This is a genomic window from Planococcus salinarum (genome assembly GCF_007004625.1).
GTDB classification, from domain to species: Bacteria; Bacillota; Bacilli; order Bacillales_A; family Planococcaceae; genus Planococcus; species Planococcus salinarum.
The window spans coordinates 1-57,671 of the sequence record NZ_VIFV01000011.1; the positions used below are offsets into that span (position 1 = coordinate 1).

At 42.6% G+C, this 57,671-nt stretch carries 54 protein-coding genes (1 of these 54 running past the window's edge); 47 read left to right on the forward strand and 7 right to left on the reverse strand.

The features are described from left to right. The 8 genes from DIJ65_RS08085 to DIJ65_RS08120 form a co-directional block, all read left to right on the forward strand. A partial coding sequence (locus DIJ65_RS08085) for an IS30 family transposase (RefSeq protein ID WP_142836491.1) occupies positions 1 to 420 on the forward strand: 420 nt, incomplete at its 5' end. A 76-nt stretch (positions 421 to 496) separates the two neighbouring features. Next, complete coding sequence (locus tag DIJ65_RS08090; protein WP_117301140.1) at positions 497 to 1,630, forward strand: THUMP domain-containing class I SAM-dependent RNA methyltransferase; 1,134 nt, start codon at positions 497 to 499, stop codon at positions 1,628 to 1,630. Positions 1,631 to 1,683: 53 nt separating this feature from the next. Continuing rightward, positions 1,684 to 3,591, forward strand: a complete 1,908-nt coding sequence (locus DIJ65_RS08095; RefSeq protein WP_117301141.1) for an ATP-dependent DNA helicase — start codon at positions 1,684 to 1,686, stop codon at positions 3,589 to 3,591. A gap of 53 nt (positions 3,592 to 3,644) precedes the next feature. Further along, positions 3,645 to 5,147, forward strand: coding sequence for a carboxypeptidase M32 (locus DIJ65_RS08100; RefSeq protein ID WP_117301143.1), 1,503 nt, complete (start codon positions 3,645 to 3,647; stop codon positions 5,145 to 5,147). 136 nt (positions 5,148 to 5,283) lie between these two features. Beyond that, positions 5,284 to 6,042, forward strand: a complete 759-nt coding sequence (locus DIJ65_RS08105; protein WP_117301145.1) for an SDR family NAD(P)-dependent oxidoreductase — start codon at positions 5,284 to 5,286, stop codon at positions 6,040 to 6,042. Next, entirely contained in the window at positions 6,029 to 6,424 is a 396-nt protein-coding gene (locus tag DIJ65_RS08110) for a hypothetical protein (RefSeq protein WP_117301147.1), read from the forward strand. The genes DIJ65_RS08105 and DIJ65_RS08110 overlap by 14 nt, the downstream gene beginning before the upstream one ends. A gap of 805 nt (positions 6,425 to 7,229) precedes the next feature. Continuing rightward, complete coding sequence (locus DIJ65_RS08115; RefSeq protein WP_117301149.1) at positions 7,230 to 10,814, forward strand: dynamin family protein; 3,585 nt, start codon at positions 7,230 to 7,232, stop codon at positions 10,812 to 10,814. A gap of 3 nt (positions 10,815 to 10,817) precedes the next feature. Beyond that, positions 10,818 to 11,747 (forward strand): sulfurtransferase, encoded by a 930-nt coding sequence (locus tag DIJ65_RS08120; RefSeq protein ID WP_117301151.1) that lies wholly within the window; start codon positions 10,818 to 10,820, stop codon positions 11,745 to 11,747. A gap of 92 nt (positions 11,748 to 11,839) precedes the next feature. Here the strand turns inward: DIJ65_RS08120 and DIJ65_RS08125 are convergent, their stop codons facing one another. Continuing rightward, a complete protein-coding gene (locus tag DIJ65_RS08125) occupies positions 11,840 to 13,138 on the reverse strand; it encodes a hemolysin family protein (protein WP_117301153.1) in 1,299 nt (432 codons plus the stop codon). Positions 13,139 to 13,317: 179 nt separating this feature from the next. On the opposite strand from DIJ65_RS08125, the gene DIJ65_RS08130 reads away from it, so the two are divergent. Genes DIJ65_RS08130 through DIJ65_RS08140 form a run of 3 tightly spaced genes read left to right on the forward strand, consistent with a single transcriptional unit; the run spans position 13,318 to position 15,862 of the window. Next, complete coding sequence (locus tag DIJ65_RS08130) at positions 13,318 to 14,889, forward strand: amidohydrolase (protein ID WP_117301155.1); 1,572 nt, start codon at positions 13,318 to 13,320, stop codon at positions 14,887 to 14,889. A 2-nt stretch (positions 14,890 to 14,891) separates the two neighbouring features. Next, positions 14,892 to 15,611, forward strand: a complete 720-nt coding sequence (locus tag DIJ65_RS08135) for an SDR family NAD(P)-dependent oxidoreductase (RefSeq protein ID WP_185959527.1) — start codon at positions 14,892 to 14,894, stop codon at positions 15,609 to 15,611. A 41-nt stretch (positions 15,612 to 15,652) separates the two neighbouring features. Continuing rightward, positions 15,653 to 15,862 carry a hypothetical protein gene (locus tag DIJ65_RS08140; protein ID WP_117301159.1) on the forward strand — a complete coding sequence of 70 codons (210 nt, stop codon included), beginning with the start codon at positions 15,653 to 15,655 and terminating at the stop codon, positions 15,860 to 15,862. Between the two features lie 58 nt (positions 15,863 to 15,920). Here DIJ65_RS08140 and DIJ65_RS08145 read toward each other — a convergent pair whose 3' ends face one another. Next, positions 15,921 to 16,721 (reverse strand): TIGR00266 family protein, encoded by an 801-nt coding sequence (locus tag DIJ65_RS08145; protein WP_117301161.1) that lies wholly within the window; start codon positions 16,719 to 16,721, stop codon positions 15,921 to 15,923. 240 nt (positions 16,722 to 16,961) lie between these two features. Between DIJ65_RS08145 and DIJ65_RS08150 the strand changes: the two genes are divergently transcribed. From DIJ65_RS08150 to DIJ65_RS08170, 5 genes are all read left to right on the forward strand, one after another. Then, the gene (locus tag DIJ65_RS08150; protein ID WP_117301163.1) at positions 16,962 to 17,219 is read left to right on the forward strand and encodes a hypothetical protein; all 258 of its coding nucleotides are present in this window, start codon (positions 16,962 to 16,964) and stop codon (positions 17,217 to 17,219) included. Between the two features lie 193 nt (positions 17,220 to 17,412). Then, positions 17,413 to 17,619, forward strand: coding sequence for a hypothetical protein (locus DIJ65_RS08155; protein ID WP_117301165.1), 207 nt, complete (start codon positions 17,413 to 17,415; stop codon positions 17,617 to 17,619). 35 nt (positions 17,620 to 17,654) lie between these two features. Then, positions 17,655 to 18,665, forward strand: a complete 1,011-nt coding sequence (locus DIJ65_RS08160; protein WP_117301167.1) for a S66 family peptidase — start codon at positions 17,655 to 17,657, stop codon at positions 18,663 to 18,665. 17 nt (positions 18,666 to 18,682) lie between these two features. Next, positions 18,683 to 19,183 (forward strand): GNAT family N-acetyltransferase, encoded by a 501-nt coding sequence (locus DIJ65_RS08165; protein WP_117301169.1) that lies wholly within the window; start codon positions 18,683 to 18,685, stop codon positions 19,181 to 19,183. 38 nt (positions 19,184 to 19,221) lie between these two features. Further along, positions 19,222 to 19,422, forward strand: coding sequence for a hypothetical protein (locus DIJ65_RS08170; protein WP_117301171.1), 201 nt, complete (start codon positions 19,222 to 19,224; stop codon positions 19,420 to 19,422). Between the two features lie 141 nt (positions 19,423 to 19,563). Here DIJ65_RS08170 and DIJ65_RS08175 read toward each other — a convergent pair whose 3' ends face one another. The 4 genes from DIJ65_RS08175 to DIJ65_RS08190 all read right to left on the reverse strand — a co-directional run bounded on the left by DIJ65_RS08175 (position 19,564) and on the right by DIJ65_RS08190 (position 21,303). Beyond that, positions 19,564 to 19,881: a hypothetical protein gene (locus DIJ65_RS08175; protein ID WP_117301173.1), complete on the reverse strand. Its 318-nt coding sequence runs from the start codon at positions 19,879 to 19,881 to the stop codon at positions 19,564 to 19,566. 16 nt (positions 19,882 to 19,897) lie between these two features. Next, complete coding sequence (locus tag DIJ65_RS08180; RefSeq protein WP_117301175.1) at positions 19,898 to 20,107, reverse strand: hypothetical protein; 210 nt, start codon at positions 20,105 to 20,107, stop codon at positions 19,898 to 19,900. 113 nt (positions 20,108 to 20,220) lie between these two features. Then, on the reverse strand, positions 20,221 to 20,610 hold the full coding sequence (locus tag DIJ65_RS08185; RefSeq protein WP_117301177.1) for a ribonuclease HI family protein: 390 nt from the start codon (positions 20,608 to 20,610) through the stop codon (positions 20,221 to 20,223). A gap of 3 nt (positions 20,611 to 20,613) precedes the next feature. After that, positions 20,614 to 21,303, reverse strand: a complete 690-nt coding sequence (locus tag DIJ65_RS08190; protein WP_117301179.1) for a queuosine precursor transporter — start codon at positions 21,301 to 21,303, stop codon at positions 20,614 to 20,616. A 148-nt stretch (positions 21,304 to 21,451) separates the two neighbouring features. Here DIJ65_RS08190 and DIJ65_RS08195 point away from each other — a divergent pair, with 148 nt between their 5' ends. From DIJ65_RS08195 to DIJ65_RS08315, 25 genes are all read left to right on the forward strand, one after another. Beyond that, complete coding sequence (locus DIJ65_RS08195) at positions 21,452 to 21,655, forward strand: zinc-finger domain-containing protein (protein ID WP_117301181.1); 204 nt, start codon at positions 21,452 to 21,454, stop codon at positions 21,653 to 21,655. A gap of 395 nt (positions 21,656 to 22,050) precedes the next feature. Continuing rightward, on the forward strand, positions 22,051 to 23,412 hold the full coding sequence (locus DIJ65_RS08200) for a hypothetical protein (protein ID WP_185959528.1): 1,362 nt from the start codon (positions 22,051 to 22,053) through the stop codon (positions 23,410 to 23,412). Between the two features lie 273 nt (positions 23,413 to 23,685). Beyond that, positions 23,686 to 24,651, forward strand: a complete 966-nt coding sequence (gene galE / locus DIJ65_RS08205) for a UDP-glucose 4-epimerase GalE (RefSeq protein WP_117301182.1) — start codon at positions 23,686 to 23,688, stop codon at positions 24,649 to 24,651. A 344-nt stretch (positions 24,652 to 24,995) separates the two neighbouring features. Beyond that, positions 24,996 to 26,162: a glycosyltransferase gene (locus DIJ65_RS08210; protein WP_117301184.1), complete on the forward strand. Its 1,167-nt coding sequence runs from the start codon at positions 24,996 to 24,998 to the stop codon at positions 26,160 to 26,162. A 243-nt stretch (positions 26,163 to 26,405) separates the two neighbouring features. Next, positions 26,406 to 27,146: a YveK family protein gene (locus DIJ65_RS08215; RefSeq protein ID WP_117301186.1), complete on the forward strand. Its 741-nt coding sequence runs from the start codon at positions 26,406 to 26,408 to the stop codon at positions 27,144 to 27,146. Beyond that, a complete protein-coding gene (locus DIJ65_RS08220; RefSeq protein ID WP_117301188.1) occupies positions 27,140 to 27,841 on the forward strand; it encodes a CpsD/CapB family tyrosine-protein kinase in 702 nt (233 codons plus the stop codon). The genes DIJ65_RS08215 and DIJ65_RS08220 overlap by 7 nt, the downstream gene beginning before the upstream one ends. A gap of 32 nt (positions 27,842 to 27,873) precedes the next feature. Next, positions 27,874 to 28,830 (forward strand): glycosyltransferase family 2 protein, encoded by a 957-nt coding sequence (locus tag DIJ65_RS08225; protein WP_142836492.1) that lies wholly within the window; start codon positions 27,874 to 27,876, stop codon positions 28,828 to 28,830. 134 nt (positions 28,831 to 28,964) lie between these two features. Then, a complete protein-coding gene (locus DIJ65_RS08230) occupies positions 28,965 to 30,089 on the forward strand; it encodes a right-handed parallel beta-helix repeat-containing protein (RefSeq protein WP_117301192.1) in 1,125 nt (374 codons plus the stop codon). A gap of 86 nt (positions 30,090 to 30,175) precedes the next feature. After that, positions 30,176 to 32,287, forward strand: coding sequence for a hypothetical protein (locus DIJ65_RS08235; RefSeq protein ID WP_117301194.1), 2,112 nt, complete (start codon positions 30,176 to 30,178; stop codon positions 32,285 to 32,287). A gap of 318 nt (positions 32,288 to 32,605) precedes the next feature. Next, positions 32,606 to 33,586 carry a GDP-L-fucose synthase gene (gene fcl / locus DIJ65_RS08240; protein ID WP_117301196.1) on the forward strand — a complete coding sequence of 327 codons (981 nt, stop codon included), beginning with the start codon at positions 32,606 to 32,608 and terminating at the stop codon, positions 33,584 to 33,586. Continuing rightward, complete coding sequence (gene gmd / locus DIJ65_RS08245; protein ID WP_117301198.1) at positions 33,583 to 34,656, forward strand: GDP-mannose 4,6-dehydratase; 1,074 nt, start codon at positions 33,583 to 33,585, stop codon at positions 34,654 to 34,656. Before fcl ends, gmd begins: the two co-directional genes overlap by 4 nt. 146 nt (positions 34,657 to 34,802) lie before the next feature. Further along, on the forward strand, positions 34,803 to 35,771 hold the full coding sequence (locus DIJ65_RS08250) for a glycosyltransferase family 2 protein (RefSeq protein WP_117301199.1): 969 nt from the start codon (positions 34,803 to 34,805) through the stop codon (positions 35,769 to 35,771). A gap of 287 nt (positions 35,772 to 36,058) precedes the next feature. After that, positions 36,059 to 37,417: a hypothetical protein gene (locus DIJ65_RS08255; protein ID WP_117301201.1), complete on the forward strand. Its 1,359-nt coding sequence runs from the start codon at positions 36,059 to 36,061 to the stop codon at positions 37,415 to 37,417. A 40-nt stretch (positions 37,418 to 37,457) separates the two neighbouring features. Next, positions 37,458 to 38,567 (forward strand): glycosyltransferase family 4 protein, encoded by a 1,110-nt coding sequence (locus DIJ65_RS08260; protein WP_117301203.1) that lies wholly within the window; start codon positions 37,458 to 37,460, stop codon positions 38,565 to 38,567. 45 nt (positions 38,568 to 38,612) lie between these two features. After that, positions 38,613 to 39,923 carry a glycosyltransferase family 4 protein gene (locus tag DIJ65_RS08265; protein ID WP_117301204.1) on the forward strand — a complete coding sequence of 437 codons (1,311 nt, stop codon included), beginning with the start codon at positions 38,613 to 38,615 and terminating at the stop codon, positions 39,921 to 39,923. Positions 39,924 to 40,322: 399 nt separating this feature from the next. Then, the gene (locus DIJ65_RS08270; RefSeq protein ID WP_117301206.1) at positions 40,323 to 41,702 is read left to right on the forward strand and encodes a sugar phosphate nucleotidyltransferase; all 1,380 of its coding nucleotides are present in this window, start codon (positions 40,323 to 40,325) and stop codon (positions 41,700 to 41,702) included. A 70-nt stretch (positions 41,703 to 41,772) separates the two neighbouring features. Then, a complete protein-coding gene (manA, locus tag DIJ65_RS08275; RefSeq protein WP_117301208.1) occupies positions 41,773 to 42,726 on the forward strand; it encodes a mannose-6-phosphate isomerase, class I in 954 nt (317 codons plus the stop codon). A gap of 488 nt (positions 42,727 to 43,214) precedes the next feature. Next, positions 43,215 to 43,781: a GNAT family N-acetyltransferase gene (locus tag DIJ65_RS08280; protein WP_117301210.1), complete on the forward strand. Its 567-nt coding sequence runs from the start codon at positions 43,215 to 43,217 to the stop codon at positions 43,779 to 43,781. A 116-nt stretch (positions 43,782 to 43,897) separates the two neighbouring features. Beyond that, a complete protein-coding gene (locus DIJ65_RS08285) occupies positions 43,898 to 44,599 on the forward strand; it encodes a WbqC family protein (protein ID WP_117301212.1) in 702 nt (233 codons plus the stop codon). Between the two features lie 227 nt (positions 44,600 to 44,826). After that, complete coding sequence (locus DIJ65_RS08290; protein WP_071152391.1) at positions 44,827 to 45,783, forward strand: glycosyltransferase; 957 nt, start codon at positions 44,827 to 44,829, stop codon at positions 45,781 to 45,783. A 495-nt stretch (positions 45,784 to 46,278) separates the two neighbouring features. Continuing rightward, complete coding sequence (locus DIJ65_RS08295) at positions 46,279 to 47,757, forward strand: lipopolysaccharide biosynthesis protein (protein WP_117301214.1); 1,479 nt, start codon at positions 46,279 to 46,281, stop codon at positions 47,755 to 47,757. A gap of 42 nt (positions 47,758 to 47,799) precedes the next feature. Then, entirely contained in the window at positions 47,800 to 48,951 is a 1,152-nt protein-coding gene (locus DIJ65_RS08300; protein ID WP_117301216.1) for a DegT/DnrJ/EryC1/StrS family aminotransferase, read from the forward strand. Positions 48,952 to 48,968: 17 nt separating this feature from the next. Next, the gene (gene rfbA / locus DIJ65_RS08305; RefSeq protein ID WP_117301218.1) at positions 48,969 to 49,856 is read left to right on the forward strand and encodes a glucose-1-phosphate thymidylyltransferase RfbA; all 888 of its coding nucleotides are present in this window, start codon (positions 48,969 to 48,971) and stop codon (positions 49,854 to 49,856) included. A 16-nt stretch (positions 49,857 to 49,872) separates the two neighbouring features. Continuing rightward, a complete protein-coding gene (gene rfbB, locus DIJ65_RS08310; RefSeq protein ID WP_117301220.1) occupies positions 49,873 to 50,874 on the forward strand; it encodes a dTDP-glucose 4,6-dehydratase in 1,002 nt (333 codons plus the stop codon). Between the two features lie 110 nt (positions 50,875 to 50,984). Then, positions 50,985 to 51,932 (forward strand): GDP-L-fucose synthase family protein, encoded by a 948-nt coding sequence (locus DIJ65_RS08315; RefSeq protein ID WP_117301222.1) that lies wholly within the window; start codon positions 50,985 to 50,987, stop codon positions 51,930 to 51,932. A 58-nt stretch (positions 51,933 to 51,990) separates the two neighbouring features. Here DIJ65_RS08315 and DIJ65_RS08320 read toward each other — a convergent pair whose 3' ends face one another. Beyond that, on the reverse strand, positions 51,991 to 52,200 hold the full coding sequence (locus DIJ65_RS08320) for a cold shock domain-containing protein (RefSeq protein WP_117301224.1): 210 nt from the start codon (positions 52,198 to 52,200) through the stop codon (positions 51,991 to 51,993). 157 nt (positions 52,201 to 52,357) lie between these two features. Between DIJ65_RS08320 and DIJ65_RS08325 the strand changes: the two genes are divergently transcribed. The 6 genes from DIJ65_RS08325 to DIJ65_RS08350 all read left to right on the forward strand — a co-directional run. Beyond that, positions 52,358 to 52,993 (forward strand): HD domain-containing protein, encoded by a 636-nt coding sequence (locus DIJ65_RS08325; protein ID WP_117301225.1) that lies wholly within the window; start codon positions 52,358 to 52,360, stop codon positions 52,991 to 52,993. Continuing rightward, positions 52,990 to 54,873: an ABC-F family ATP-binding cassette domain-containing protein gene (locus tag DIJ65_RS08330; RefSeq protein ID WP_117301227.1), complete on the forward strand. Its 1,884-nt coding sequence runs from the start codon at positions 52,990 to 52,992 to the stop codon at positions 54,871 to 54,873. The genes DIJ65_RS08325 and DIJ65_RS08330 overlap by 4 nt, the downstream gene beginning before the upstream one ends. Positions 54,874 to 54,990: 117 nt before the next feature. Beyond that, positions 54,991 to 56,127 carry a conserved virulence factor C family protein gene (locus tag DIJ65_RS08335; protein ID WP_117301229.1) on the forward strand — a complete coding sequence of 379 codons (1,137 nt, stop codon included), beginning with the start codon at positions 54,991 to 54,993 and terminating at the stop codon, positions 56,125 to 56,127. A 160-nt stretch (positions 56,128 to 56,287) separates the two neighbouring features. After that, positions 56,288 to 56,587, forward strand: coding sequence for a hypothetical protein (locus tag DIJ65_RS08340; RefSeq protein ID WP_117301231.1), 300 nt, complete (start codon positions 56,288 to 56,290; stop codon positions 56,585 to 56,587). A 101-nt stretch (positions 56,588 to 56,688) separates the two neighbouring features. Then, complete coding sequence (locus tag DIJ65_RS08345; RefSeq protein ID WP_117301232.1) at positions 56,689 to 57,123, forward strand: BrxA/BrxB family bacilliredoxin; 435 nt, start codon at positions 56,689 to 56,691, stop codon at positions 57,121 to 57,123. Continuing rightward, a protein-coding gene (locus DIJ65_RS08350; RefSeq protein WP_117301234.1) for a class I SAM-dependent methyltransferase crosses the window boundary here: on the forward strand, positions 57,123 to 57,671 show its 5' portion. It continues 225 nt past the right edge of the window; 549 of the gene's 774 nt are visible here — the first part of the coding sequence; its start codon is at positions 57,123 to 57,125; the stop codon falls past the right edge of the window. The genes DIJ65_RS08345 and DIJ65_RS08350 overlap by 1 nt, the downstream gene beginning before the upstream one ends.

Below are 57,671 nucleotides of genomic sequence, written 5' to 3' on the forward strand. Positions count from 1 at the left end.
AGCCAGATCCTCACATTGACTGAACGCACCACCCGGTTTGAGATTATCTACAAGCTGGCTGCGAAGACGGCAAGTGAAACAGCGCAGGCAATCACCCATGTGTTGAAAAACCTGCCAAAGAAAGTGGTGAAATCCATCACCGCCGACCGGGGCAAGGAATTTCACGGATGGGTCGAGGTGGAAAAGGCACTGGAAATTCCCGTTTACTTTTCCGATCCTGGCGTGCCGGGCCAACGCGGCACCAACGAAAACAGCAATGGCCGTGTTCGCCGCACCTATCCAAAAGGAACCGACTTCAGCCGGATGACCCAGAAGGAGATCATGGACTTTCTCCTAGTATTCAATCAGGTCCTCCGGAAAGTACTGAATTACAATACGCCATTTGAGGTATTCATGAATTTCTTGCCACGTTCGACTTGAGTTGACAATTTACATTTTATATAAATATCTACTTCTATATAATGGAACTACAGAGTCAACAGGAAAGGGTGTAAGTATGGCTACATATAAATTGTTAGCAACTGCTGCAATGGGCCTTGAGTCGATTGTCGCCAGTGAAGTGAAGGAAATGGGCTACGAAACGCAAACTGAAAACGGCAAAGTGTTTTTTGAGGGCGATGAGCGGGATATCGCTAAAACGAATCTCTGGCTGCGCACTGCTGACCGTGTAAAAGTCATTGCAGGGGAATTCGACGCTTTAACATTTGATGAATTATTTGAAAAAACCAAGGCAATCGAATGGGAAAAATTTCTTCCAGTCGATGCTGAGTTCCCGGTACAGGGGAAGTCGGTCAAATCGACTTTGCATTCGGTGCCGAACTGCCAGTCTATTGTTAAAAAGGCAATCGTCGAACGGTTAAAAGGAGCATATCACCGCAATTCTTTCCTGGATGAATCCGGTCCGCGCTTCAAAATAGAAGTTTCCATCCTGAAAGACAAAGTTCAATTATCAATCGACACAAGCGGCGCAGGACTCCATAAACGCGGCTATCGTCTCGATCAGGGCGAAGCGCCGTTAAAAGAAACACTTGCAGCGGCCCTGGTAAAAATATCACGCTGGTCACCGGATCGTCCATTCGTCGATCCATTCTGCGGTTCGGGAACAATCGTCATCGAAGCGGCAATGATCGGACAAAACATCGCACCGGGATACAACCGGGAATTTGACAGTGAAAAATGGCCATGGATTGGTGAGGCGATTTGGAAGGAAGTGCGTGAACAGGCGGAGGAACTGGAAAATTATGACCAGCCTCTCAATATTCTGGGCACCGACATCGACCACAACATGGTGAAAATTGCAGAACAGAATGCCCGTGAAGCCGGATTTGGAGATATTATCCAATTCGAACAGCGCCAGGTGAAAGATTTTGCCACTACTGAAGAGAATGGTGTCATCATCGGCAACCCACCTTATGGTGAGCGAATCGGTGAAATAGAAGTAATTGAAGAAATGATCAAGGATATGGGGCGCATCTTTTCGAAGTACCCGACCTGGTCGGTGTATATCTTGTCATCCATGGCTAGATTTGAAGCGCTTTACGGCCAACCGGCAACGAAAAAACGCAAATTATTCAACGGCTTTATCCGCACTGACCTTTTCCAATTCTGGGGAGAACGATCGAAAAAATAAAATTGATGAAACGGAAGAGCAGCGGCTCTTCCGTTTCTCTGTAAGGAGAGTTTATGAGACAGCCTATACCATTTCCTCTATCCAAGGAAAAAACCTTTTTTGAATCATTGAATGATTGGATTGGGGATGTTTTCTATGATGAACTTCCGGAAAAAGGCTACGACCTGCGGGATGAGCAGATTTTCATGGCCTTCCAAATTGAGAAAACCTTGAAAGAAAAATCGGTCATGTTCGCTGAGGCGGGTGTCGGTACCGGTAAAACCCTGGCATATTTATTGCCTGCCATTGCCTATGCGCGATATACCGGAAAGCCGGCACTCATTTCCTGTGCAGACGAAACCTTAATCGAACAGCTTGTCAAAGAAGGCGGGGACATCGACCGCATGAATGACCTGTTCGATTTGAACCTGGACGTCCGCCTGGCAAAATCACGCGATCAGTATTTATGTCTGCAGCGCCTTGAAGGGGCCAAAAAAAGAAGCGATGCTGAATTCGTGGACGAAATTGAAGCGCGCTTACCGGAATTCGTCAACAAAACCTTCTCAATGCAAAACACATATCCGTACGGCGAACGTTCAAGTTACCCGGACATCACGGATGAAGACTGGCAACAGGTGAATTATCACCCCATCCAGAATTGCGCAGCCTGCGAGTTGCGCAACAAATGCGGACAGACGATTCACCGCAACCATTACCGGGAAGCGACGGATTTAGTTATTTGCTCTCACGATTTCCTGATGGAGCATCTTTGGACAAAAGAAACCCGCATCCGGGAAGGCCAGACTCCTCTGTTGCCGGAGTTTTCACAGATTGTCCTCGATGAAGGCCATTTGTTGGAATTCGCTGCACAGCGCGCTTTGACTTATGAAGTGCAAGAAAGCTCACTGTATGCTGTGACTGAAAGCATTCTGGCTGATAATGTCCGTGAAAAGACCTTGAATATGATCGAAGAGACCATCGATCTGCACAATGAATTTTTCCGATTGCTGCGCACCAATCTGGTGGAGAGCGAAGAAGACCGGAAAGCGATCAGGCGGGATCCGAATCTGATTGCGCTCGGCAAGCAATTGATCAAACATATCAATGGGATGCTGGAGGAGTTTGTGTTCGATGGGGAGTTATTCACCATTCCCGAATACGAATTGCGGCTGGCAGAAGAGTTTTTCGAGAAGTACATCTTTTCCATGGGGCTGTTTACTGAAGAAGGCGACGCAGTCCAATGGCTGGAAGTGAAGGATGAAGTGGAAACACTGGTCATCATGCCACGGCTCGTGACGGATATTCTCGACGAAAAACTGTTTGACGGAAAAGTACCGATCATTTTTTCTTCGGCGACCTTATCCATCCAGAAGGACTTCAGTTATTTGGCTGACAGCTTGGGCATCGACAAATACAAGTCGTTCTCGGTACCATCGCCATTTGACTATGAAGACGTCATGAAAGTTATCAAACATCCCCTGGATCAGCAGGATAAATTCCAGCGTGCCTTTGACTTACTGGCAGGCGGGGAACAGACGCTGATTCTATTCAAATCCAAAATGGATATGGAACATTTCAAGCATTCTTTGCCCCTGGACCATTCCTTTAAAATGGAATTTGAAGGAGATCGTGAATTGTCGACGGTCGTCAAAGATTTCCAGGCAGGCAAATTCCAGGTCCTCTGTTCCTATCATTTATGGGAAGGGCTGGATCTGCCGAAACAGGCGCTGACAAAAGTGATCATCGTCGATCTGCCGTTTCCGCCACAGGATCCGGTTTTCGAGGCGAAGCGAAAATTCAGTCTGAATCCATTGGAAGAAATCGACCTGCCGTTCATGCAATTGCGGATCCAGCAAGGGATTGGACGTTTGATCCGGACATCCGAAGACCATGGTGAAATCCATCTGCTGCTGAACGAGGAAGAATTGTCACTTGAGCATCTGTGGCAAGCGGTTCTTCCGGTACCAGCGGAAAATGTCTGAATACAGGATTATTTTCATGATATAATAGACCCTATCAACAAAGGGGGATTTATATGTCTATAGAAAAACAATTTACCGACCATATGAAAAAGTTGAAAGCGTATAACGAAGCCGTTTCCTTACTTTATTGGGACCTTCGCACCGGAGCGCCCAAAAAGGGTGTGGACTTGCGGTCGGAAACGATCGGAACGATTTCTTCTGATATTTTTATTATGTCAACTTCAGACGAGTTCGGAGATTTGATAGCAGCTTTGGAAGAGAAAAAAGAGCAACTGGATCCAGTGATTCAGCGTTCAGTTGAAGAAGCCCGGAAACAGTACGACCTCAGCAAAAAGATTCCCCCGGAAGAGTACAAGGAATTTGTCATTTTGCAATCCAAAGCGGAATCAGTGTGGGAGACTGCAAAAGAAAACACAGATTTTGCATTATTCCAGCCATATCTGGAAAAGCTGGTAGCTACGACAAAGAAAATGATCGGCTATTGGGGCGAGAAAAACGGCAGCGCCTATAATACGCTATTGGATCAGTACGAACCGGGTATGACGACGGAAATTCTGGATGATGTTTTTGGACAGTTGCGGAATCGCATTATTCCTTTGGTGCAAAGAATTGCGGCTTCGACAAGCAAACCTGACACGGATTTTCTCTACAGGCACTTCCCGAAAGAAGCGCAGCGTGATTTCAGCAACAAAATTCTGGACCAGCTGGGTTACGATTTCGAAGCGGGTCGTCTCGATGAAACGGTTCACCCCTTCATGATTGGCATCAACCGACAGGATGTTCGCATCACGACGAAATATGACGAAAAAGATTTCCGTACAGCGGTTTTCGGGACAATTCATGAATGCGGCCATGCGCTGTATGAACAGAATATCGGGGAAGACTTAAGCGGAACTTTTGTGGAGGGCGGTGCTTCAATGGGCATCCATGAATCCCAATCGCTGTTTCTTGAGAATTTTGTCGGCCGCAGCGACAAGTTCTGGGAAGGCAATTATGAACTTCTGAAAGTCTTCTCGCCTGAACAGTTCAGCCAAGTGAAACAGGAGGATTTTATCCGTGCAATCAATGAATCCAAACCTTCGCTGATCCGGATCGAAGCGGATGAACTGACTTATGCCCTGCACATCATGATCCGTTACGAACTTGAAAAAGGTTTGTTCAATGGAGAATTCGAAGTAAAGGATTTGCCGCAGCTCTGGAATGATAAGTACGAGGAGTACCTGGGAATCCGACCGTCGAATGATGCGGAAGGCGTGCTTCAGGATGTTCACTGGGCAGGCGCCAGTTTCGGCTATTTCCCATCCTATGCGCTTGGTTATATGTATGCCGCGCAATTCAAGAACGCCATGCTGAATGACTTGCCGAATTACGATGATCTTTTGGCCACAGGCAATATTGGACCGATCCGTGAATGGCTCACCGACAACGTCCATCGCCACGGTTCCATGAAAAAACCGCTTGAAATACTGGAAGAAGCGACAGGCGAAGGCCTGAATGCCGATCACTTGGCGAAATACCTGGAAGAAAAGTATTCAGCAGTTTATCAATTGGTATAAAATCAAGTTTGGACCGTCCCGTTTAAAGTGGGACGGTTTTTTTATGGATTATATTCTTGGGGAATAATGTTTAATTTAGAAGTGATGGAACAATTATGTGAATTTTCGCTTATAATAGAAGCCGGAGGGGATAATTATGTTGAAGTCATTCAGTCTGGAAGGTAAAACGGCTATTGTCACAGGTGCCGGAAAAGGGATTGGCCAGGCGATTGCGAGAGCAATGGCTGAAGCGGGAGCCAATGTGATGCTGGTGGCCCGTACGGAATCAGATCTGCAAAATGTAAAAGAAATCATTGCCAATGAACGCACAGAATATGCAGTGGCGGATATTACCGATCGCAGCCAGATTCAGGCAGTTGTTGAATTGACAATGGAACGGTTCGGTGCGATCGACGTTCTGGTGAATAATGCAGGCATGAACATTCGTTCAAAACTGCTTGATGCATCCGACGAAGAATGGCATAAAATCATGGACACAAATGCACAAAGTGTTTTTATGTTCTCTCAGGAAGCTGCCAAAAAGATGCACAATGGCGGCTCAATCATCAATATCAGTTCCGTCGGTGGAGAGCGGGCGTTGAAGACAGGCGTCATCTACGCAGCCTCCAAAGCGGCGATCATCCAGATGACGCGTGTCATGGCTATGGAATGGGGCGAACAGAATATCCGTGTCAATGCCATCGGGCCATGGTATTTCCGTACGCCATTGACCGAAAAATTATTGAGCGACCTGGAATACCTCGATTCGATTCTGGCCGTCACTCCGATGAAACGTGTCGGGGAATTGCCGGAAGTCGCAACACCGGCCGTTTTCCTTGCTTCGGAAGCATCCAGCTACATAACGGGCCAGACCCTGTTCGTAGACGGCGGCATGTCGATTCATGGGTTTTCGTAAGAAAAGCGACGGCACCCGTTTAGCTCCGAAAGGCATAAGACGGACCAGCGAAGTGGCGTTCCGCCGCGTAGCTGGGCTGGCTTATGACCCGAGGAGCTGGGTCGCCGGAGTCTGGACAAAGAAAAGCGACGGCACCCGTTTAGCTCCGAAAGGCATAAGACGGACCAGCGAAGTGGCGCTCCGCCGCGTAGCTGGGCTGGCTTATGATCCGAGGAGCTGGGTCGCCGGAGTCTGGACAAAGAAAAGCGACGGCACCCGTTTAGCTCCGAAAGGCATAAGACGGACCAGCGAAGTGGCGTTCCGCCGCGTAGCTGGGCTGGCTTATGACCCGAGGAGCTGGGTCGCCGGAGTCTGGACAAAGAAAAGCGAGAGCGCCCATTAAGCTCTGACAGGCATAAGACGATTTAGCGAAGCGGCGTCTTTTCAGTCGCATAGCTAAAGTGGCTTATGACCCGAAGAGCTGGGCCGCTGGAGTCTGGACAAAGAAAAGCGATATTCTGTTAAACGATATTGCGCAAAACAGCTTCGCTTGCCAAAACCCGTGCTCCTGCATCGCTGCGCTAGCTTCGTCGCAAAGAGCCGGCCTTGCAGGCTACGGCCAACTCTTGGCTCGCGCTGAGCTAACTCGGTCTCGTTGCACTTCGCCCGAGTGGATCTTGCACTTCGTCGGCATCCGCCTGCTCCCCTGGGCGTCTTCGCTTTTTTGCTCCATATCTCAGAATGTCTTCTATAATAAGGATTGTCTTTTCTGTGTTTTTTTCAAGAAGTAGACACTTCAATTCTGAAGAATACTAGAATGAAGCGTCAGGCGATGAAGGGCAAAGATATGCTCCTGCATCGCTTCGCTGCTTCGTCGCAAAGACTTGTCCTCGCAAGCTTCGGCCAATGTCTTTCCTGCGGGAACCAGAGCGAGTCCTGAGACCCCGCAGGGAAGGTTTGACCGAACTACATTCGGTCGAACCTTTGCGACGAAGCGTGTAACGCTGCAGGAGCATCGGTTTTCGAAGCGGACGAGGAGGCTCAGGCCGCTCCCCGCGGAAAGCATCCGCCTAAAGCGAAATGCTTTGAAGAAATTACGCTTTCTCACCAGCACATAAACATCCTCTCCTTTATTGGAGGGGATGTTTTTCGTTTAACGCGATAAATGGTATGATAAAAGGAGTATGAAATGAAGGAGATTCCTGAATATGACAGCTTTGGAACATCACAAAGAATTAATCGAAACCGCGCGCCTGCACCGTATATTCAATGAGAACGACGATAACGACCGTGCAGCGAAAGCGAAATTGTTCGGGAAGAAAATCCTGAAAGACCAATTCATCATTGGCTTTGCCGGCCATTTCTCATCGGGCAAATCATCGATGATCAATGCGCTGACGGGCGAAACCTTGCTGCCGTCGAGCCCGATCCCGACAAGTGCCAATATTGTCAATGTACATAAAGCAGAATCGGATTTTGCCATCGTCAACAAAACCGACGGGAAACCGGTATATTTTCCAGAGAATTACGATTTTGAAGCCGTCAAAGAGTATTGCAAAAGCGGTGATGTGACCCAAATCGATATCGGCCATCAAGATTCGGTCCTGCCGGAAGGTGTCAGTGTCATGGACACTCCCGGCGTGGACTCGACAAATGATGCCCACCGGATTTCCACCGAGTCGGCGCTCCATATTGCGGACATGGTGTTTTATGTAATGGACTATAACCATGTTCAATCCGAGTTGAATTTTAATTTTACGAAGGAATTGCAGAAGTATACCGACCTCTACTTAATCGTCAATCAAATCGACAAACACCAGGACAGCGAACTGAATTTCACGGATTTCAAAAAGTCTGTAAGAGATTCTTTTTCTGCCTGGGGTGTTGAACCAAAAGGAATCTTCTTTACCTCATTGCGGAATTTCGAGATGGAAGGCAATGATTTCGAAGGAGTGAAAAGTCTTGTAGCTTCTTCGATGGCAGGCTGGCAGGGAAATGTGGGGAAGGCAGCGGAATCGGCGCTTGCCCAGTTAAAAGATGAACACCTGAACTATTTGGAAGACGAAAAGATGGAAAGGCTTGAAACCTTTTCGAACGTGCTCAGCCCGGAAGAATGGGAAATGCGGGAAGAAGTCAAAGCGGAAACGAATAAAGTGGAGCGCAGAATGTCCGTTCAGGATTTTGAGAGCTGGAAAAATGATTTTGAAAAGAACCGCAAAGAATTGCTGGAAAATGCCAACATCATGCCCTATGAATTGCGCAATGCGCTGACCCTCTATCTGGAAGCGATGCAACCTGATTTCAAAGTGGGCATGCTGTTCAGTGCCAAAAAAACCGAAGCCGAACGGGACGCCCGCCGGCGGGAAGTTGAAGAAAAGTTGGCAGTGGTCATACCTTCCCAGATTACGGTGCATCTGAAAAGGCTGATGAAGTCAGAGTTGAAAGATGCGGGGTTATTAACAGACAGCGATTCACTCAGAATCGACGATATGGAACTGATTCCCCCATTTTCAGTGGTGGAAGACCAATTGCCGAAAGGTGTCCTGATTACAGGCGATACCGTTCTGAATTTCGCAAACAGTTTGAGTGTGGCAATTCAGCGATGGTTTATCAAAGAAACGGAAAGCTGGAAGAATGCCCAAAAGGAGAAATTTGAATCTCTTCCGGAAGATACAGGAACCGAAATGGGCATGAAAGCTGAAACGTTGAACCAAAAACTGCTGGCCATCAGCACACTGGAAGAAATGGATCGCAAGATTGAAAAAGTGGAGCGTGCCTTCACTGCGATGCTGCCGAATCAGAAACTGGCTGCAGAAGCTTTGCTGGAAGAGTGGCAGCAGGAATTTCAGGCTTCGACTGATGATATGGTCGAATTTGAGCCGTCCATGCTTGTTGAGAAGGAAGAGGAGCTTGCTGTGGAACCACAAAACTCTCCTGAGACTTCCGACATCGAAATTCAGGATGAAACCGCAGTTTTAACCCGTGCTGAAAGAACAGCTTCAGCAATAGCGCCAATCAGAGGTTTTGAGGAAACAGCAGAGTACCTGAAAAGAAAAGCTTCCAGGCTGGAAGGACAGGAATTCACGATTGCCCTGTTCGGTGCCTTCAGTGCCGGCAAGTCTTCATTTTCGAATGCGTTGATGGGTGAGACCGTTTTGCCTGTCTCGCCCAATCCGACCACCGCGACCATCAACCGAATCCGTCCGGTTTCTGAAAAGCACCCGCATGAAACAGCGGATGTACGATTAAAAACGGTACATCAAATGACTGACGACGTCCGCAATTCATTCGGTGTATTTGAGATAAATATCCAGTCGCTGGAGGACGCTTACCGAAAAGCCGGGCAGCTGCCGGAAGCAGGCGGAACGGAGCAACAGGTGCATAAGTCCTTTATCGATGCGTTCCGGGCAGGTTACGATGATTTCAAAGATCGGCTTGGAGAAACCATCCGGACCAATCGGGAAGAATTCGGTTTGTACGTTGCCAAGGAAGAACGCAGCTGTTTTGTTGATGAAATTGATTTTTATTATGATTGCGAACTGACCCGCAACGGCGTTACACTAGTGGATACACCAGGAGCGGATTCGATCAATGCCCGCCATACGAATGTTGCGTTTGAATACATCCGCAATGCCGATGCAATTCTCTTCATCACATATTATAACCATGCTTTCGCCAGAGCTGACCGGGAATTCCTTATTCAATTGGGACGCGTCAAAGATGCCTTTGAGATGGACAAAATGTTCTTCGTCGTCAACGCAATCGATTTGGCCCAAAACAGGGAGGAACAGGAATCCGTCGAAAAATACGTGGAAGAGGAATTGCAGAAATTCGGCATCAGGTTTCCACGTCTATTCGGCGTTTCCAGCCTGCAGGCTTTGAAAGATCGCCAGCATTCAGGCATGCCGCAATTTGAAGAAGCATTCCAGCATTTCCTGAAAGATGAACTGAAAGGGATGGCTGTCCAGTCCCTCGCCGAGGAAGAGCAGAAGGCTGTCGGTCGCTTCCAATCTTTGATTGAACACACAGAGACCAATATGTCCCGGAAAGATGAACGTCTGGAAGAACTGAAAGTTCTCGAGCAGCAACTGCGCAAGCAATTTGCTGAATCTCCGGCACCTGTAATGATCAAAGAAGCAGCTCAGGAGTTAAATGAGTTGCTGTATTATGTCAATCAGCGTGTTTTCTATCGCTTCAATGATTTCTTCAAGGAAGCTTACAACCCATCGCTGTTTGCGGGAAAATCCGCGCAGCAATCTTTGAACATCGCTCTTCACGAAGTTGTCGAAATGACCGCTTTTGACTTTGAGCAGGAAATTCGGGTAACGAACTTCCGGCTGGCCCAGCAGATTAAAAAAACACTGGACAGCCGCTTCCGTGACGACACTGAAAAACTGCGTTCACAAAATCCGGATTTCTCTTTCACACCTTATGAAATTGAGGAAACCGCAATGCTTGAACCGGATAAGGCTTTCACAGACAAAGACTATTCTTCCGTAAGGTCGTATTATAAGAATAATAGAAGCTTTTTCGAGAAGAACGAAAAAGAGAAATTACGAGATGCCCTCCAGGCTTTGATGGAGCCAGATGCGGCTGTTTATCTGGAAAAGGAAAAGCGGAAGCTGCAGGAGTGGGCGGAATTCTGGATTGAGCAGGAAGCCGAAGGATTAAGGCAGCATATTGTCCGGCAGGGTGCCGATCAGATCGATTCGGAGCGGACACTTTTGCAGCAGCAAGAAAAGCTTGCACAATGGAAAGAAATCTACTCAAATCTGATCAGCGAAAGGGTGTAAGAGATGAAGGTATTTATCGAAACTCTGGATATGGAAACTTACCGGTGGATCGATGCCAGGTATGAGCTTGGAAAACCGGACGAGGGCAAAACCCTCTATGAACAGGAACACATTAAAGGGGCGATCTATTGGGATCTTGAAAAAGATTTGAGTGATATGGCCTCAGACGCAGGCCGTCATCCGATGCCTTCAAATAATCAGCTGGTGGAGCTTATTCGCTCAAGCGGACTTTCAGTTGCCGATAAAATTGTCGTGTATGACCAAGGGGGCGCCCCTTATGCTGCCAGAGCATGGTGGCTGTTGAAGTATTGCGGTTTTGACAATGTCTACATCAGCAAAGCCGGATTTAGTGAACTGAAAGGAAAAGGGGCGGAAGTAACTGATGAAGTACCAGAGGTTACAGTTTCTGATTTTGAACCGGACTTCGACAGCAGTATTTACGCAGACCGCCAATATGTGAAAAACATCATCAAAGGGGATGAGCTCGGAATCCTTCTGGATGCAAGGGCACCGGAACGCTTTGCGGGCATCGAGGAACCGATAGACCGAGTGGCCGGAAGAATCCCGGGGGCCCATAATTTTGACTGGAGTCAGCTTGTACAAAACGGCAAATTCGTTACCGACACGGACTTTTCTGCAGTCGCCCAACCACATGAACCGGTAGTCGTCTATTGCGGCAGCGGTGTTACAGCAGCTCCTTTGTATGCTATGCTTGCCGAGACGGGCCATGAGTCGTTAAGGCTCTATACCGGCGGCTTTTCAGATTGGATTTCGGATGCGGAAAACGAAGTGGAGATTGACCGGCAACAACAGCCGGAAGCAAACGACGAAGATTCACGTGCCATTCTTGCCAAACTGATCGAAGAAGGTTACAGCGGCGAAATGCTGATGAAAAAATATGAATACGAGAAATCATTGCTGCAGGACAAATAATGAATCAAGCAAAATAAACTAATATGAAAAAGGTATATCGGAGTTTTCCGATATACCTTTTTCATATTTGTGAATGCAGATTTGTGGATCGCTTATTCGTGCTTCACGAGCAATAGACGGATAATCTGGTGATTTTCCATTTCCCTGACAGTGATTGTATGGCCGGGAAGTTCGACTTTTCCGCCTTCTGTAATTTCAGTGTTCATCATCTGTACCCATCCGCCGATTGTGTCAACATCTTCGCTGTCATAAAAATGGAGCCCAAAGCGGTCTTCGAGATCCGACAGCAGGACTCGGCCGTTCAACAAGTAGCGGTGAGTATCAAGCGTCTTGATCTCGTCCCGTTCGTCCTCATCAAATTCATCACGGATTTCGCCGACGATTTCTTCCAGAATGTCTTCCATTGTAATGACTCCGGCTGTTCCGCCGTATTCATCCACCACAATCGCCATATGAACATGTTCCTTTTGCATTTTCACCAGTACATCCTGTATCGGTGCCATATCGTGGACAAATGGAATGTTATGGATTGCAATGCTTTCTTTCAAATCCATTTTCTGCGTGTAATTTGTCAGCATTTCCTTAACATTGATGAAACCGATGATATCATCCTTGTCCCCCTGCTCCGTAACCGGGTAGCGCGTGTATTGATGTTCCCGTACAATCTCCATCAGGTCGCCATGGTCCATTTGGAGCGAGATGGTTTCCATTTGCGTGCGGGGAATCATAATGTCTTTTGACATTCTTTCATCAAAGGAAAATATATTTTGCATATATGAAAGTTCGGTTTGATTTATTTCGCCGCTGTTATAGCTTTGAGTCATAATGATTTTCAGGTCTTCTTCGGAATGCGCCTGTTCGTATCCAACCGTTTTGATCCCTGCAATACGGAGCAAACCTTTTGAAGAATCGTGCATCAACTGAATGGCAGGTTTCATGAGAATGCCAACTAAATAGAGGGGACGCGAAATTTGCAGGGCAATATTTTCAGCGTTCTGGATGGCCATGGTCTTTGGTGTCATTTCACCGATTACCACATGGAAAAAAGTGATGATTGCAAATGCCACACCAAAGGATAAAATTGTGGTCACCGGTTCTGCGAGGTTCATCGCTTCAAATAGGGGGCGCAGCATCTGTTCCACTACCGGCTCACCCAACCACCCGAGTCCGAGAGCGGACAAAGTGATACCGAGCTGGCATGCTGAAAGGTAGTAATCGAGATTATCGATGATTTTCTTTGAAATTGCTGCATTTCGATTGCCTTCCGAGATCAACTGGTCGATGCGTGAAACACGGACTTTGATGAACGCGAATTCGGCTGCGACAAACATAGCGGTAAATGCTATGAGAAGCGCCATGATAAATAAATTTAAGATAAGTATACTGTCCAATTAATCCTCCACGTACAGGAGGTTCACCTCTGCTTTCCAAATATGCAATCATTATAACATAGCGCGCAACATCATATGGGAGCGGCGGGTTAGGCGGATAATTTTGAAAATTGGCGCACGAATTATTGAATAGTTTGCGGTTTCAACTTATTATTGAATGATAGAAGAGGAGTGGGAATATGAAATCTTTATGGCATGGCGGAAATATTTATACAATGGCGGCAGAAGGGGAAACAGTTGAAGCTGTTTTGGTTTCTGATGGAAAAATAGAAGCGGTGGGTCTCTACAGTGATTTAATAGAAAGAGCAGATAAACAGATTGATCTAAATGGGAAAGTTCTTTATCCCGGCTTCGTGGACAGCCACATGCACATGATTGGGCATGGGGAAAAATTATTGCGGGTGGATTTGTCGAAAATCGATTCTTCAGATGATATGAAACAGCAATTGATCAAGTCAACGGTGGACCTCGAGGCGGATGAATGGTTTATCGGGGAAGGATGGAATGAAAATAATTTTCCTGACCGAAAAATTTTCCACCGATTTGAACTGGATGAAATTTCAGAATCGCCGATGTTGCTGAAGCGCGTATGCAGACATGCCATACTGGCAAATTCCAGTGCACTGGCTCTTGCCGGCATTACGAAAGAAACACCAGATCCGGAGGGTGGCCTCATCGTGCGTGACGCAGATGGTGAACCGACAGGCTACCTGTTGGACGCTGCACAGGAACTGGTATCTGATAAAGTACCGGAAGTGAGTGTAGAGTATCTGACACAGGCTTTGCAGACCTCGGTCGATGATTTGCTGGCACTGGGACTCACAGGGGCACATACGGAAGACATGGGTTATTACGGACATTATTCAAAGCCTTTGCAGGCATTTAAGAATGTGCTGGGCAAAGAGACAAAATTTCGTGCACATTTATTGCGGGCGCACAGTGCATTTGAGGAAATGATGGAGCATGCCAGTTACCTGGAGCCATTTGTGGATCCCGGCCCGATGAAGATTTTTGCAGACGGCTCCATTGGAGGCCGTACCGCATTGCTCAGCAAACCCTATAATGATGACCCTTCCACGGTCGGGGTGGCCATCCATTCTGACGATGAACTGAAACGGCTCGTCTCCATCGCCCGAAAGCACGGAGAAGCGGTAGCAATCCACGTTATCGGAGACCTGGGAATGGAAAAGGCTTTGGATGCCATTGAGTCTCATCCCGTCCCACAAGGAAAACGGGATCGACTGATTCACAGCATGGTGCTGAGAGAAGATCTGGTAGAACGGATGGAAAAGGTCGATGTCGTACTTGATCTGCAGCCCAGCTTTGTCACTTCAGATTTTCCATGGGTCGTCGAACGCCTTGGAGAAGAAAGGCTTGAATGGTCATACACGTGGAAAAAACTGTTGGACCGCGGCCTCATCTGTGCAGGGGGATCGGATGCACCAATCGAAGAAGTGGATCCCAAGCTGGGAATTTATGCAGCCGTTACAAGACGCAAACCTTATGAATCCCATGAAGGATTTTTGCCGGAAGAGAAATTGAGCCGTTTTGAAGCGATTCAGCTTTATACGACCGGCAGTGCGGCGGCCATTTTCAAAGAAAGTTCCAGAGGACTGATTGCACAGAGTTTTGATGCTGATTTTACTATCTTTGACCGGGATCTGTTTGAAGGAGATGTGGAGCAGTTGCTCGAAGCCAACGTCGAACTCACTATTGTGGCAGGGGAAATAATGTTTGAGAGGGGCGACTGACGATGGCTGCTTATATCATCACCGGGGCATCAAAAGGAATCGGACTTGCCCTCAGCAAAATGCTGGCAGAAGGAGGGCATGAAGTTTTTGGAATTGCCCGTTCACTGCCGGAAGACTGGCCCGGAAAGAAACTTTTTACTTTTGATTTACTGGACTCCGCAGGCATTCCGGATCTGGTGAAAGGTATTTTCGGACAGCTCGATGCCGGCTGCAACTCTGTCACGCTGATCAACAACGCGGGAACTGTGGCACCCATCGGTTTTGCAGGCAACAACACTGCTGCAGACATCAGCAAGAGTATCGCCCTGAATCTGACAGCTCCCATGATCATGAGTGGTGCTTTCATCCAGGAAGCTGCAGGTATGCAGGCCCAAAAAAGAATCATCAATATTTCATCTGGCGCAGGCAGAAAAGCTTACGAAGGCTGGAGTGCCTACTGCGCCGGTAAAGCGGGACTCGATCATTTCAGTTTATGTGTAGCGAAGGAATATAAGGATGTGAAGGTACTGGCGATTGCTCCCGGCATTATCGATACGGAGATGCAGGGGGAAATCAGGGCAAGTTCGGAAGCCGATTTTCCACTGATCGAGAACTTCAAAGAGTACAAAAAAAAGGGATTGCTGAGTACACCGGAAGAAACTGCCGAAAAACTGGTGAGTCTTTTTGAGATGGAAGATTTTGCGACCCTTGAAACCATACTGGATATCCGTGATTTTGAGTAAATCAAGCGCTGTCCAGATTTCCCGATGAAAGGAGTCCTACGATGAATTCAATACCGCCGAACATCCTTTCCCTGCTGGCAGACGCCGATATTGCAGGGGTGGATATGAAAAGCCCGAAAGCAGTAGTAACACATTTGCTTGCACACGGAGAGAAGGAATCCATTCTTTATTTTTATAAACCGAACAGCATTGAGTTTGATTTCGCAAAATACAATGAAGCTGTCGAAGTCATGAAGAAACAGAAAAATTAAAAAAAACGTCTCCAAAAGCTTATGAAAGGGCTTTTGGAGACGTTTTTTGTTTGTCATATCATTTGCCGCCAAGAAGATCGAACAACCCACCGGCAGCGCTGCCTTCACCTTTCGAGCGCCCCGCAGGATTTTGCGGGGCAGCAGCGAATACTTTGCTGGCAAGGCGGCTGAATGGAAGTGACTGCACCCACACACTGCCGGGACCGCGAAGCGTGGCTAAAAACAGTCCTTCTCCCCCAAAAAGTGCGGTCTTGACGCCGGACACCATTTCGATGTTGTATTCCACATCGTCAGTCATGGCTACGAGACAGCCGGTATCAACCCGCAGCACTTCGCCTTTTTGCAGATTCTTGCGGGAGAGGGTACCGCCAGCATGGATAAAAGCCATGCCGTCACCTTCAAGTTTCTGCATAATGAATCCTTCACCCCCAAAAAATCCGGTGCCGAGTTTGCGCTGAAATTCGATTCCGATGGAAACCCCTTTGGCAGCTGCCAAAAAAGCGTCCTTCTGGCAAATCACTTTACCGCCCAGTCTGCTCAGATCCAGAGGCACAATCTTGCCCGGGTAAGGAGAAGCGAAGGAAACTGTGCGTTTTCCAGAGCCCTCATTGGTAAACGCAGTCATGAACAGGCTCTCACCGGTAATGATTCTCTTTCCGGCACCCAGAAGTTTTCCCATTACGCTGCTGGTGGCACTGCTTTCGGAACCGTCCCCGAAAATCGTTTCCATGACAATGCCATCTTCCATCATCATCAGGGAACCGGCTTCGGCTACAACCGTTTCATCCGGATCCAGTTCTACTTCCACAAATTGCATATCATCTCCATACAATTTAAAGTCAATCTCATGATTGTTCATCTTTCTCCTCCTCCATTTATATTCTGTCTCTTTCTACTATAGCCATTTATACGAAATAAATGAACGGTTAATTTTTTGAAGTGATTTGCACAAAGCAGCGAAGAGTCTTGCAAGCCCCCGGAAAGGTGGCTGTTTTGTAGAATATCGGCTACTAATGTTTAATAGTTTTACATACATATATCGAATGTTCGGAAAACATGGTAAGATTTAAGAAAATCTTTTAAAGGATGAGGAAATGCAATGGGAACTGTATTATCATTGGCAATTATCGCAACTGCAATCTTTGCAGCTTACGCTTTAAAGAAGTTCTATGACCGTCCCTATATCGTTAATTTTTCGCTCGCAGCAATGCTGCTGCTGATAGTCGTCAGGACGTTAATGCTGCAGCCGATTACTGGGTTGGGGTATGCCGCCATCATACTGTGCACGATTGCAGGAGTTTTCCAGGCATTTCTGGGAGTCAAAAGCATCAAATCTTCTCAACAGATTCAGGCATAGAAAAAAGAATCCCGACTCGGGGTTCTTTTTTTATCGAATAAATGCTGTTTATGAAACTTTTCGAGTGGAGCTGATAAGTTTTTGTTCAAATGTTCCGAATTATTTGAAAGTAGGTCTTTCATATCAATTTATCTTTAGTATAATGAATATTATCACATAGTGAATATACATAAACTGATTGAGGAGGGGTTTTATGGAGCCAAGGAGGAGCAGAAAGGAATTCCGGAAAACAAAACATCTTAAAGAAACCGGTTTATCCTATGGCGTTGCACATATGACCGCCAAACCGCTGGACCGTGAAGGCAGTAAATTTCTCGAGTTTCTGATGCATGTTTTTCTGTTTATCTTGGGTGGCATCATATTATGCGGAATGCTTATAGCACTTCTGACGTTGAGCTGAGAAAAGAGCTGCAGGCAGGTGAAGGGGGTTATGAAATGATTCAGTATCCATCTGGAATGGTCCGGTCCATTGGGGTGACAGCTCCTTCATCTGGAGTTGGAAAGGAGCTGCATGGTCTGCTGGAAGAAACGATCCAACGCCAACAGGACCGGGGATTCACTTTAATGGTCGGAAAAACTGCCTGGACGCAGCACGATGCCAAATCTGCGCCAGCTGAAGTCAGAGCGAAAGAATTTATGGAAATGATCCAGAATCCTGCAATCGATGCCATAATTCCCCCTTGGGGCGGGGAACTGCTCATAGAAATTTTGGAGCACCTGGATTTCAGTCAGATCGAACCGAAATGGGTGCTCGGCTATTCGGATGTCAGTCTGCTGCTCCTCGCAATTACATTGAAGACGGGTATTGCAACAGCCCATGGCACCAATATCATTGACTTGCGTGGCCCAGAGACCGATCGCACTACGGCGAAATGGATGGAAGTTCTGAAAACCGGGAGCGGAGGAGAGGTCGAACAGCTTTCCTCTGACTTTTACCAAAAGACCTGGGATCATGAACACCCAACGCCACACGTGTTTCATCTGACAGAGAAAACAGAATGGAAGACGGTTTCCGGAAGGGATGCAAGTTTCAAAGGCAGGCTCCTGGGCGGCTGCATTGATGTAATCCACCATGCTGCAGGAACTCCATATGGAGATGTGGGAGCATACCGTGAAAAATACATTCCGGGAGAACCGGTCCTCTGGTTTCTGGAAAATTGCGAGATGACTATTGCGGACCTGAAACGTTCACTGACTCAAATGAAATACGCCGGTTGGTTTGAAAATTGCTCGGGCATCCTGTTCGGCAGAAGTCCGGCGAACCATCCGACCGAAACCTATACAGCTCAAAGGATGTACAGTGATTTGGAAAAAGAGCTTGGCATTCCGGTAATTTACGACATAGATTGCGGCCATATGCCTCCGCAAATCATATTTGTCAATGGTGCCTTCGCAGAAGTGGAATATACGGAAGGTAAAGGAAAAGTTACCCAGAAATTCATATGAGAAGGAAGTATGCAACGATGGAAATTCGAATTATCTCACCACAGGACGCAGAAGCCTACTATATACTTAGGCTCGAAGCGCTGCTGGACAGCCCTGATGCATTTTCTACACTATATGAAGATGCATTGAACAAGCCGATCGACAAAACACGGGCAAATCTGGCCTCGGAAGATGCAGTGACGTTCGGTGCTTATGAAGGGGGACGCTTGGTCGGGAATATGACACTCGCAAGAAAGACATTACCGAAGATGAAGCACCGGGCTTCCATTGTAGCCGTTTATGTATCACCTCAGTTCCGTGGCACAGGATTGGCCAATGCACTGATGGATAAAGTAATGGACTATGCTGATGGATGGGATGGGCTCGAAAGGCTCGACCTGATGGTGGCTTCCGATAATTTGCGTGCCAAGAATTTTTATCTCAAATATGGTTTTGAAACATATGGCACTGAAATTCACTCGATGAAAACCGGTGAAATCTATATCGATGAAGATTTGATGGTTAAATTCATAAAGTAAATGAGTTGCTGGTTCTTAATCCGGAAAGAAGGTGCCTGATGAGGAATTCTTTGAAGATTGCCTTGTTTGTATCATTATTTTTGTTAATCGGATTTCCTCTGATTTTTCTGATCATATCAATGTTCACGGATCAATGGATTTATTTGTTTTCCGGGTCTGTGCCGTCAATGCTGGCCGGCACAGGAGCAATCTCTTTTATCCTGCAGCAAAACAGGAAAACGGACAGCGAAGAAGTTTGACTGTTTTCAGTAAATGGATTTGGATGAATTTGTTTTCGTCTTTTATGCTGTTGAAAAAAAAGCGAACGGCAGGAGCGGAGCTCCTGCCGTTCGCTTTTTTATGTGGGGGCAACAGAGTATAACCAAAAGAAAAAGCAGGCTTCACTGGGAAGCCTGCTTTCTGTCCTGTGAAATTTCAAAGATGACGAGACCGATTGTAATGCCGAGCAATACATTGACAATCAAAGGTTCCAGAAATTGATCTCTGAAAATGATGGCCACTGTCAATACATAAAATGCGCCTTGGGCAACTTTGGCAGGTGCCGGTATGTTATCTTTCGGATAACGGATGCGTGCCAGTTGAAACACCACAAAAGACAACAATAATAGAAGGAAATGTGGCCAGTAAAGATTGGCGACCGCATTGTTGACGATTGCATATATTATAAGTGGAATGATGTAAAAAAGTACAGAATTCACAAAATCACCTTTCCGGCTACTTTCTTGTGTTGTCTTGCTGTTTACCACTGAACAATACATACAGATTGTAAATAGCAAAAATGACGGCCAATGTCACAATTACAATGGAGATAATCGGATAAACAGCCGGCCCGCTGTCCATGATTTCAATGATTCGGGTGTAAATGATCCAAGGTCCGATGATCAGAATGAAAATATCAAGTGCAGTGCCTAGTTTTGTTCTCATGATTTTCCTCCAATAGCTTATACTCCCTCTATCTTATCAGAAAACAGCCTGACCTTGGGAAAGGAATGCAAAAGATGTTCAATTTTCCTCCTGATTCATACAGCAATAGTACTTCATTTGTTCGCGCGAAGGGCAGTGCCCGCCAAATCATGTGCGGCGCGGTTCTGGGAATTCGGAATCCATTTGATAAAACAGTAAGTGAAAGCCTCCGACAGGATCAGGGCCTCGTCAAGCAGCGGTTTGTAGTTCGGGTTTTTGATGAACTCCCGTTCAAACGCATCGACGACCACTTTCGAGTCCGATTTAATGGAAACCATATCGGTCGTCAAATCTGCAGCAAGTTCCAAACCTTTCACGAGGGCAGTGAATTCCGCGACATGATTGTCCATTTCGCCCACAAACTCACTCCATTTGATCAAATGGCCTTCGCCTCTGATGAAAACCCCGACTGCACTGACCTGAGGCGATCCTGCGGTGGCAGCATCGATAAAAATTTCAAGCATAGTCTACACCTGCTTTTCGTCATTTGGTGTGATCCACTTCGCGATATAGCCGAATGGCGTATCGAGAAGGGAAACGATAAATTTCAGAATATACGTTGAGATGAAAATCTGAAGCCAGACATCGAAGGGGAAGACCCCGTAAAATGCGATGCTGGTAAAAATTAGGGTATCAAGCAATTGACTCAGTAACGTGGAGCCGTTGTTGCGGATCCAAAACTGGCCGTCTTTCGGAAATATTTTTCGAAGAGCCGAAAATATCAGCACGTCAATATGCTGGCTTGCCAGATAGGCAATCATGCTGGCAACCGCTATTTGCGGCACCAATCCGAAAATAGTTTGGAGCGAACCGTGCGCAAAATCACTGTCTCCCGGGATGAACTGCAATCCGAACTGCATGGCGATGACCATTACGAGCAATGAGAAGAAACCGAGCCAGACCGCTTTTTTTGCTTCTTTCTTTCCGTATTTTTCATTTAAAATATCAGTGGCCAAAAAAGTGGAAGCATACAGGCTGTTTCCAAGTGTAGCTGTCAGGCCGATGATTTCAATCGTTTTGGTCACCTGGATATTCGCCAGGATGGTGGACATCGCCATCCAGGCAAACAAGCCTGCCTTACCGAAAAGCTTATACATAACAATCAGCATTACAAAATTGACCAGGACAAAGCCCAGACCCAAAAATTCATTGAACAAATTGATTTCCTCCTTAGTTTTGGTAAAGCGGGAGTTCACGAACCGCTGGAACAGTAAAATAAATCCTTTGACAGTATAACTATTGTTGGAATAAAAAACAAACAAGTAGTAGAATGATGAAACGGCAATTTTGTTGAGAGGTGACTGCGTGAATAAATTATCAATTATCAATGAGATCGATGAAATGTTGAATACGTATTGCGAGGGCTGTTTCGTAAGAACGCAATTTCGCAAAGAGCAAGGAAAAACCGCTGCCCATCGCTTCTGCATAAGCAATTGTACAATCGGTACCCAGCTTCAATTTCTAGGCAATGAGTTGAATAAAACCGGAACAACAAATAAAAATCAGTAGAGCCCGAAGCGAATAACTAATTCGCTTCGGGCTTTTCCTGTTTCTAAACCGGAATAATACTTTGTCAGCATTGTATAAGACATATACAAAAACTCTGGCATCAGATTTAAAATGTTTTTTTGTAAAGATATTAACAAATTATTGTGCTATTGAGTGTAATTTTGAATGTAAAGGTGCATCATTAGTCACTCTATATGTTTGTAAAATTCTGATTAAAGAGATAGTATATTTATGTTGGATAGAAATTATGGTAAGGGAGTGTTTATCGATGGAAGATTCGACGAATAAACGTCAATTGATAGCTATATTGGGCTGGAGCCTGCCTGCGATAGAAGCGGTGGACAAGCTGGACCGGCCGTACGTGGTAGTAGGTCCTCCGGACTTTCAAGGATTAGATGCTGGATGAAAATATTGAAGAAACAACGAAAAATAAATTACTGTCGTTTAAGAAAGCTGTTTCATACCCAACACCGTTGACAGAGGAGATACCGAGCTTAAAAGACTATCAGAAAAAACTTATGGAGTTGGATGAAGATGCCATTATGGCAGAAGCATCAGTATTCAGGGATTCTATGGAAGCCACCGGGCTTGTGGCTCCTGCCCATGCTATTCTTATTCGTCATCTGAATCGCAGATATCCTGACCTTCTTTCAAAAGCACTAGGTCTGACTGAAATGGGGACAGCAAGTTATAACGCCAACACCGAATTGATTCGGGATATTATCCAGATTTCAATTTATCCGTCAACCAGTAAGGTGGTCTATGGTTTAACCCGGATGCTCGACCGTGGCGTGCTGACGCAGGAACCGGTATTGCCGGCAATCAGAAGATTATTTGAAATTGACTATCATCCGGCTGTCAGAAAAATGGTGATGAAACGGGAATACCGAAAAGCCGGAATTACACCAAACGGTGTCCTGGTGGGCGGTGTTATAAACGTACTTGGCCAGCCGCTGGGAATCGGCCAGGGGTTGAATCCTACATGCCAATCTGCACGAGCTTTATCATTATGGGCCCAACACGGAATTGTTCAATTGCTTGAGTACATTGCACGAGGTGTTCGAGAAAATGACATCGATATGACATTCGAAGGTGTACATATCCACTCAAATGCAATTGTAGGCGGAGTCGCAGAAGAGATACACCATGAACTCGATCCGGTTTCAAGAGTACTGGTTCCGCATCTTGATAAAATTTACAACGAAATGATGAAGAAGACGGCGCTGCGGGGGGAAGATGGACATAAATGGGTGAATCCGGAATTCTACGGGGAATGGATTCAAAGAGGCTTTATAAACATCATCGACCCGCTTACCGGATTTGTTACCGATTATGAAGCCTTTGTCCGCTTGTTCTATGCAACGCATCATCCGGAATACAATGAGGGCCATGAAATGATTTATCCGAATCCTGTCGGTATTTACATTACGAACGTACACGGCATACTTCTGGGCCTCCATGCTGTATCGATTCAGCGAATTGATGAGGCTCCTTCCGGTGAATACCGTGTATATTTTTACAACCCCAACAATGACAGCGGTCAGAACTGGGGGCAGGGCATTGAAACGAGCGTTCAGGGCAAGGGTGAGTTGGAGGGAGAAAGTTCTTTGCCTTTCAACCAATTCACTGCCAGAATGTATGCCTTCCATTACAACCCCTATGAGCAGGGAGACACGTATATGGTGGAAGATTCAGACGTAGAAGAAATTGAAAAACTGGCGCGTGAAAGCTGGGGGAAAAACTATACGTGGATATGAAAAGGGTGTATTGCAGTCATTTTAATAACTAAAATGCTTGTATATTTAAAAACAGCAGAAACGGATTTTCCGTTTCTGCTGTTCAGTTGGAGGATAAACTCCATGGCTGTTGAATAGTTCCATGTTTAGCCATTCATCATCGCTGACTTTCACTTCTTCAGGAATAGACCGTCTTCCCCGGTAGCGTGATGGAAGCTTATATTCTTGAATTTTAACTATGCCAGTCTATGGCAGTCGTCTATAGTAGAAACAAAAAGGGGGAAGGAGAATTCTATGTCAATCTTAGTATGTGGTGGTGCCGGTTATATCGGCAGTCATACGGTGAAGGAACTGATCGGGAAATATGAAGTAGTAGTGTTGGACAATTTAACTACAGGGTTTCCGGCATTGTTGGATGAACGGGCAATATTTATAGAGGGGGATCTGGGGGACCCGGTTGTTCTGGATCGTGTTTTTACAGAACATAATATTGATGCAGTATTCCATTTTGCGGCTAACAGCCTGGTGGGCGAATCGGTACAGAAGCCATTGAAGTATTACAGTAATAACGTTGGTGCAACGGTTGTTTTATTGCAAAAAATGATAGAGCACGGCGTCGGGAAATTCATCTTCTCTTCAACTGCCGCGACATATGGCATTCCGGAAACGGATATAATTACTGAAGAAACACCAACAAATCCTATAAACCCTTACGGCCGTTCGAAATTGATGGTTGAGCAAATTCTCTCGGATATGGCGCAAGTTTATGATTTCCAGTATACAGTGCTGCGTTATTTCAATGCAGCAGGAGCACATCCTTCAGGACAAATTGGTGAAAGTCACGATCCAGAGACGCACCTGATTCCGCTAATCATGGAGCAACTCCTGGGGCACCGAGAAAAGATTTCTGTATTCGGAACAGATTACAAAACAGCAGATGGCACTTGCATACGTGATTATATTCATGTGAAGGATTTAGCGGATGCCCATATTTTGGCTTATGAAGGGATGAATAACGGGAAGGTTTCAAATGAAGTATTCAACCTTGGCAACGGAGAAGGATATTCGGTAAAGGAAATTATTGACGTTTGTGAAAAAGTTGCTGGAAAGAAGGCTGTAGTCGAATACACAGACCGCCGTCATGGTGATCCAGCCGTCCTGGTGGCTTCAGCCGGTAAAATCAGGGAAGTTCTTGGTTGGACACCTGGGTACGATTTGGAAGAAATCATTAAGAGCGCATGGAAATGGCACAATAAATAAGAACTAGAAACCAAATAAGGTTGCTGCCATTAAGATTTGATCTGAATGGCAGCACCCTTATTTTCTTTTCACAAAAAAATCGGCTTGAAAATAGTCGATTAATGCGCTGTGAACAAAAGGGAAGATTCGCATAAATGATTACTTGAATTTATTTATCCCGAAGTTTTAGAAATTTTTTCTAAAAAAATTCAGAAATATCTGATTTTTTTAGAAAAAGATATTATAATGGTGATAAAGAAAAAAATATTGTGAAAATAGTACTTTAAAAAATTGCTAAAAGGTTCAATTGAACTAGTTGGTTGATCTTTTTTTGGTTGAAAAATTGAGATAAGGAGGCGGGGACGATGAAGATTGATCATTATATAGTCGCGACTTCCAAAATTGGAGCGGACGGATTAAAATACCGGAGGCACAGATTAATGGATGAGTTATTGCAAGACCCATCTACGAGAATGATTTTCTGGATATGCCCGGCTGAAGAAAAAGACATAAAAAAAGTTTTGCATAAAACAGAAAGAATGTCTGCAACTCAAATTTCGGCACAAGTTTTTGAAATAACGGTAAATGATTATAAAAATATATCCCATCTAATAAAGGGGATGAATAAGTCCCTTTTCAGAAGTTTCGTAGCAAAAAATGGAATGCCGGATTACAAATTTCTTTGGTATACATATCCGGGGTTCAGTGATCTCTCAGAATTGTCTGGATGGGATAAAGTAATTTATGACTGCAGTGATTCATGGGGGGACCCATGGGTAAAATCGACTGGGAAGAAGCGTATGCGGGAATTGGCAGTGAAAAATCTGATTGCAAGGTCTGAAAAAAGAATTGCAAAAAACAGTGACTTCTTATTTTCCACATCTAAATATCTGGCTGAAAAACTGGAGCGGATGACGGACAGGGAAATAGTAATAATTGAAAATGGTGTGGACTTCAATAAGTTCAGTAATTCCTACTTACCGACTGATAAGTTGAGCCATATTCCTTCTCCGAAAATCGGTTTCGTGGGCGGCATTAAAGGTAAGCTTGATTTTGATCTGCTGTTTAAGTTTTTTCAGTCAAATCCAAATGCCAATCTGGTTTTGATCGGTCCGATTCCACCGGAAAGCAATCCTTCATTGGAAACGCTGCTGACTTTGCCAAATGTTTATGCAACAGGCGGCATAGACTATGAAGAAGTCCCGGATTACATGCAATCAATTGATATCGGCATACTGCCTTATAAAAAAATAGAATACAACCAAGCTGTAAGCCCTTTGAAGTTGTTTGAATATCTGGCTTCCGGAATTCCTGTAGTCGGAATAGGGGTTCCGACTACTGAAAAATATCATCAGGAGGGCGTCTACTCATATACAACTACTGAAGAAGATTTTTTTGAAGCCTGCAATGAAAATCTGAAACTTAAAAATGATGAAAAGTATGTGCAGGATCGCTTGGCAACCGCGAGGAAGCATGATTGGGATGAAAAGTTCGCAAACATGCTTACTATTGCAAAAAGTTCAATGGAGTAAATTTTATTGCAATGCAATGCTTTTGGAATACCAGTTTAAATCGCATTAATTTGAAAGAACGGTCATTAAAATCTTGAATTAATGGTGAAATTTTTTTAATTATCTAAATTATTAAAAAAATATCAAAGAATACTGGTATTAAAAGACCAAATAGCATAGAATTGAGCTTAAAATTATCTTTTTTACAGTTTGTATAAACCGAAGTGACTAAGAGACTTCAGGAAAAGAATAGGAGAGTGTGACATGTTTGAAGAAATTAATGTGAACCAAATTTTTTCAATATTAAGAAAAAGAATCCTTTTTATCATCTTTACAACTTTAATCTTTATTGGAATTGCTGCAGGTATTACCTATTACATGCTGACCCCCATCTATCAGACTTCCACGGAAATTCTGGTCAGTCAGGAACGCACGGAAGCGACGACGTTGACGAATCAGGATATTCAAACAGATCTGCAATTGATCAATACGTACATTGATATTATTAAAAGCCCTTTCATCCTTGATCCGGTAATAGAAGATTTGTCGTTGAATATGTCTGCTGATGCCCTCAACAGTAAAATTGTTGCGGAAGAGTCTTCGAACTCTCAGGTCTTTAGCATATCAGTGCAGGATTCAGATCCGGAACTTGCAGTAAATGTAGCTAATTCAACCGCTTTGGTATTCCAGTCAAGAATACAGGATTTAATGAACGTGGATAACGTAACGATTTTGTCTCCTGCGGTTTTAAAACCCAATCCAGCACCGATTTCTCCAAATCCGATAAGGAATATGCTGGTGGCAGCAGCGGCCGGATTGATTCTCAGCATCGGTATATCCATCTTGCTTGCATACATGGATACAACAATTAAAAATGAGCAGGATATTGATGAACACTTGGGAGTTCCATTGCTTGCTGTTATTTCACCCATTGTAGAAAAGGATAAAGTGAAAAAAGCTACCCCAGTGGCATTGAAGAAAAAGGAGGCCTTTCGAATATGGTGAAAAAGGATAAAAACTTAAAGTACGGCGCAAGGAGTCTTATTGCTTATACAGAGCCACAATCTTATGTTTCAGAACAATACAGGACTTTACGGACGAACATAAATTTTTCTTCTCCTGATGAAAATATTCAAACCATAGTAATCACTTCCGCTGGGCCAGCGGAAGGAAAATCCACAACCGCCGCAAACCTGGCTGTCGTTTATGCCCAGGAAGGAAAAAATATCCTACTGGTTGATGGTGACCTGCGTAAACCGACAATGCATCATACCTTTAAAATCAGAAATATCATGGGCCTTTCCAGTATATTAGGCAGACAGGTTTCCTTAAAAGCAGCCATTAAGAAAACGGGGGTCAATGGCCTGGATATTCTAACTTCTGGACAGATACCGCCCAACCCTGCTGAGTTATTGGCTTCTAAATCAATGGATGTGCTCCTTGATCAATTGAAAAGTAAATATGATTTGATAATTTTTGATTCACCGCCCATGTTGTCAGTTACAGATGCTCAAATACTTGCATACAAATGCGACGGAGTCATCCTTGTGCTGAATTCCAAAAGCACAGAGAAGCAGCAGGCAATCAAGGCTAAAGAAGCGATTGCGGTGTCAAAAAGTAAATTAATTGGGGTTGTGCTGAACAATTACAGCAACTCCAAAGAGAACTATTACAACACATATTCTCAAACAATATCATGATAATAAGCTTGCCATTACAAGATTTTTGAGGGGTGATTCTGCTGGGTAATGAATTAATCTCTGTAATAATGAGTGCATATAACGAAAGGTTGGATTGGCTAACCGAAAGCATTGAATCAATCCTTAATCAGACCTATGAAAATATTGAATTTATTATTGTTTTGGATAACCCTGAAAATTTAGGAATACTGAAGTTGCTGGAACAATACCGGTTAAAAGACAATCGGATAAAGCTGATAATAAATGAACAAAACTTGGGTTTAGTCAAAAGCCTGAATATCGCTTTGGAACAATGCAGTGGCAAGTATATCGCCCGCATGGATGCTGATGATATTTCCAATGTTGAAAGATTGGAAATGCAAAAAAAATACCTGGAAAACCATCAATTGGATTTCATATTTTCAGGCGTACAAGTAATTGATGAAGAAAATGCCAATCTCTATCAAACAAACACGCAGGAAATGGATGCTCAGCAATCTAAAAAAAGACTTGAAAAAATTCATATATCTTTCCATCCCACATGGTTTTTAAAATCAGAGATTTTTAAGGACTTAAAGGGATACAGGGAAATCAGCTATTGTGAAGATTACGATTTTATACTCCGCTGTTTGAGCAAAAACTGCAAAATAGGAAAAATGAATGGTTTCGTACTTCAATATAGAGTGAGGAAAAGCGGCATATCGAAATCTTTCAGTCTCGAACAATTCTTGAATACTAAAGGAGTAGTCAAATTATACAGAAAAAATACCCTTGAAGATGATAGTTTATTGACGGAAATCATGCAACATTCCAGAGAAATTGCTGACGATGCAGAAAAGAAAAAATTCAATGCAGCGGACAGTTTTTATTATCAGGGAGTTGATCTTATAAAAAGCGGAAATACTTTCCGCGGCGTCAACAGCCTAACGAAAAGCCTCTTTATCAGCAAGTATTATTTGCTTAGAAACATAGACATCCTGAAATATAAAATTGAAAATCACAATACATGAAAATCGGCATATCCCTGCTGAATTAAGAAGCAAACCACTAAAACGCATTGCTTATAAACCGGTTCCCAGTAACTGATGCAACTCCACGAATTTCTGGGTTCTTGTCCACTGCAAAGGAGTGAATTCACATTAAAATGAAATGGTTATTAGTAATTCTGTTATCAGGAGCAATCGGAATCAGTTATTTTCTTTTTAAAATTGAGAAACTTTCGGGTCAACAGGAGATTGTGGATACTCAAGAAGGATATGACTTACAGGGAGATGGAATAACGGATGATACTGAGGTATTGCAGGAGGCGATAAATAATACTGCTGAGGGTGGGACTCTTATCTTGCCGCCAGGGGTTTATAAGCTTAGTAAAAATCCTGAACACAAAGCGGTTACAGGTTATGGCGAAAGTTTTTTTTCTTTGAAAATTACAAAACCCATTACCATTTTGATGGATGAAGTAATCTTCAAAACAGAGACCGATCAAAAACATGGTGTATTTTGGATTCATCAAACTTCGAACGTCCATTTGAAGGGAGGAACTTTGATGGGCGATAAACTGCCGGAAGAAAAATCACTGGTGACGAATATAGCTGTTTTAATCCATGAAAGCCAGGAAAGCTCAGTTGAAAATATGTACACAAAAAATTATTCTCAAGGGATTCATCTTCATCGTGCAAATAATAATGTAATCCGTAAAGTTACAAGTGAATATAATACCGGTTCTGGAATCATAAATTTCGCATCGGATCATAATTTAATCGATTCATGTGTGGTTCGAAACTCAAGTGATGGCCATCTCTCGCTGTATGGGGTTGGCAAGTATAACCGGGTTACGAATTGTATGGTCACAGAAGATCGGCCGGGATTTACAGCAGAACAAGGAATAACTGTAGAAAGTGAAAGGTACAGTACGATTGAAAATAATAGTGTCAGTGGGTTTTATTATGGAATTGATATAAAAAACGCCGCGGAATCCAATTTGATTCTTTCCAATTACACATTCAATAATGAGTACAATATAGCCGTGCGTCCAGGCGATGGGGGGGAGAATCTTATGACTCCCAGCCACAATATACGCATCATCCATAACTTAGTACTGAATCCGCGAGGGGATTCGATGAATGGTATTTTTGTGAACATCGGAACAGGGCATGAAATTATAGGGAATACGCTAAATGAAGGACAGCTGATTATTACAGACGAAGAGATGTTTGAAAAATACGAGGATCAAAACTTTTTTGTCGAAGAAGTTGAGGTTGAACAATAGCAATGGCGGTTCTGCAATATAAAACGAAGGTTCATATTAAAAGTACTGTCAAAGTCATGGGAATGTATTGATGGGAGAGTGTGGAAATGAACAGCATTGCAACATTGGGCGACGCTATTGAAAATTTTTATGCAGAAAACAGGAATGTGAGGATTCTACATTTTAATGCAGCTGATAATTTGGTGAAAAAAGAGTTGGCTGAAAGGGGATTTTGGAATTATTTGGGGATAAGTTTCGAATCACCTGACCGTTCATGTGAATCGGAACTCTTCTATACAAAGGATAAAAACGTACTGGTTAAAAATAATGCTGATATTTTAATTTTGAGCAGATGTGGTGTATATGACGTAAAGAACGCTTTCAATTCATCAGCCCAATTCATCGTTTGTCAGCCGGACAGTTTGTTGAAGAGTTTCAGCTCTTTTGCCGTCTGGGCGTATAAATACGCGCGCAGAATGAAGTGGGAAGTTCAAATGGGAAGTTTTGCGGACAAGGACAAAAAGGGGAATCCGGTAATCATTTTTAAAAGAGAGTTCAAGAAAGAAAAAAAGGCCAGATATTACCTATCGCCAGAAACCGGATACCAAAATTTTTTTGATGCAGTAAATGAACTGCAGTTGCAGTATGTAGTCTTGCGCTGGCACGATAAAATACCATTTTCTGATCTTAGTGAAGATGTGGATTTACTGATCTCGGATCGCGATATTGAAAAAGTTCAGAATTTGATGAATGAGCGGGTAGGAATATTGCCCTTCGACTTGTACAGCCTCAGTGGATTGCCGGGAAGCACTTTCAAAAACATCGCATATTATCCACCTTACTTAGGGGAACAGATCCTGCAGGACCGGGAGTTGTGGGAAGGGAAGTATTACATTCCAAATAAAAAAAATTATTTTTATAGTCTGATGTATCATGCTGTTTACCATAAAGGTGAAAAGTCGGGGATTCCTGTCCACGAAGGAGACCAGCCGAACAAAGATTTGTCGGATCATGAGTATCTAGAAATCCTGCAAAAATTGGCTGGAGAGAATAATATTAAATTGGAGAAGTTGAACTTATTGTACTTCCATGAGCTGCTGGAAAAAGCGGGATGGGCCCCTGCTACAGATACACTCAGAAAATTGAGTGAAGGGAATGCCACCTGGTTAAATTCCATCATAAAAGAGACTGGAAATAATTTTGAAAAAGACGGGGAACTCATGGTGTTTATTATCAGAGAATGGGCTTATGAAAGAGGGTTGACGGGTTTAATAGTCGGGTGGTTTGAAAAGAGCGGTTTAAACCTTGTCAAAAGTGTTGAACTTAAACCTGAACAAAGAGAGAAAGCTGCTCAAAATCTCAGGGGGGGGAATTGGGACAAAGGGCCATGGCCGATAAGTGGGGGGAAACCTGCCGTTATGCTTGTCATGTATGATTACCATCCGAAAGCCCTGGAGGGTGATAAGCGCAAAAAATACCCCCATGTGTCGAATGAACATTATTTATTCAAAGAAGAAATCAGATTGAAAATCAATTCTTCGCTGCCTGACATGGAAAAAACCAATCCCATCCACAGTTCGGATGATGAAATTGAAGCGTTGGATTATATTAATTCCATCTCACCGGAAATTATTGATGAAGTTCAGGAAACGGTTACTGAGTGGGATCGGCTTTATAAAACAAAAGAGAAAGTCATCAAAGATGTATCACAATACAAGCGCAGAGCTAAAGTGGAAATCATTGAATACAATGGGACTAAAGCGGTGAAAAAAACCTATAAAGCAGGAAAGGAAAGGTTCCTCGAGAGGGAAAAGTACGTATATGGCGAGTTAAGCAAAGAGTGCCGATTCATACCTGCCTTACTGGAAAGTGGAGAAAATTACATTATTATCCCTTTTTTGAAAACGACATTGCTTTCAAGAACGAAATATTTTAAAATGCAAGCCTTAAAAAAATACAAACACGAAATCCTCAGCATCAGCGAGTTTTTCTACAACAAAGGCTATGCGTTAATCGATTTTCATCCCGGAAATATATTGGTTACGAAAGAAGGTCCGCGGATAATCGATTTCGAGTTTTTATATAAATATAAAAATAAGCCTGAAAATATTCAAGCCTCCTTCGATTTTGCAGGGTATCCTGACAACTTCGTGGAAGACGTGCCATATGGAATAGACATCGAACGGCGTAAAGATATATGGAAAGAAATTTTGTATTAGCACTGATTGGATTTAATTCTTTGGCGACTTTTTTGTAATTATCTAAATAGTCTGTTTTATTAAGTCGAAAGTATGTTAAAGTATATAAATAAAAAGGAAAAGGTAAGTATATAGTAATGTGCGTAATATGCATTTCCCGTTTGAACATTAAGAATAACGAATATTTATTTTTCCTGAAACCGGAAATTTATCTTTCCAAATCCGCAGGTTGAAGAGTTGAAAAGAAATTCCTTTGCATTCTCTACGGGGAGGAGTCGATTTTTAAAAAGGAGTATCACCGATGTGTTCTCAAGATTCTATTGAAAAGGTGGAGATAGTATGGAATATAACTCGAAGATATATGTGGCTGGACACAGAGGGCTGGTAGGTTCGGCAATCGTCCGAAAGTTGAGGGAAAAAGGTTATAACAACCTGATTTATCGCACAAGCAAAGAACTGGATCTGACGGACCGAAAACAAGTAGATCAATATTTTCAGGAGGAAAAACCGGAATATGTTATCCTCGCTGCGGCAAAGGTAGGCGGGATTTTAGCCAATAATGATTATCCGGCAGTATTTATCCGGGACAATTTAATGATCCAAACGAACGTTATTGATGCAGCTTATCAGAATGATGTAAAAAAACTTGTTTTCTTCGGAAGCACATGCATCTATCCAAAATATACTGCTCAGCCAATGAAGGAACATTCCATATTGACCGGAGAATTGGAAAAGACTAATGAACCGTATGCGATTGCAAAAATAGCAGGCATCAAAATGTGCGAATCTTATAACAGGCAATTCGGCACTGACTATATTTCTTTGATGCCGACTAACCTTTATGGCCCGAATGATAATTTTGATTTAGAAAACTCACATGTCGTGCCGGCGCTGATCCGGAAATTCCATGAAGCAAAAATTAACTCTGTTCCAAACGTTGAAGTTTGGGGAACCGGGCTTCCGAAAAGAGAATTTATCTATGTTGATGATTTAGCTGATGCAACAATACACTTGATAAACAATTACAGTGGAAATGATATCGTCAATATCGGTTGCGGAAAAGATATTTCCATCAAGGAACTGGCGGAAAAAATTAAAACGATAGTGAAGTACCAGGGCGAAATCATTTATAACTCAGAAAAACCGGATGGGACGCCAAGAAAGTTGGTCGATGTAACAAGACTGAACGCGTTGGGCTGGGAAGCGTCTATTTCTCTGAATAAAGGGTTGAAAATGACTTATGACTGGTATTTAGAGAATGAAGACCAGAAAAGAGTAGATGAATCGGCAATGGGAGTGAAATTGGGGGGGATTAGATGAAAAAGGCATTGATTACTGGAATTACTGGGCAAGACGGTTCATTTTTGGCAGACTTCCTTTTGGAAAAAAATTATGAAGTCCATGGGATTATCCGTAGAAGTTCAAGCAGCAATACAGGAAGAATTGAGCATCTGTACGTTGAAGAACTGAAAACAAGTGATAATTTCTATATCCATTATGGTGACCTGACCGACACTTCCAATGTCATTAGACTAATTAATGACATTAAACCGGATGAAATTTATAATCTGGCTGCCATGTCTCATGTGAAGGTTTCGTTTGAAACTCCTGAGTATACTGCTGATGTGGATGGAGTCGGGACGCTGCGGATTTTAGAAGCAGTCCGTATTTTGGGACTGGAAAAAAAGACAAGGATTTATCAGGCTTCCACTTCTGAACTGTATGGGAAAGTGCAGGAAGTGCCTCAAAAAGAAACTACTCCCTTTTACCCCCGTTCTCCATACGGAGTTGCAAAATTGTATGGTTTTTGGATTACGAAAAATTATAGAGAATCTTATAATATATTTGCTGTAAATGGGATTTTGTTCAACCACGAGTCTGAAAGAAGGGGAGAAACTTTTGTAACAAGGAAAATAAGTATGGCCGTGGCAAGAATTGCTAAAGGCATGCAGGAAAAGCTGTTTTTGGGCAATCTGGATTCAAAACGTGATTGGGGTTATGCAAAGGATTATGTAGAATGCATGTGGCTGATGCTGCAGCATGATAAACCAGAAGATTTTGTTATTGCAACTGGTGAAATGCACACTGTCAGAGAGTTTGCCACTCTTGCTTTCAAGGAAGCAGGGATTGAAATCGAGTGGCAAGGATCAGGGATCGATGAAAAAGGCATTGATAAAAAAACGGCTGCAGTATTGGTTGAGATTAAACCAGAATATTTCCGTCCTGCGGAAGTTGAGCAATTACTGGGTGATCCTTCAAAAGCGAAAACATTATTAAATTGGAACCCGACCAGTACATCGTTTGGGAAATTAGTGGAAATAATGGTTTCAAATGATATCGCCTTGTTGGAAAGCCAGCAGAAAGAGCGCAATATGATAATTGAATACTGATATTTCCTTGTGCAGAGTATTACTGAAAAGTGGCTCTGCATAATTTTTAAGATAAAAAGATTTCTTTCTATTCAGATATTTATTGTGTTATTGAACAATACTTCAGCTTTCAGGCTAGAAGGCGGATATTAGGGAGTGAACTGGATATGGAAAACGCAGGTGATTTGGTAAGTATCGTGATTCCTACTTACAACCGGTCAAACTTGCTGCAAAAGGCAATTAGCAGTCTGCAAACACAAACATATCAAAATATCGAAATAATCATAGTGGATGACTGTTCCAGTGATGACACTGAAGAAGTAGTGAGGAATATGAAAGACGCACGAATTCATTACATTAAGCATGAAATGAATAAAGGCGGTTCTGAAGCAAGGAATACGGGATTAAGGCAGGCAGGCGGAAAGTTTATCGGATTTCTTGATTCAGATGACCAATGGCTTCCTGAAAAACTTGAAAAGCAATTAAGCTTGTTCAAGAAAAACCCTTCAGCTGGTGTCGTGTATACAGGCGTGCAAGTGGTGAATGGCGACAAAGTTATAGAAACGGTAATTCCACAGTACAAAGGGGATCTCCTGCCAAAATTATTTGAAGGAAACTGCCTCAATACGACTTCTTCGATATTGGTGAAGAAGGAATTGCTGATCGAAGTGGGGGGATTTGATGGCAGTTTGCCTAGCTGTCAGGACTGGGATTTATATATCCGTCTGGCACTCATCACTAAGTTTGATTTTGTAAAAGAACCTCTAGTGCTTTTTTTCGAGCACGATGGTGAAAGAATCACTACCAATAAACCGACTTCGGCTCAAGGGCATATGCTGATATTCCTTAAGTACAAAGAAACAGCTAAACAGATGGGGAACCGCACTTTCCAGCGATTCATCTTTTATATTTCGAAAATCATATTAAAAATCGGCATCGGCAGCCAAAGCAAAGCCATCATTAAATTAGCCAGAAAAGTTTTGGCCGAAGGGGTCAAAGCACGGGGTACTGCCGGAAATAATTTCCTTTATTATTTATTGACCTTTGTCAATTTGAAAATTCTGCTTATCTTCTATAAAAAGTTCGGTAACTCTTATCAAAAAGAGTATGCTTTGTCGGAAGCTGCTACTTCCTGAATGCCATTTATCCGCAGAAATTACCTAATATATGTTGAACGAATAAAATATAGTAGGCGATACTCCGCAAAACCAGGAGCACGATTATTTTGCTGCTCCTGTCTCTGTCTCTGTCTCTGCATCGCTGCGCTAGCTTCGAGACATGAAAGTGCGCTGCATCGCTGCGCTAGCTTCGAGACATGAAAGTGCGCTGCATCGCTGCGCTGGCTTCGTCGCAAAGAGGCGGCTGGACTACCTTCGGCTAATTCTCTGCTGATACATTGAATCTTCGAGTAAGAGGTGAGGAAATGAATGATTCTTCCAATGCCAAATTAAAGGCGAACATCATTCAGATCGTTGTTAATATTATTTCCGGGTTGTCAGTTTTCTATTATTTGCTGTTACTGGACCAGCCTTTCATTGAGGATAATTTCTTTAATGTGATTATCCTGACCATATTTATTGTGAAGTTTGTAGTTGACATTTTTACTTTTAAAACCGGTTTGGCCTCATTTTCTTTAGTGCTGCTTTTTTTGCCGATCATCAGCCTGTTGGGATTTGCGCCCATAAAAGAAGTACAGCCCCTATTCAACAACCAAACATTGCTGATCGAGGAACATTTCAACATACTCGCATTTTCAGCCTTATTCTTTTATTATACGTGGTCCCTCTTACTCCACGTCGGCAAAAAAACTTTTAGGGAATATGACTTGGAAGTATTAAAATACTTAACTTCAAGTTCGACCAGCCTGCTGTCCACTTGGTTTTTCAGCGCCGTATCGGTTATCTCCGTTATTATTTACCTGCCGGATTTGCCCGGAGGATCCTATACTGCTACGTCTAATAGCCTATTGCCGGGCAACGCATGGAATGCAGTAGTTGCCATTTCATACTTCTTTGTAATAATCGGTTCAAAAGACAGCAAGTTTAGAACATTTGCGTTAATATTTGTTCCTTTTTGGCTTCTGACACACTTTGCGAGAGTCGATATTCTGGGCTTGATTCTAATCATTTACCTCATTATCGCGAATACTAAAAAAGGGGAATTATTCAAGCAAAAACTTAATTTTAAAAAAGTCGCTTTTATAACTATAGGAGTTCTTTTGTTTTCATATTTGGGCTTAGTAAGGCATTCCGGATTGATATTTGATGCAACCGCTATTACAGAGGCCATTATAAACTTGATCAATTATCCGACAGTTCAGGATATTATCTATTCGACCGCTGCGGCAATTGAGGTAACTCATAATTCTGGCACCTACCATACGCTCATAAATTACATTCCGCAGCTGATTCCTTCCTTCTTTGGGACAGCAGGCGAAGGTGCGGCTTATATTGTGGCAAATCAGATTCACACAAATTACGGCTTACTAATTTACGGCGAATATTATATGAATTACAAAATAATCGGAGTGATTGCCGCACCTTTTGTAACTTATGTGATAGTGTTCCTGCCAGCTGGGCTATTACGGGCATTTTTCGGAAAGTTTGGATTTGCAATCGGCTATTACCTTATTGTTACGGCAATGCCCCGAATCTTTTGGTATGGATATATTTATTATTTAAAGCCTTTGGTGATTATTGTGCCAATATTTATTATTGTGCATTTAATTATAGTAAATATAGAGAAAGAGCTGGCGGGCAAGCCTGTTCTTAAAAATAGATAACTCAAAAGGCAAAGTTAATATATTTGAGAGGTGGGTTTATATGGGGGAAATAAAAAAGAAGAATTTAATTTTTATTGGTCCATTGCCTCCCCCGATACTCGGGGAAAGCATTGCTTTAAAGTCTTTATACGATGCCAAAAGGCTCCATGAAGAGTTTCACGTAAAAAAAATAAACCTTAACAGGAAAAATTTCGAAAATCCCGGTGGAATATCCTTTGAAAAAGTGGCTACAGATTCCCTTGCCGTAATTCGCTCAATGTTTCTTTCCCTCAAGTTGAAGGATCCCATCATCTATATTTCGATTTCACAGACGAAGCTCGGATTGCTCAGAGACTGCCTGATCATCCATTCATGTAAAATGTTTGGAAAATCCAAAGTGGTGGTTCATTTGCACGGCAATAATTTGGGGGGCACCATTGATGCGACCACCGGGGTTATCAATAAGTTTATCGTTAATAACATAAAAAAGGTGGATATCGGCATTGTGTTAGGCAGCAAGTTATCAGGCAATTACAAAGGGATGGTCGATCGGGTGGAAGTTGTATCTAATGGCATTCCCTTGGACTTTATCAGAAAAGAAGAAATTGAAGGGAAAAAAAGAAAGGAGGGAATATCTCTTTTATATCTCAGCAATTTAATGGTGGAAAAAGGCTATGTTGAGCTGGTAAAAGCAGTAGCTTCCCTTGTAGCTGAAGGCCATTCCGTCAAGTTGGATCTGGTGGGTGGTATTCAGAATGAGAGTGAATTTCAGAAGGTGAAAAAATTTATAGCGTCCAATAATGTGGGAGATAGCATCCAATACCACGGCATTAAAAAAGGGGAAGAAAAGAAGAAATTCTTTTTGGGATCGGATTTAATGGTCCTTCCCACGAAATATAAAGTGGAAGGCCAGCCCATGTCGATTATAGAAGGGATGGCTGCTGGACTGCCTATCATATCAAGTGATAGAGGAATTATTGCGGAAATGATTGAAGGCTGTGGAGTGCTGGTCGAACCGACTGTGGAAGAATTGAAAAACGCTATCAAGTACCTGGTGTTTGACAATGAGGAACGATTGCGGCTTGGTAAAGCGAGCAGGGAAACATTTGAGAATTTTTATACAGAAGACAAATATTCCGAGAAAATGATCAATCTCTTTAACGAGCTTTAATGGGTCATTTAATCTCTGCTGATTTTCAAGGATGGGATGGTAGAAATGAAAAACAAAAAAAAGATAACTTTTGTAATCAATTATTTTTATCCGGACTTAGCGGCAACCAGCCAATTGATGACCGAATTGACTACCAGCATCCAGAAAGATTTTGACATCACGGTAATCGCGGCACAACCCGGATATGCCGGTGAAAAAAACAAAGTGAAGAAACTATTCGAAGAAGATTATTTGGAGAGTATAAAAATTGTCCGGATCAAGCTGCCGCAGGTAGACAAGAATTCGAAAATCAGCAGAATGCGATATATCTTCAGTTATTTTGCTTTGGCAAATATCGCATTATTAAAAGAAAAAAAGACAGACGTCATTTTTACAATTTCCCAGCCTCCAGTATTGGGAGGGCTTATCGGTACGATAGGGAAATTCTTCAAGCGCTCCCGTCACGTCTACAGCATCCATGACTTCAACCCCGAGCAGGCGGAAGCTGTATCTTACACCAACAAACAGTTTATTTTTGATATTGCCAGAGCTGTCGATAAATTGAACTGCCGGTATGCTGATCACGTGCTGCTCGTAGGGAGAGATATGGCAGGAACTTTAGAAAAGCGGTTCGCGAATTCAAAAATACCCGACTATACCGTCATCAGTAATTGGACGAATGAGAGTGAGATATTGCCGCTGGATAAAAGCAATGCGGTTGTAAAAGATTTTCAGGAGAAGAATGGGCTTTTGGATAAATTCGTTGTAATGTATTCCGGGAATTTGGGATTGTACTATGATTTGGAAAATATTATTAAGATTGCCCGGGAATTCAGGGGAGAACCGGACATTATATTTTTATTCATAGGAGAAGGTGCAGTAAAAAAGAAAATGCAGGATTATGTGGAAGAAAATAATCTTGAAAATGTCCTTTTTCTACCTTATCAACCTAAAGATTTCATACCGTACTCTTTGAATGCTGCTGATATCCACCTGGTGGTAAACCAGAAGGGGATAAAAGGTGTATCGGTGCCCAGCAAAATTTATGGGGTATTTGCGGCAGGTAAACCTGTTCTTGGCGTAGTGGAAAAAGAAAGTGAAATCGACAGATTAATTTTGGAAAGCGGAGCAGGAATGGTGGTGGATCCGCAAAATTATGAAAGTATTGCCGATTCTGTAAAATTATTTTACAAAATGGATAAAGACACACTCAAAGAGATGGGTTTGAAGGGAAGAAACTATCTGGAGAATCATTTAACGAAAGAAACATCGATCAGCAAGTATCGGGAGACATTAAAATCTGTGTCCGACAGCGGTAAAATACACAAACAAGAGGAGGAAACAATTCGCGATTTAAGCGATAGAACAAACCGGTGAACCAACCGCTGCAAAAGTGCAAAACAACTTCATTATTAAGGTATTTCTGCCGCCCTTCAAAACTAAGGTTTTGAAGGGCGGTTTTTTGCTGTTGATCAAAACCGTTTGAAAGTATAGTTAATTCGGAAAACGAAGTATTTTGGAATAAGTTTTCAATCAAATCCAGGAAATAAATAATTGAAATTTCTAATTTATCTGATAATTATATTGAATTTTTAGGTATTTTTGATTAGAATGTATTTATATCTATTATCGAAGAGGTTATAAAGAATCACCTCTTCTAAGGAAAATGCATAATTCACATTGTTATTTAGTCTTATAGTAGTGTTTGTGCATTGTTTTATATCAAAATTCTTTGCCTCATTAAAACCTATTTATAAATAGACTGGAGGAATTTATATGAAACTGGTTTTACTCTCAGGGGGTTCAGGCAAGCGTCTTTGGCCGCTTTCAAATGATGCGAGGTCCAAACAATTTCTGAAAGTTCTGCATGATGAACAGGGGAACAAAGTGTCCATGGTGCAGAGAGTATGGGAGCAGCTTGAAAGTACCAACTTGGCCAAGGATTCCATTATTGCTACCAGCTATTCGCAAGTAGACATGATAAAGACTCAACTGGGTTCGGATGTCCACATTGTTACGGAGCCGGAAAGAAGGGATACATTCCCTGCAATCGCTCTGGCTGCTGTGTATTTGTATTCGGTCCAAGGCTGCAGCCTGGATGAGGTTGTTGCGATGCTGCCGGTGGATCCTTATGTTGAAAATCGTTTTTTCAGCCGGGTGAATGATTTGGAAAAAGCCCTTAATGAATCCGATGCTGATCTCGCTCTTATGGGGGTCAAACCAACGTATCCTTCTGCCAAATACGGCTATATTGTTCCGCAGGATCTAGGTGACAGCGATTATTTGACGGTTGATTACTTTAAGGAAAAACCGACAGAACTTCAGGCTGAGAAATTAATTAAGAAAAATGCATTGTGGAATTGTGGTGTTTTTGCATTCAAGTTAAGTTACATCATTAATTTATTGAAAAAAAGAGGCTTGCCGGTTGAATACAATAAATTATTGGAAAATTATCACCTATTGCCTAAAAACAGTTTTGATTATGAAATAGTTGAAAAGGCGGGCCATATTGTTTCTCTTTGTTACGAAGGATACTGGAAAGATTTGGGGACGTGGAATACTTTGACGGAAGAAATGGGAGGCCGCGTAACCGGAAAAGGGATTATCGGAAAAGGAGTGGAAAATTCACATATAGTAAATGAACTGGACATCCCGATAACTTTACTGGGACTCGATAACGTCGTCGTTGCAGCAAGTCCGGATGGAATCTTGGTGACGGATAAAGATGCCAGCACCAAGGTCAAAGAGTATGTTGACGGACTGCAGGTGCGGCCTATGTATGAAGAGCGGAGATGGGGATGGTACCGTGTTCTCGAATACACGAAATACACTGAAGGCAATGAGGTCCTGATCAAGCGGATATCAGTGAATGCCGGTATGAATTTCAGTTACCAAATGCATTATAAACGAAGTGAAGTATGGACGATTGTAAAAGGCGAGGGCATTTTTGTATTCAACGATCAGTTAAGCCATGTGCGGACTGGTGATGTTATCCACATTCCATTGGGGGCCAAACATACTTTAAAAGCGACTACAAATATGGAAATCATTGAAGTGCAGACAGGCAGCGAGCTGATTGAAGAAGATATCTTCCGCACTTCCAATGAATGGGATGAAATCGAAGCGCTGTGCAAGCTTCGTCAAACCGGCAACTAGGGCAGGGCTGTTAATGGAATTTGCTGCAGTGTGTCATGACTGCTTGACTTGAGATAGGGAGGGTGAGTTCATGTATAATGAACCGGTTTTTCTTGAACCATTTTTTCAGGAGCGCATTTGGGGCGGGGAGAAGTTGAAGGCATTATTCAATTATGATATTCCAAATCATTTGACCGGGGAAGCCTGGTTGATTTCTGCCCATAAAAATGGACCATCCATTGTGAAAAATGGTGAACTGCAGGGGAAAAGCTTATGTGAAATCTGGGAGGACCATCCTTATTTATTTGGCAAAGAGAGTTCCGGGATAGAATTTCCGCTTTTGATAAAATTACTGGATGCGAATGATCGGTTGTCTGTGCAAGTCCACCCCGATGATACGTATGCCAGGGAAGTGGCAGGGGAGCCCTGCGGCAAGACTGAATGCTGGTATATTTTGGATTGTGAAGAAGGGGCTGAAGTCATAATTGGCCATAAAGCCCAATCGAAAGAAGAATTTCAAGTGATGGTGGAAAAAGGGGATTGGCAAGGATTGTTCCACAGTATAAAAGTGAAAAAAGGTGATTTTATATATGTACCAAGCGGTACGCTCCATGCCATCGGTAAAGGAATTGTAATTCTGGAAACCCAACAAAGTTCAGATATTACCTTCCGGGTATATGATTATGACCGGACAGATGACAAAGGTCAGAAACGCCAGCTCCACCTGGAAGAGGCCATTACGGTTACGACCTGTCCCCATCGGAATATTGTACAGGATAAAGTGGAAAACAAGAGAGAGAATCTGGTGGCAACCCGTTTGATAAAAGAAGAATATTTCACTGTCTATCATTGGGTTATTGCCGGACGTGTGGAGACACCATTGTCTACAGGCTTTCTTATGGTAAGTGTGATTGAAGGATCAGGGGAGTTCGTGACTGAGGAAACAGCATCACAAATCAAAAAAGGCGACAATTTCATTGTGCCGGCAACAATTGGCCAATATTTTATAAAAGGCCACCTGGAATTGATTGTTTCACATACTTGAAGCTGTGATTACTTCAAAAAAGAGGAAAATATATTTTTTGATGTCTGAATTTTCAATTATATATTTCATGAAGCATAATATGGGAAAGCGCAGCAATCGGTTATTTCGATTGTTGCGTTTTTTTTATATTCTCTCATCTTAATGAAGACATGCAATTCACCATCCTGATTTGTAAATAGCGTATTGCTGTATTGATTTGTCACTTGAGGCGTTCATTGTAAATCGAGAATTATAAAAAGAAAAAACTTTATAAATATAACTAAATATTCAGAAATATGATATTGTTGAATTAGTAAAAGTATATTTTTATAAAAGTCGATAAGCAGAAATATTATTTAATTCCAGAAGAGCGAGTAGCGTTAGAAAAGTGTTGTATCTGTTTTATAAGTTCTTTTCATTAAAAACCAGGCAAGTGAACATTTCAAGAACTGGAAACACATATATATATAGCAGAAGTAAAAATTTCTAAAGAAAAGGAAGTGAAGATTATGAATATTAAAGGGAAAAAAGTTACTTTGCGGGCTTTGGAAAGAGAAGACATGGAAGAATTGCGGAATTTTTATAATGATCCGGAAATAGCCAATCTTCTTGGAGGATGGACATTGCCAATTTCCTCTGAACAGCAGAATCGATGGTTTGATCGGATAGAGTACGATGATAGAAACCTTCGCTTGGCTATTGAAACTGAGGAAGACGGTTTTATCGGTGTCTCGAATATTCTTAATATTGATTATAAAAATCGATCGGCCCACCATGGTATTCTCATTGGCAAAAAGAATATGCGCGGACACGGATATGGCCGTGATACTGTAATGGCTACTATGAAATATGCTTTTGAAGAACTGCAGCTGAATCGCTTGGAAGGAGATATTCTTGAACATAATATTCCTTCTTATAATTTATTTATTCAAAAATGCGGTTGGGTCGAGGAGGGAAGAAAAAGAGATTATGCATTTCGCAGCAACCGCTATTACGACCAAATAATTGTAAGTATTTTGAAAAAAGAATATGAAAAATTATGTCTTGAGCTGGGATATTGGAAGTCAGAAGTTTAAATTTTTATTCAAAGTGAGAATGGCTCAAAGGTAGATTTAAAATGACACAGGAAACCGTTGCTGGTTGAAAACTTAAAGCGGCAGGTCCAGACGTTGAATGTAAAGGGGGGGGAGCTGTGAGAGTAGGAATAATGCAACCCTATTTTTTTCCGTATATCGGATATTGGCAATTAATCAAAGCTGTGGATGAATACGTGATCTATGATGATGTAAATTATATCAAAAAGGGCTGGATCAATAAAAATAATATTTTAGTAACTGGAGAAGCAAAGCCAATATCCCTAAGAATATCCAAAGCCAGTCAAAATAAGCTGATCAATGAAATTGAAATTGATTCTGATTCTATCTACAATAAAAAATTGCTGAAAACTATTAGGGAAGCTTACAGCAAAGCACCTTATTTCCAGGAAGTTTTTGTTTTGATAGAAAAGGTGATAAATCAACAAGAGTTGAACTTAGCCAAATATCTAACAAATTCTATTAGAGAAATTTGCAATTATTTGGATTTGGATACACGCATATTGCTTTCCTCTGATTTAGAGAAAAAAGGGGAACTAAAAGGGCAGGATAAAATATTAGAAATTTGCGAATTGCTTTCAGCAGATCAATATGTAAATGCTTTTGGAGGATTTTCACTTTATTCACCACTGGACTTTGAAGCAAAAGGGATCACATTAAAATTTATCAAAACAGGTGATATAAGTTACCAGCAGAAAAAAACGGAAGAATTTGTGCCTAATCTATCCATTATTGACGTCATGATGTTCAATAGTCCGGAAGAAATCAACGGTATGTTGGATGATTATACATTAATATAACTGTTATTTTTCTAACTTAAAATTCTTCCACTGTGTATATGGGTTAAGACTTGCTGGCTACGACCCTGGAAAATAAATAGAACGGCAAAGAAAAAAGGGGATTTATATATAGCAACCTTTTTGGATGCATTATTTTGAAAATCCAGTTTAAAGACAATAGCTCAAAAACTATTCGATAATTCAATACTAAATGCACGTTAAAAATTTGAGAGTAGGGAGCAGAAGCTATGGAAAAAGAAATCTTGGTAAGCATTGATTGCCTGACTTATAATCATGAGAATTATATAGCAGAAACAATCGAAGGGTTTCTGATGCAGAAAACAAATTTTGAATTTGAAATCCTCATTCATGATGATGCTTCTACTGATCAAACTGCTGATGTTATTAGAGATTATGAAAAGAAGTTTCCGGAAATCATCAAACCTATTTATCAAACGGAAAATCAATTTTCTCAGGGCATTAAAATGCAACAGGTAAATCAACGTCGGGCAAAAGGGAAATATATAGCAATTTGTGAAGGCGATGACTATTGGACGGATCCGTACAAATTACAGAAACAAGTGGAATACTTGGAGGCAAACCCAAAATGCAGTTTATGTGTTCATTCCGCATTTAAATTCTCTGAAACCCGTCAAGTGACGGTGGGGAAAGTAAGACCGGGTCGGAAGAACAAAATGTTTTCAGCTGAAGAAGTAATTGAAGGGGGAGGTGAGCTATTTCCGACTAATGCAATGGTTTACAGGCGTGTGATAGCCGATACTGTACCAGCTTTCTATTTTGACGCAGGTGTTGGAGATTATCCACTTGCTATTCATCTGGCTGTACACGGAAAGGTATACTATATGGATGAATCGATGTCTGTTTATCGAGTAGATGTAAAAGGAGCTTGGTCTGACAGGGTATTGTCCGATGCTGTTAAGGCAACCAGACAAAATGAAAAAATAGCAAGCTTATTGGATATGATAAACGATCATACCGAATATAAATATAACGACACGATTGTTCGGACAAAAAAGAAAAATCATTTTTATCTATTGTTGAGACAGCATAAGTTTAAGGAAGCCTTCAGCAAAGAAAACCTGAAATTTTACCTCCACAAGGAATTTATAAAAAGAGGGTTAAAAAAGGTTTTTAATACTCATATATTTCGGAAAGAGGCAGTAATTCATTTTACAGAAAAATGATTACACCCCCCTTTTAATTGCGGAGACAAAAGAAGCTTAGTAATAAGAAAAAAATGAAAACAGATTTTTAGAATACTCGATACTATATTGGAAACTTTATGATGAAAAAGAGCAACACAAAAGCAAGTATGAACTGACCCATATTTTAATGAAGAGTTTAAAAAAATCACCGAATTTCTTTTTTTGGAAATTCGGTGATTTTTGTTTTTGTCTTGTTACTCAGTTCAACGGGGAAAAATCATAATACAGAAAGATGTGGCGTGAAATTAATAAATTATCGGAACAATAATCTTAATAGTCTAAAAAATCAGTTACTTTATAAAAACTGTATGTTAAAATTGTATGTAAATTAGTATTGTGAGCAAAAAGACCCTTGAAGATAAACAATCGATTTGTTTTCTTGTAATCAATTCATAAAACCCACTACCAACAGACTAATGCGGTTCTTCTATTTGTGATTGAACAACAACAATGCAAAGAGATTGGAGTCAGTATATGGGACAGCAAAATTCGTTGAAGAAAAAGACAATCAGAGGTTTGCTGTGGAGTTTCGGGGATTTAATGGGAAATCAAGGGATGCAATTTATAATCCAGATCATTTTGGCACGAATGTTACTGCCCGAACATTTTGGTTTGATCGGAATGATAATAGTTTTTGTTGCTGTTTCCAATTCAATTGTGGACAGTGGTTTTACGCAGGCTCTTATACGTGAGCAGAATACAACTCAGACGGATTATTCTACGGTCTTCTATTTTAATTTAGCTGTTTCCATTCTTATCTATATTTTAATTTATTTGATGGCACCGTCCGTCAGTGTTTTTTTTGGAGAACCGGAACTGGTTTCCTTACTGCGTGTTTTGGCTTTAGGAATTCTTATCAACGCATTTGGAATTATACCGAGGGCGATGCTGACAAAGGAAGTAAATTTCAAAGCACAGGCTAAAGTGAATATGGCATCAAGCATCATATCGGGTTTGGTGGCAGTTGGGATGGCTGCAGGAGGTTTTGGAGTTTGGAGTTTGGTGATCAGAACATTGGTGATGAATCTGATTCAGTCGCTCTTGCTGGTACTGTCAAAAAAATGGGTACCGTCCCTAACCTTCAGCATCATTTCTTTTAAACGGTTATTCGGCTTTGGATGGAAGCTCCTTGTTTCAGGATTAATTGATACCATCTTTGTAAATATTTATTTTGTCATCATTGGGAGACAGTATTCCACCGGGCAATTGGGCTATTATACAAATGCCTCTAAATTCAGTGATATGTCCGCCCAAAGTTTATCCACTGCCATTCAGCGAGTAACATATCCTGTACTCAGCAGTATAAAGGATGAGAAGGACAGACTGAAGCAAAGTTATCGGAAAATCATAAAGATGTCAGCATTTATCATATTCCCGATTATGATCGGTTTTGTAGTAATTGCAGAGCCTCTCATCCATTTATTGTTTGGGGAACAGTGGCTGCCGATGGTTCCTTACTTTCAACTGCTTTGCATCGGGGCGATGCTCTATCCCATACATGCACTGAACTTAAATATTCTTCAAGTCAAAGGCAGATCGGATTTATACCTGAAACTTGAAATTTTTAAAATGATAATAGCTTCGATTTTAATCTTTTTGGCAATATGGTTGGATTTAGGGATTTTTGGGCTGGTAGGAGCAGCTGTATTAAGTTCATATACGGCTTTGTTTATTAATACGTATTACTCGGGGAGAGAAATCTCTTATTCGGTCAGTGAACAGCTGAGAGATTTAATCCCGATTTATGCCGTGGCGGTAATAATGGGGATATGCACTTACGTTGCAGGAGAACTTTTGTTGAACGGAAGTTTTATTGCGATGCTCATACAAATTATAATGGGCGTCACATTCTACTTAACTTTCTCCAAGCTGGCTAAAATTGAGGAGCTGGGCAGTATTTTTCATTTAATTTTGCCTGTAATCAAGAAGATAAATCCCATAAAAATAAACTGAGCACTATACGGTGGCTCTTCAGTTCAAGCAAGGAGGAAGAAAATGCAAATCCCATTCGAAAACCCAATTTATATTACACGGCCGCTTTTGCCGGATTTGGAAAATGTCAGCGGAAAACTCCAGGACATCTGGGAAAGCCGGCAAGTTACAAATAATGGCAAGCAACTCCAAACACTAAGTCAAAGGCTGGAAGAGTATCTGGACGTGCAGCATCTTTCTCTGTTTAATAACGGAACATTGGCGTTATTGCTGGGATTGAAAGCTCTTGACTTGAAGGGAGAAGTTATCACCACTCCCTTTACATTTCCGGCAACAGTCCAGGCATTGGACTGGAATCAGTTAACTCCCGTGTTTTGCGATATTGATCCCAAAACATTGAATATCGATGCAGATAAAATTGAAGGTCTGATCACAGAAAATACCACGGCAATTCTGGCTGTGCATGTTTTTGGAAATCCCTGTGATACAGAAAAGATTCAAAAAACAGCAGATAAATACGGTTTAAAAGTGATTTACGATGCAGCACATGCATTTGGGGCGAAAATTGAGGGGAAGCCGATAGGTTCTTTCGGTGATATGACGATGTTCAGTTTCCATGCCACAAAACTGTTCCATACAATTGAAGGAGGAGCTCTGGTTTTCAGGGATGGTGCTCTGGGACGCAAACTCGATTTGCTGAAAAATTTCGGTATTCTCAATCCGGAAGAAGTTGTATTGTCGGGGTTAAATGCCAAAATGAACGAAATACAGGCAGGCATAGGACTGGAAGTGTTGAAAGGAATCGAAGAAGAAAGGAAGAAAAGGCATCTCTTAAAAAAAATGTATGAACAGCATTTACGGCATATTCCCGGAATTCGGATTATAACCAATTTGGAGTATGAACAAAGCAGTTATCAATATTTTGTAATTGAAATAGATGAATATCAATTCGGTCATTCGAGGGATTGGCTTCAAAAAGAACTTGAAAAATTCAATGTCTATACGAGAAAGTATTTTTATCCTTTATGCAGCGAATTTGATTGGTATGCCAATCTTGAGTCTGCTAAAGCTGAAAATCTGCCGGTTGCCAGCACATGCGTGAGGCAGGTTTTATCATTACCCTACTACGGGGGACTGGAACTTCAATCTGTTATTAAAATATGTAAAATTTTTCAGGAACTGCATGCTGATTCAGAAAAGATAACTCAACTTTGAGAAATGGGGGATTTTCGATGAAGGGGATCATTTTAGCTGGTGGAAACGGAACTCGTTTATATCCATTGACCAAATCTATTTCAAAGCAAATGCTGCCTGTTTATGATAAGCCAATGATTTATTATCCATTATCGGTTCTAATGTTGGCAGGGATCAAGGAAATTCTGATTATATCTACACCGAGAGATATTGCGGGGTTTTTGAGTTTGCTTGGCAACGGCCAGAAATTAGGGATTAAATTGGAATATGCAATTCAGGAAGAACCGAACGGGCTGGCTGAAGCATTTACCATTGGAGAAAGCTTTATAGGTGATTCACCCGTAGCATTGGTGCTTGGAGACAATGTATTTTATGGATCCGATTTCGGAAGCAGGTTATTGGAATCATCCGCCCTGGAAAGCGGGAGCATTATTTTCGGTTGTCACGTCGCTGATCCCAGTGCGTATGGAGTAGTTGAAGTCGATAATGAGATGAACATTATTTCAGTGGAAGAAAAGCCGGAAAATCCAAAATCATCGTTTGCAATTCCCGGATTATACTTTTTCGACAACAAAGTAGTGGAAATCGCAAAAAATGTTCAACCTTCCGAACGCGGAGAAAAAGAAATCACATCGATTATCAATGAATACCGTAATAACGGCGAACTTAAAGTGAATATCATGGGCCGTGGCTTGGCTTGGTTGGATACGGGAACTCATGAAGCACTATTACAGGCTTCAAACTTTGTGGAAGCGATTCAAAAAAGGCAAGGGCTTTACGTCGCTTGTATAGAAGAAATTGCCTACAGAAGGCAATATATCTCCAAATCTCAATTGATAGAGTTGGCAGAACCGCTGATTAAAACGGATTACGGGAAATATTTACTGGATATTGCTTCTGAAAAAACTTTCCAAACCAATAAATAAAGCGGAGGAGCATACGATGAAAAAAATACTGGTGACCGGTGGCGCCGGCTTTATTGGAGGGAATTTTGTTCAATATATGGCAAAGAAATACACCGAATATGAAATTTATAATTTAGATTCACTAACATATGCTGGGGATCTGACAAAGCATCGTGAAATTGAAGGATATCCGAATTACTGTTTTGTGAATATGGATATCACCGACAGCATCTCTATTGATAAGCTTTTTGCAGAAGTGTCATTCGATTATGTTGTGCATTTTGCGGCAGAAAGCCATGTTGACCGTTCCATCATCGATCCGGGAATTTTTGTGAAAACTAATGTACTTGGCACTCAAGTCCTGCTGGAAGCAGCAAGGCGATTTCAAATTAAAAAATTTGTGCAAATTTCAACTGACGAAGTGTATGGTGATCTGGATTTCGATTCCAACACATTTTTTACTGAAGACAGCCCTCTACAACCCAACAGTCCGTATAGTGCCAGTAAAGCTGCCTCTGATCTGTTTGTCCGGGCGTATTCCGAGACTTACGGGTTGCCTGTCAATATAACTCGGTGCTCCAATAATTATGGGCCGTACCATTTTCCGGAAAAGTTGATTCCATTAACCATTTCAAAGGCTTTAAATAATGAGGAAGTTCCAATATACGGAGGAGGCCTCAATATACGTGACTGGCTGCACGTCCTTGATCATTGTGCTGCCATCGATCTGGTAATGCATGAAGCGAAAAGTGGAGAAATTTTTAATATCGGTGGTCATAACGAAAGGACAAATCTCGAAGTGGTGCAAACCATATTGCGTTACTTGGATAAATCTGAAAAGCTGATCAAATTTGTACCCGATCGGCTGGGGCATGACAGACGCTACGCAATTGATCCGACAAAGTTAGAGCAATTGGGGTGGAAGCCCTCTTATGATTTTGAATCTGGAATCCTGCAAACGGTTCAATGGTTTATTGACAATAAAGAATGGTGGGAAAAGGTTTTGAGTGGAGAATACGACTCATATCCTCAAAGGTAGGCTGCAAGAAATCAGCTGTAACTCAGTGGAACCAGATTCTGCATCTCTATAAAAAGAAAGTTGAAAGGAAGTCGGTTGCAAAGTGTAAAAACATGAAGGTGGGAGAAATTATGAATGCAGAATCGAAAATTTATATTGCTGGACACAGGGGTCTGGTTGGATCAGCAATAATGCGGAATTTGCGAACCAAGAAGTATGGTAATTTGGTGTATAGAACAAGCGCGGAACTCGATTTGCGAAAACAGGTTGAAGTAAATCAATTTTTTCAGGATGAAAAACCGGAATATGTTTTTATGGCTGCGGCAAAAGTGGGAGGGATTATTTCGAATAGCACTTATCCAGCCGATTTCATAAGAGACAACTTAATGATCCAAACAAATGTTATAGATGCAGCGTTTAGACATGGCGTTAAAAAACTTCTTTTTATGGGAAGCACTTGCATATATCCGAAATTTTCACCGCAACCTATGAAAGAAGAGTATTTGTTGACCGGGGAACTGGAAGAGACAAATGAACATTATGCAATCGCAAAAATAGCCGGTGTTAAGATGTGCGAAGCTTATAACAGACAGTTTGGCACCAATTTTATAAGCGTAATGCCGACTAACCTTTATGGCATCAATGATAATTTCGATCTCAAGAACTCACATGTTCTTCCGGCTTTAATCAGGAAATTTCATGAGGCAAAAATGAATTCAACGCCATTGGTCGAGGTATGGGGAACAGGTCTTCCAAAAAGAGAATTTCTTTACAGTGAAGACTTGGCTGATGCTGTAGTGCATTTGATGGAAACTTACAGCGGGAGTGATTTGATCAATATAGGAGTAGGCAAAGATATTGCCATTAAACAATTGGCTGAGCAGGTGAAGGAAATCGTAGGCTATACGGGAGAAATATTCTTTAATACTTCCAAGCCTGATGGGGCGCCAAGAAAATTAGTGGAAATAACCAAGCTGAAAGAACTGGGCTGGGAAGCTAAAACGCCTTTAGAAGAAGGTTTGAAATTGACCTATGAATGGTTTCTGCAAAATTTGTCTGAAGAAAATCTGAAATCTTAATAAAAACAGCAGAAACGGAAAATCCGTTTCTGCTGTTTTTATTTTCATGTTCTGAAATTTATTCTGCTTCCAGCTGACTTACGTTTGCGGCTTGTGGACCACGATTTCCATCAATAATCTCGAATGAGACGGGTTTGCCTTCCTGCAAAGTGCGAAAACCATCACCGTTGATTCCGGTAAAGTGGACGAATACATCGTCGCCATTATTATACTCAATAAAACCATAGCCTTTTTCCGTGTTAAACCATTTAACTATTCCCTGGTGCATGCACGTTCCCCCCTTGGTATTGAGTACTTTCGTGGTACCATTAATATAGTAGTAATGGATGGCTTATACTATACACGATGCTTATGAAACCGTCAATTTCGTAATCGGATGCCAAATATTACAGAGCTGATCAAATGCAAGGTTGGGAGCGAACAACATGACAAACCGAATCATCGATAACTGCAGGTCGCAAGTGAAAAGAATCTACGACACATTTGATGCGAGCCATGACTGGCAGCATATTGAACGGGTTCTTGGTAACGCAGAACGTATTATGGAGACGGAAAAGGCCGATCCGTTCCTCGTCGAACTGGCGGTTCTGCTCCATGATGTATCGGACCCGAAATACATGAAAAATGGGGAAGATCTTGAAAAGGAAATTCTGGAATCTTTAGGGGTTTCGGAAGAGCAAAGCAGTCAGATTGCACAAATCATCCGACAGGTTTCATTCAAGGGAGGCAACGGGGAAGAAGCTTCCAGCATTGAAGCGAGGGTAGTCCAGGATGCAGACCGGCTGGATGCAATCGGCGCAGTCGGGATAGCTCGTACGTTTGCCTATGGAGGAGCGAAAGGGCGAAATCTGTACGATTGGGAGGAAAAGCCAAGAAACGGAATGACGGAACAGCAATACCGGGAAGAGCCCACCAGCAGCGCTACGCACTTCTATGAGAAGCTTTTGCTGTTGAAAAACATGATGACGACGGAAACAGGGAAGCAAATAGCTGATGAACGACATCAATTTATGCTATCCTTTTTAGAGCAACTTAAAAAAGAAACGGATGGTAATGCATGAGCCACTTAAATATCACGAAACTTACGAAAACTGTTGGAGCGAAAACTTTATTCAAGGATGTCGAATTTTCATTGTATCCGGGAGACCGTGCCGGATTGATCGGAGTCAACGGAACAGGGAAATCGACTTTGATGTCAATAATCGCGGGGGAAATGGAAGCTGATTCAATTTCGATGGATCACCCGAAAAAATATGAAATCACGTATTTGAAGCAGGATCCTGAATTCGATGAATCACTGACCGTGCTGGAAACGGTTTTCTCGGGCGAGTCACCGATTCTTCAATTGAACCGGTCCTACGAAGAGGCCTTAAAAAATATGATGATTGACTCGAGTTCCACGGAACTGCAGGATGAATTGATGAAGATCCAGGAAGGCATGGAACGTGAAAATGCCTGGGACATCAATGCATTGGCAAAAACTGCGCTGATGAAACTCGGCATAGATATGTTCGATCAGTCGATCGGTGAATTATCAGGGGGCCAGCGCAAGCGTGTGGCACTGGCAAAAGCGCTTATTGAGCCGGCCGATCTGATTCTTCTGGATGAACCGACCAATCACCTGGATGCCATCTCCACCGAATGGCTGCAGGAAACGTTGCTGCGCATGAATTCCGCAATGCTGTTTGTGACGCATGACCGTTATTTCCTGGATGCAGTCTCCACACATATTTTTGAAATCGCCGACCAGACGATGTATACCCATAAAGGGAATTACGGGGATTACCTGGAAAACCGTGCGATGCGCGAAGAAATGGCTGCCGCGTCTCAGCAGAAGCTGGAAAACCGCTTCCGCTCGGAACTGAAATGGATCCGCCGTGGAGCGAAAGCGCGTTCGACAAAACAAAAAGCCAGAATCCAGCGCTTTGACGAAATAAAAGAAAATGTCCAAAAAGAAAACGACCATACTTCGCTTGAGTTGTCGATGCAGAGCCAGCGCCTCGGCAAGAAAATCATTGAAGGCGAAAATGTCGGCATGTCGTTCGGCGACAAGCAGATTTTCACTGGTTTTGATTTCCTGCTGCAGGGAGGCGACCGCATCGGTATCGTCGGCCCGAACGGAGCGGGGAAATCCACCCTTATGAAATTGATTGCGGGGGAATATGAACCGACCGAAGGCAAGCTCGAATACGGCAGTACCGTAAAAATTGCCCACTTCACGCAGCATCTGCCGGAAATGAACGAATCCCAGCGGATGATTGAGTATATTCAGGAAATTTCCAATGATTACGAAGCGGAAAAAGGGGTCCGACTGTCCGCTACCCAAATGCTCGAACGCTTTCTTTTTCCTTCAAATGGCCACGGCACGCAAATCGGCAAACTCTCGGGCGGAGAGCGGAAGCGTCTCTATCTGTTGAAACTATTGATGGAACAGCCGAATATCCTGCTTCTTGACGAGCCGACAAATGATCTCGATATCCAGACATTGGGTGTTCTGGAAGACTTCCTTGAGAATTTCCCGGGTGTTGTGCTGACGATTTCGCATGACCGTTTCTTCCTTGACCGCATTGCCCATAAATTATGGACAACCGGAACGGGCAGAATTGAAGAATACCAGGGCCTCTACTCTGAATTCATCAAGGAAAAGCCGGGGATTTTAACGGAAAACAAAAAAATACCGGTGGAAGCATTAAAGCCGGAAAAAACGGTGGCAGAACCGAAGAAAAAGATGACGTATAAAGAGCAGCAGGAATATGACACGATTCTGGAGGATATTTCTTCTCTGGAATCGAAGATCGAAGAACGCGAAAAAGCAATTTCCGCAGCCGGTGCGGATTATGATAAACTGCGCACGCTGACAGCGGAAGTTGATGAATTGACGAAACAATACGATACGAAACTCGAACGCTGGACATACCTCCAGGAAATTGCTGAAGCATAAAGTTACTGCATAAATTGAATTAAAAAATCAGTACTAATCCAATGCTTCGGCGCAGGTTTGCGGAATATCGGCTACCATGGATTATTAGTTCTACTGTTATAATAGGAGGGATTTTTAGTGAAGATCAAAACGATTGAACCTACACCAAGCCCGAATACGATGAAAGTGATTATAGATCAGGAATTGCCGTTTGGTAAAAGCCATAACTACAGCCAAAGTAAACTCGAAGGGGCGCCGACTGAAATCCGGGATATCCTGGCAATCGAAGGTGTCAAAGGCGTATACCATGTGGCCGATTTTCTGGCAGTGGAACGCATAGCAGCCAAATTCGGCTGGGAGAATATTCTGGCTGACGTCAGACGGGCTCTTGGCGAAGACGGAGGAAACACTGAGCAGGAAGTCGACTTGGATGAACACTTCGGGGAAGTTTATGTCCATGTGCAGGAATTCAAAGGCATTCCTTTGCAGGTCAAGGTTTTTGACAATAGCTCAGAGGAACGCTTTGGCATGCCGGAACGGTTTGTGACAGCGATGAGCATTGTCATGGACCCGACTGAAGAGAACTACCTGCTGCAGCGCAAATGGGCTGATTACGGTGTCCGATACGGGGAAAAAGATGAAATCGGCCACAGTGTTGTCGAAGAAATTGAAGCGGCTTATCCACAGGAACGGCTCGACGCATTGACACAAACAAAAGATGCTGAAAAACAGGAAGCCGTTTCACGCGGCCGCAAAGTGACGGCAGAGGAGTTTGATGCGCCGGAATGGGAAACGCGTTTCCAATTGCTTGACCAGATGATCGAAGCCGATCTGGATGATCTTCCTTTGCTGGACAAAGCGCTGGATGACGACAAGATGTCGATTCGCCGCCAGGCTGCAATCTATCTCGGAGATATCGACGACAAAGCGGTGGTCCCGTTTATCGAACGGGCGATGAAAGACAAAGGCTGGGCCGTTCGCAGGACTGCCGGAGACACAATCAGTGATTTGGGCTTTGAAGAATTCGAACCGATCATGATTGAAACCCTGAAAGACAAAAACAAGCTGGTACGCTGGCGTGCAGCAATGTTCCTCTATGAAACGGGAACAGCAGCTGCGCTGCCTGCGCTTCACGAGGCCGAAAATGATCCGGAATTTGAAGTGAAACTTCAAGTGAGAATGGCAATTGCCAGAATTGAGCAGGGCGAAGAAGCGGAAGGTTCCGTCTGGAAGCAGATGACCGAAGCTCGCCAGGCAATGAAGGGCCAACAATAATTTTAACGAACCATAGAAACCAGCGGCATTTGGAGCCGCTGGTTATTTTTTGTCCTTATTGAATTTGATTGGCAAACGGAATGTTTCCGAGAGTACAGAAAGAGGTATTACCTTCTGAAACGGCTTTTATTAGATTCGGAATTTTAAGGAGGGGTTTGTGATGGAAGAAAACATCTTTTCAATCGAAATTATCAGCCAGGGAAAATACGAATCATGGGAATTCAGGAACGAAGAGGCACGGGACGAACTTTTCAGGAAAATTACGGAGCGTTTCAGCGAGTACGCCATTGCCGATAAAAGTGACGATGTCGACGATTCCCGCATTTTGCAATTGTCAGCGACCAGCCTGAAACTTAAGGAAGACGGGAAAGTCGATCAACAGGTGCCTTATGAATGGTATGAATCCGATCAATTCGAAAAGCTTCTCGAGTACATCAATAATGAATATCGAAAATATTGATAGCCTGTAATGCATGAAATCACCTGGAGGTTCAGTTAGAATAGAGTCAAGGAACTCCCTGCTGAAATCGGAGAGTATTAAAAACTAAGGTGGTTAGATATATGAATGCATACGATGAGTATATGAAAGGCATTGTAACACCAATGCGCAAGGAATTGACGAATCATGGTTTCAAGGAATTACTGACTGCAGAGGAAGTAAATGACCATATCAGCAAAGCGGAAGGAACGACAGTAGCTGTCATTAATTCGGTTTGTGGCTGTGCTGCCGGCCTTGCACGTCCAGGAGTTATCGAGGCGCTGAACAAAACAGCAGCAAAACCGGACCATCTGGTGACAGTTTTTGCCGGCCAGGATAAAGAAGCAACTGCGCAGATGCGCAGTTATTTCGAAGATGTCCCCCCATCATCGCCTTCAATCGCGGTATTGAAGGACGGCAAGCTTGCCTATATCATCCCGCGCGAGAAGATTGAAGACCATTCAGTCGAAGATATCCGCGACCACCTGGTGCAAGCGTTGGAACAGGCAGCTCAATAATGAAAACGATCGTCACCACAGCATACCGGCCCACTGCAGCCATTATTGCAGAAACTGGCAGGGTTGGTAGAGAGCTGGATATCCGTTTCATTGACCGCAAAAAACGTTCAATCGAGAAGATGCACAGCGATGAAGAATCGGATATCCTCGTGGTTTCGAAAGAACGGCTTGAGTTTTACCCCATGGGTAAAGCGGAGCCGTTCTTTTTTCACCCGAATTCAGCGGCATTCCGTACAAAACGCCCGTTGGAAAGAGATCCGCTTATTGAAGTTTCTGGTCTCGAAAAAGGAGACAGCTTCCTTGACTGCACTCTCGGAATGGCTTCAGACGCCATCACTGCCTCGCAGCACGTCGGACCGGAAGGGAAGGTCGTCGGCTGCGAAAGCAACCCGAACATTGCCTATATCATCAGAAGCGGCCTTCAGCGGTACTCCACGATGCCGCACCTGACAGATGCCATGAACCGGATCGACGTCCATGCGATGGATTCCATTGCGTATCTGAAAAAGCTGGAGAGCAATTCTTTCGATGTCATCTATATGGATCCA

What these genes read in the sequence shown, in the direction of transcription:
- DIJ65_RS08090 (WP_117301140.1), top strand. Translation starts at nt 497, where the DNA reads ATGGCTACATATAAATTGTTAGCAACTGCTGCAATGGGCCTTGAGTCG.
- DIJ65_RS08095 (WP_117301141.1), top strand. Translation starts at nt 1,684, where the DNA reads ATGAGACAGCCTATACCATTTCCTCTATCCAAGGAAAAAACCTTTTTT.
- DIJ65_RS08100 (WP_117301143.1), top strand. Translation starts at nt 3,645, where the DNA reads ATGTCTATAGAAAAACAATTTACCGACCATATGAAAAAGTTGAAAGCG.
- DIJ65_RS08105 (WP_117301145.1), top strand. Translation starts at nt 5,284, where the DNA reads ATGTTGAAGTCATTCAGTCTGGAAGGTAAAACGGCTATTGTCACAGGT.
- DIJ65_RS08110 (WP_117301147.1), top strand. Translation starts at nt 6,029, where the DNA reads ATGGGTTTTCGTAAGAAAAGCGACGGCACCCGTTTAGCTCCGAAAGGC.
- DIJ65_RS08115 (WP_117301149.1), top strand. Translation starts at nt 7,230, where the DNA reads ATGACAGCTTTGGAACATCACAAAGAATTAATCGAAACCGCGCGCCTG.
- DIJ65_RS08120 (WP_117301151.1), top strand. Translation starts at nt 10,818, where the DNA reads ATGAAGGTATTTATCGAAACTCTGGATATGGAAACTTACCGGTGGATC.
- DIJ65_RS08130 (WP_117301155.1), top strand. Translation starts at nt 13,318, where the DNA reads ATGAAATCTTTATGGCATGGCGGAAATATTTATACAATGGCGGCAGAA.
- DIJ65_RS08135 (WP_185959527.1), top strand. Translation starts at nt 14,892, where the DNA reads ATGGCTGCTTATATCATCACCGGGGCATCAAAAGGAATCGGACTTGCC.
- DIJ65_RS08140 (WP_117301159.1), top strand. Translation starts at nt 15,653, where the DNA reads ATGAATTCAATACCGCCGAACATCCTTTCCCTGCTGGCAGACGCCGAT.
- DIJ65_RS08145 (WP_117301161.1), bottom strand. Translation starts at nt 16,721, where the DNA reads ATGAACAATCATGAGATTGACTTTAAATTGTATGGAGATGATATGCAA.
- DIJ65_RS08150 (WP_117301163.1), top strand. Translation starts at nt 16,962, where the DNA reads ATGGGAACTGTATTATCATTGGCAATTATCGCAACTGCAATCTTTGCA.
- DIJ65_RS08155 (WP_117301165.1), top strand. Translation starts at nt 17,413, where the DNA reads ATGGAGCCAAGGAGGAGCAGAAAGGAATTCCGGAAAACAAAACATCTT.
- DIJ65_RS08160 (WP_117301167.1), top strand. Translation starts at nt 17,655, where the DNA reads ATGATTCAGTATCCATCTGGAATGGTCCGGTCCATTGGGGTGACAGCT.
- DIJ65_RS08165 (WP_117301169.1), top strand. Translation starts at nt 18,683, where the DNA reads ATGGAAATTCGAATTATCTCACCACAGGACGCAGAAGCCTACTATATA.
- DIJ65_RS08170 (WP_117301171.1), top strand. Translation starts at nt 19,222, where the DNA reads ATGAGGAATTCTTTGAAGATTGCCTTGTTTGTATCATTATTTTTGTTA.
- DIJ65_RS08180 (WP_117301175.1), bottom strand. Translation starts at nt 20,107, where the DNA reads ATGAGAACAAAACTAGGCACTGCACTTGATATTTTCATTCTGATCATC.
- DIJ65_RS08185 (WP_117301177.1), bottom strand. Translation starts at nt 20,610, where the DNA reads ATGCTTGAAATTTTTATCGATGCTGCCACCGCAGGATCGCCTCAGGTC.
- DIJ65_RS08200 (WP_185959528.1), top strand. Translation starts at nt 22,051, where the DNA reads ATGCTGGATGAAAATATTGAAGAAACAACGAAAAATAAATTACTGTCG.
- galE (WP_117301182.1), top strand. Translation starts at nt 23,686, where the DNA reads ATGTCAATCTTAGTATGTGGTGGTGCCGGTTATATCGGCAGTCATACG.
- DIJ65_RS08210 (WP_117301184.1), top strand. Translation starts at nt 24,996, where the DNA reads ATGAAGATTGATCATTATATAGTCGCGACTTCCAAAATTGGAGCGGAC.
- DIJ65_RS08215 (WP_117301186.1), top strand. Translation starts at nt 26,406, where the DNA reads ATGTTTGAAGAAATTAATGTGAACCAAATTTTTTCAATATTAAGAAAA.
- DIJ65_RS08220 (WP_117301188.1), top strand. Translation starts at nt 27,140, where the DNA reads ATGGTGAAAAAGGATAAAAACTTAAAGTACGGCGCAAGGAGTCTTATT.
- DIJ65_RS08230 (WP_117301192.1), top strand. Translation starts at nt 28,965, where the DNA reads ATGAAATGGTTATTAGTAATTCTGTTATCAGGAGCAATCGGAATCAGT.
- DIJ65_RS08235 (WP_117301194.1), top strand. Translation starts at nt 30,176, where the DNA reads ATGAACAGCATTGCAACATTGGGCGACGCTATTGAAAATTTTTATGCA.
- fcl (WP_117301196.1), top strand. Translation starts at nt 32,606, where the DNA reads ATGGAATATAACTCGAAGATATATGTGGCTGGACACAGAGGGCTGGTA.
- gmd (WP_117301198.1), top strand. Translation starts at nt 33,583, where the DNA reads ATGAAAAAGGCATTGATTACTGGAATTACTGGGCAAGACGGTTCATTT.
- DIJ65_RS08250 (WP_117301199.1), top strand. Translation starts at nt 34,803, where the DNA reads ATGGAAAACGCAGGTGATTTGGTAAGTATCGTGATTCCTACTTACAAC.
- DIJ65_RS08255 (WP_117301201.1), top strand. Translation starts at nt 36,059, where the DNA reads ATGAATGATTCTTCCAATGCCAAATTAAAGGCGAACATCATTCAGATC.
- DIJ65_RS08260 (WP_117301203.1), top strand. Translation starts at nt 37,458, where the DNA reads ATGGGGGAAATAAAAAAGAAGAATTTAATTTTTATTGGTCCATTGCCT.
- DIJ65_RS08265 (WP_117301204.1), top strand. Translation starts at nt 38,613, where the DNA reads ATGAAAAACAAAAAAAAGATAACTTTTGTAATCAATTATTTTTATCCG.
- DIJ65_RS08270 (WP_117301206.1), top strand. Translation starts at nt 40,323, where the DNA reads ATGAAACTGGTTTTACTCTCAGGGGGTTCAGGCAAGCGTCTTTGGCCG.
- manA (WP_117301208.1), top strand. Translation starts at nt 41,773, where the DNA reads ATGTATAATGAACCGGTTTTTCTTGAACCATTTTTTCAGGAGCGCATT.
- DIJ65_RS08280 (WP_117301210.1), top strand. Translation starts at nt 43,215, where the DNA reads ATGAATATTAAAGGGAAAAAAGTTACTTTGCGGGCTTTGGAAAGAGAA.
- DIJ65_RS08290 (WP_071152391.1), top strand. Translation starts at nt 44,827, where the DNA reads ATGGAAAAAGAAATCTTGGTAAGCATTGATTGCCTGACTTATAATCAT.
- DIJ65_RS08295 (WP_117301214.1), top strand. Translation starts at nt 46,279, where the DNA reads ATGGGACAGCAAAATTCGTTGAAGAAAAAGACAATCAGAGGTTTGCTG.
- DIJ65_RS08300 (WP_117301216.1), top strand. Translation starts at nt 47,800, where the DNA reads ATGCAAATCCCATTCGAAAACCCAATTTATATTACACGGCCGCTTTTG.
- rfbA (WP_117301218.1), top strand. Translation starts at nt 48,969, where the DNA reads ATGAAGGGGATCATTTTAGCTGGTGGAAACGGAACTCGTTTATATCCA.
- rfbB (WP_117301220.1), top strand. Translation starts at nt 49,873, where the DNA reads ATGAAAAAAATACTGGTGACCGGTGGCGCCGGCTTTATTGGAGGGAAT.
- DIJ65_RS08315 (WP_117301222.1), top strand. Translation starts at nt 50,985, where the DNA reads ATGAATGCAGAATCGAAAATTTATATTGCTGGACACAGGGGTCTGGTT.
- DIJ65_RS08320 (WP_117301224.1), bottom strand. Translation starts at nt 52,200, where the DNA reads ATGCACCAGGGAATAGTTAAATGGTTTAACACGGAAAAAGGCTATGGT.
- DIJ65_RS08325 (WP_117301225.1), top strand. Translation starts at nt 52,358, where the DNA reads ATGACAAACCGAATCATCGATAACTGCAGGTCGCAAGTGAAAAGAATC.
- DIJ65_RS08330 (WP_117301227.1), top strand. Translation starts at nt 52,990, where the DNA reads ATGAGCCACTTAAATATCACGAAACTTACGAAAACTGTTGGAGCGAAA.
- DIJ65_RS08340 (WP_117301231.1), top strand. Translation starts at nt 56,288, where the DNA reads ATGGAAGAAAACATCTTTTCAATCGAAATTATCAGCCAGGGAAAATAC.
- DIJ65_RS08345 (WP_117301232.1), top strand. Translation starts at nt 56,689, where the DNA reads ATGAATGCATACGATGAGTATATGAAAGGCATTGTAACACCAATGCGC.